General features: G+C 43.3%; 52 protein-coding genes (2 of these 52 cut by a window edge). 28 read left to right on the plus strand and 24 right to left on the minus strand.

What is annotated here, in order from left to right:
* The 3 genes from argE to HOP38_RS14975 form a co-directional block, all read left to right on the plus strand.
* Nucleotides 1–945, plus strand: partial view of an acetylornithine deacetylase gene (argE, locus tag HOP38_RS14965; RefSeq protein WP_038230971.1) — the 3' portion only. It extends 195 nt beyond the left edge of the window; 945 of the gene's 1,140 nt are visible here — the last part of the coding sequence; its start codon lies off the left edge, out of view; it ends in the stop codon at nt 943–945.
* A gap of 182 nt (nt 946–1,127) precedes the next feature.
* Nucleotides 1,128–3,761, plus strand: coding sequence for a phosphoenolpyruvate carboxylase (gene ppc / locus HOP38_RS14970; RefSeq protein ID WP_038222284.1), 2,634 nt, complete (start codon nt 1,128–1,130; stop codon nt 3,759–3,761).
* Between the two features lie 385 nt (nt 3,762–4,146).
* The gene (locus HOP38_RS14975; protein ID WP_006071159.1) at nt 4,147–4,686 is read left to right on the plus strand and encodes a PadR family transcriptional regulator; all 540 of its coding nucleotides are present in this window, start codon (nt 4,147–4,149) and stop codon (nt 4,684–4,686) included.
* Nucleotides 4,687–4,808: 122 nt separating this feature from the next.
* Here HOP38_RS14975 and metF read toward each other — a convergent pair whose 3' ends face one another.
* The 3 genes from metF to HOP38_RS14990 all read right to left on the minus strand — a co-directional run bounded on the left by metF (nt 4,809) and on the right by HOP38_RS14990 (nt 9,637).
* Nucleotides 4,809–5,699, minus strand: coding sequence for a methylenetetrahydrofolate reductase (metF, locus tag HOP38_RS14980; protein WP_006071160.1), 891 nt, complete (start codon nt 5,697–5,699; stop codon nt 4,809–4,811).
* A 333-nt stretch (nt 5,700–6,032) separates the two neighbouring features.
* The gene (locus HOP38_RS14985) at nt 6,033–8,459 is read right to left on the minus strand and encodes a bifunctional aspartate kinase/homoserine dehydrogenase II (protein WP_198558386.1); all 2,427 of its coding nucleotides are present in this window, start codon (nt 8,457–8,459) and stop codon (nt 6,033–6,035) included.
* An 8-nt stretch (nt 8,460–8,467) separates the two neighbouring features.
* Nucleotides 8,468–9,637 (minus strand): O-succinylhomoserine (thiol)-lyase, encoded by a 1,170-nt coding sequence (locus HOP38_RS14990; protein ID WP_038230975.1) that lies wholly within the window; start codon nt 9,635–9,637, stop codon nt 8,468–8,470.
* 259 nt (nt 9,638–9,896) lie between these two features.
* Between HOP38_RS14990 and metJ the strand changes: the two genes are divergently transcribed.
* Complete coding sequence (gene metJ / locus HOP38_RS14995) at nt 9,897–10,217, plus strand: met regulon transcriptional regulator MetJ (RefSeq protein WP_006071165.1); 321 nt, start codon at nt 9,897–9,899, stop codon at nt 10,215–10,217.
* 66 nt (nt 10,218–10,283) lie between these two features.
* Here metJ and HOP38_RS15000 read toward each other — a convergent pair whose 3' ends face one another.
* The gene (locus HOP38_RS15000) at nt 10,284–11,543 is read right to left on the minus strand and encodes a malic enzyme-like NAD(P)-binding protein (protein ID WP_006071167.1); all 1,260 of its coding nucleotides are present in this window, start codon (nt 11,541–11,543) and stop codon (nt 10,284–10,286) included.
* Nucleotides 11,544–11,829: 286 nt separating this feature from the next.
* Nucleotides 11,830–12,048: a 50S ribosomal protein L31 gene (rpmE, locus tag HOP38_RS15005; RefSeq protein WP_006071169.1), complete on the minus strand. Its 219-nt coding sequence runs from the start codon at nt 12,046–12,048 to the stop codon at nt 11,830–11,832.
* Nucleotides 12,049–12,331: 283 nt separating this feature from the next.
* Between rpmE and priA the strand changes: the two genes are divergently transcribed.
* The 7 genes from priA to rraA all read left to right on the plus strand — a co-directional run bounded on the left by priA (nt 12,332) and on the right by rraA (nt 20,203).
* Nucleotides 12,332–14,533 (plus strand): primosomal protein N', encoded by a 2,202-nt coding sequence (gene priA / locus HOP38_RS15010; protein WP_198558455.1) that lies wholly within the window; start codon nt 12,332–12,334, stop codon nt 14,531–14,533.
* Between the two features lie 271 nt (nt 14,534–14,804).
* Nucleotides 14,805–15,812: a DNA-binding transcriptional regulator CytR gene (cytR, locus tag HOP38_RS15015; RefSeq protein WP_006071173.1), complete on the plus strand. Its 1,008-nt coding sequence runs from the start codon at nt 14,805–14,807 to the stop codon at nt 15,810–15,812.
* 82 nt (nt 15,813–15,894) lie between these two features.
* On the plus strand, nt 15,895–16,443 hold the full coding sequence (locus HOP38_RS15020; protein ID WP_198558387.1) for an SPOR domain-containing protein: 549 nt from the start codon (nt 15,895–15,897) through the stop codon (nt 16,441–16,443).
* A gap of 227 nt (nt 16,444–16,670) precedes the next feature.
* Nucleotides 16,671–17,204 (plus strand): ATP-dependent protease subunit HslV, encoded by a 534-nt coding sequence (gene hslV / locus HOP38_RS15025; RefSeq protein WP_006071177.1) that lies wholly within the window; start codon nt 16,671–16,673, stop codon nt 17,202–17,204.
* A 46-nt stretch (nt 17,205–17,250) separates the two neighbouring features.
* Nucleotides 17,251–18,585 (plus strand): HslU--HslV peptidase ATPase subunit, encoded by a 1,335-nt coding sequence (hslU, locus tag HOP38_RS15030; protein WP_124940370.1) that lies wholly within the window; start codon nt 17,251–17,253, stop codon nt 18,583–18,585.
* A gap of 111 nt (nt 18,586–18,696) precedes the next feature.
* Entirely contained in the window at nt 18,697–19,614 is a 918-nt protein-coding gene (locus HOP38_RS15035; protein ID WP_198558388.1) for a 1,4-dihydroxy-2-naphthoate polyprenyltransferase, read from the plus strand.
* Between the two features lie 79 nt (nt 19,615–19,693).
* Nucleotides 19,694–20,203: a ribonuclease E activity regulator RraA gene (gene rraA / locus HOP38_RS15040; RefSeq protein ID WP_198558389.1), complete on the plus strand. Its 510-nt coding sequence runs from the start codon at nt 19,694–19,696 to the stop codon at nt 20,201–20,203.
* A gap of 154 nt (nt 20,204–20,357) precedes the next feature.
* Here the strand turns inward: rraA and HOP38_RS15045 are convergent, their stop codons facing one another.
* The 3 genes from HOP38_RS15045 to HOP38_RS15055 form a co-directional block, all read right to left on the minus strand.
* Nucleotides 20,358–21,524, minus strand: coding sequence for a nucleotide sugar dehydrogenase (locus HOP38_RS15045; RefSeq protein ID WP_063603926.1), 1,167 nt, complete (start codon nt 21,522–21,524; stop codon nt 20,358–20,360).
* Nucleotides 21,525–21,691: 167 nt separating this feature from the next.
* Nucleotides 21,692–22,252, minus strand: a complete 561-nt coding sequence (locus HOP38_RS15050) for a sugar transferase (protein ID WP_198558390.1) — start codon at nt 22,250–22,252, stop codon at nt 21,692–21,694.
* Entirely contained in the window at nt 22,249–23,208 is a 960-nt protein-coding gene (locus HOP38_RS15055) for an NAD-dependent epimerase/dehydratase family protein (protein WP_198558391.1), read from the minus strand. The genes HOP38_RS15050 and HOP38_RS15055 overlap by 4 nt, the downstream gene beginning before the upstream one ends.
* Before the next feature lie 198 nt (nt 23,209–23,406).
* On the opposite strand from HOP38_RS15055, the gene HOP38_RS15060 reads away from it, so the two are divergent.
* Both HOP38_RS15060 and HOP38_RS15065 read left to right on the plus strand, forming a co-directional pair.
* Nucleotides 23,407–25,290 carry a nucleoside-diphosphate sugar epimerase/dehydratase gene (locus HOP38_RS15060; RefSeq protein ID WP_198558392.1) on the plus strand — a complete coding sequence of 628 codons (1,884 nt, stop codon included), beginning with the start codon at nt 23,407–23,409 and terminating at the stop codon, nt 25,288–25,290.
* 7 nt (nt 25,291–25,297) lie between these two features.
* The gene (locus HOP38_RS15065; protein WP_198558393.1) at nt 25,298–26,401 is read left to right on the plus strand and encodes a glycosyltransferase family 4 protein; all 1,104 of its coding nucleotides are present in this window, start codon (nt 25,298–25,300) and stop codon (nt 26,399–26,401) included.
* 7 nt (nt 26,402–26,408) lie between these two features.
* Here HOP38_RS15065 and HOP38_RS15070 read toward each other — a convergent pair whose 3' ends face one another.
* The 16 genes from HOP38_RS15070 to HOP38_RS15145 all read right to left on the minus strand — a co-directional run bounded on the left by HOP38_RS15070 (nt 26,409) and on the right by HOP38_RS15145 (nt 43,263).
* Nucleotides 26,409–27,596: a glycosyltransferase family 4 protein gene (locus tag HOP38_RS15070; protein WP_198558394.1), complete on the minus strand. Its 1,188-nt coding sequence runs from the start codon at nt 27,594–27,596 to the stop codon at nt 26,409–26,411.
* Entirely contained in the window at nt 27,586–28,470 is an 885-nt protein-coding gene (locus HOP38_RS15075; RefSeq protein ID WP_198558395.1) for a GDP-mannose 4,6-dehydratase, read from the minus strand. Before HOP38_RS15075 ends, HOP38_RS15070 begins: the two co-directional genes overlap by 11 nt.
* A gap of 70 nt (nt 28,471–28,540) precedes the next feature.
* Complete coding sequence (gmd, locus tag HOP38_RS15080) at nt 28,541–29,575, minus strand: GDP-mannose 4,6-dehydratase (RefSeq protein WP_198558396.1); 1,035 nt, start codon at nt 29,573–29,575, stop codon at nt 28,541–28,543.
* A gap of 17 nt (nt 29,576–29,592) precedes the next feature.
* A complete protein-coding gene (locus HOP38_RS15085; protein WP_242456544.1) occupies nt 29,593–30,327 on the minus strand; it encodes a glycosyltransferase family 2 protein in 735 nt (244 codons plus the stop codon).
* Between the two features lie 23 nt (nt 30,328–30,350).
* On the minus strand, nt 30,351–30,677 hold the full coding sequence (locus tag HOP38_RS15090) for a cupin domain-containing protein (protein WP_198558398.1): 327 nt from the start codon (nt 30,675–30,677) through the stop codon (nt 30,351–30,353).
* Nucleotides 30,664–31,761 (minus strand): nuclear transport factor 2 family protein, encoded by a 1,098-nt coding sequence (locus HOP38_RS15095; RefSeq protein ID WP_198558399.1) that lies wholly within the window; start codon nt 31,759–31,761, stop codon nt 30,664–30,666. Before HOP38_RS15095 ends, HOP38_RS15090 begins: the two co-directional genes overlap by 14 nt.
* Nucleotides 31,762–32,388, minus strand: coding sequence for an HAD family hydrolase (locus HOP38_RS15100; protein WP_242456545.1), 627 nt, complete (start codon nt 32,386–32,388; stop codon nt 31,762–31,764).
* Nucleotides 32,381–33,019, minus strand: a complete 639-nt coding sequence (locus tag HOP38_RS15105; RefSeq protein WP_198558400.1) for a PI-PLC domain-containing protein — start codon at nt 33,017–33,019, stop codon at nt 32,381–32,383. The genes HOP38_RS15100 and HOP38_RS15105 overlap by 8 nt, the downstream gene beginning before the upstream one ends.
* Before the next feature lie 6 nt (nt 33,020–33,025).
* Entirely contained in the window at nt 33,026–34,180 is a 1,155-nt protein-coding gene (locus HOP38_RS15110) for a glycosyltransferase (protein WP_198558401.1), read from the minus strand.
* Entirely contained in the window at nt 34,149–35,372 is a 1,224-nt protein-coding gene (locus tag HOP38_RS15115) for a hypothetical protein (protein ID WP_198558402.1), read from the minus strand. Before HOP38_RS15115 ends, HOP38_RS15110 begins: the two co-directional genes overlap by 32 nt.
* Nucleotides 35,373–35,388: 16 nt before the next feature.
* Nucleotides 35,389–36,309, minus strand: coding sequence for an FkbM family methyltransferase (locus tag HOP38_RS15120; RefSeq protein WP_198558403.1), 921 nt, complete (start codon nt 36,307–36,309; stop codon nt 35,389–35,391).
* The gene (locus tag HOP38_RS15125) at nt 36,296–37,525 is read right to left on the minus strand and encodes an ABC transporter ATP-binding protein (RefSeq protein ID WP_198558404.1); all 1,230 of its coding nucleotides are present in this window, start codon (nt 37,523–37,525) and stop codon (nt 36,296–36,298) included. The genes HOP38_RS15120 and HOP38_RS15125 overlap by 14 nt, the downstream gene beginning before the upstream one ends.
* Nucleotides 37,522–38,316: an ABC transporter permease gene (locus tag HOP38_RS15130; protein ID WP_198558405.1), complete on the minus strand. Its 795-nt coding sequence runs from the start codon at nt 38,314–38,316 to the stop codon at nt 37,522–37,524. Before HOP38_RS15130 ends, HOP38_RS15125 begins: the two co-directional genes overlap by 4 nt.
* Nucleotides 38,317–38,332: 16 nt before the next feature.
* Nucleotides 38,333–39,718, minus strand: a complete 1,386-nt coding sequence (cpsG, locus tag HOP38_RS15135) for a phosphomannomutase CpsG (RefSeq protein WP_198558406.1) — start codon at nt 39,716–39,718, stop codon at nt 38,333–38,335.
* Nucleotides 39,718–41,118 (minus strand): mannose-1-phosphate guanylyltransferase/mannose-6-phosphate isomerase, encoded by a 1,401-nt coding sequence (locus tag HOP38_RS15140; RefSeq protein ID WP_198558457.1) that lies wholly within the window; start codon nt 41,116–41,118, stop codon nt 39,718–39,720. Before HOP38_RS15140 ends, cpsG begins: the two co-directional genes overlap by 1 nt.
* A 792-nt stretch (nt 41,119–41,910) precedes the next feature.
* Nucleotides 41,911–43,263: an MBL fold metallo-hydrolase gene (locus tag HOP38_RS15145; RefSeq protein ID WP_198558407.1), complete on the minus strand. Its 1,353-nt coding sequence runs from the start codon at nt 43,261–43,263 to the stop codon at nt 41,911–41,913.
* Between the two features lie 262 nt (nt 43,264–43,525).
* On the opposite strand from HOP38_RS15145, the gene rfaD reads away from it, so the two are divergent.
* From rfaD to HOP38_RS15220, 15 genes are all read left to right on the plus strand, one after another.
* Nucleotides 43,526–44,467 (plus strand): ADP-glyceromanno-heptose 6-epimerase, encoded by a 942-nt coding sequence (rfaD, locus tag HOP38_RS15150; RefSeq protein ID WP_198558408.1) that lies wholly within the window; start codon nt 43,526–43,528, stop codon nt 44,465–44,467.
* A gap of 135 nt (nt 44,468–44,602) precedes the next feature.
* The gene (locus tag HOP38_RS15155; RefSeq protein WP_198558409.1) at nt 44,603–46,372 is read left to right on the plus strand and encodes a bifunctional glycosyltransferase family 4 protein/polysaccharide deacetylase; all 1,770 of its coding nucleotides are present in this window, start codon (nt 44,603–44,605) and stop codon (nt 46,370–46,372) included.
* On the plus strand, nt 46,372–47,397 hold the full coding sequence (locus tag HOP38_RS15160) for a hypothetical protein (protein ID WP_198558410.1): 1,026 nt from the start codon (nt 46,372–46,374) through the stop codon (nt 47,395–47,397). The genes HOP38_RS15155 and HOP38_RS15160 overlap by 1 nt, the downstream gene beginning before the upstream one ends.
* Before the next feature lie 135 nt (nt 47,398–47,532).
* Nucleotides 47,533–48,546: a UDP-N-acetylglucosamine 4,6-dehydratase (inverting) gene (pseB, locus tag HOP38_RS15165; protein ID WP_198558411.1), complete on the plus strand. Its 1,014-nt coding sequence runs from the start codon at nt 47,533–47,535 to the stop codon at nt 48,544–48,546.
* A complete protein-coding gene (pseC, locus tag HOP38_RS15170; protein ID WP_198558412.1) occupies nt 48,543–49,715 on the plus strand; it encodes a UDP-4-amino-4,6-dideoxy-N-acetyl-beta-L-altrosamine transaminase in 1,173 nt (390 codons plus the stop codon). The genes pseB and pseC overlap by 4 nt, the downstream gene beginning before the upstream one ends.
* 3 nt (nt 49,716–49,718) lie before the next feature.
* Nucleotides 49,719–50,411 (plus strand): pseudaminic acid cytidylyltransferase, encoded by a 693-nt coding sequence (gene pseF, locus HOP38_RS15175; protein ID WP_198558413.1) that lies wholly within the window; start codon nt 49,719–49,721, stop codon nt 50,409–50,411.
* On the plus strand, nt 50,411–51,484 hold the full coding sequence (gene pseG / locus HOP38_RS15180; protein WP_198558414.1) for a UDP-2,4-diacetamido-2,4,6-trideoxy-beta-L-altropyranose hydrolase: 1,074 nt from the start codon (nt 50,411–50,413) through the stop codon (nt 51,482–51,484). The genes pseF and pseG overlap by 1 nt, the downstream gene beginning before the upstream one ends.
* A complete protein-coding gene (locus HOP38_RS15185; RefSeq protein ID WP_198558415.1) occupies nt 51,462–52,112 on the plus strand; it encodes a formyltransferase family protein in 651 nt (216 codons plus the stop codon). Before pseG ends, HOP38_RS15185 begins: the two co-directional genes overlap by 23 nt.
* Nucleotides 52,102–53,160 (plus strand): pseudaminic acid synthase, encoded by a 1,059-nt coding sequence (gene pseI, locus HOP38_RS15190; protein WP_198558416.1) that lies wholly within the window; start codon nt 52,102–52,104, stop codon nt 53,158–53,160. The genes HOP38_RS15185 and pseI overlap by 11 nt, the downstream gene beginning before the upstream one ends.
* Nucleotides 53,160–53,942: a glycosyltransferase family 25 protein gene (locus HOP38_RS15195; protein ID WP_242456546.1), complete on the plus strand. Its 783-nt coding sequence runs from the start codon at nt 53,160–53,162 to the stop codon at nt 53,940–53,942. The genes pseI and HOP38_RS15195 overlap by 1 nt, the downstream gene beginning before the upstream one ends.
* A 28-nt stretch (nt 53,943–53,970) precedes the next feature.
* A complete protein-coding gene (gene waaF / locus HOP38_RS15200; RefSeq protein ID WP_198558417.1) occupies nt 53,971–55,014 on the plus strand; it encodes a lipopolysaccharide heptosyltransferase II in 1,044 nt (347 codons plus the stop codon).
* Nucleotides 55,011–56,027, plus strand: coding sequence for a glycosyltransferase family 9 protein (locus tag HOP38_RS15205; protein ID WP_198558418.1), 1,017 nt, complete (start codon nt 55,011–55,013; stop codon nt 56,025–56,027). Before waaF ends, HOP38_RS15205 begins: the two co-directional genes overlap by 4 nt.
* 7 nt (nt 56,028–56,034) lie before the next feature.
* Entirely contained in the window at nt 56,035–57,000 is a 966-nt protein-coding gene (locus tag HOP38_RS15210) for a glycosyltransferase family 2 protein (RefSeq protein ID WP_198558419.1), read from the plus strand.
* A complete protein-coding gene (locus HOP38_RS15215) occupies nt 56,993–57,400 on the plus strand; it encodes a GtrA family protein (protein WP_198558420.1) in 408 nt (135 codons plus the stop codon). The genes HOP38_RS15210 and HOP38_RS15215 overlap by 8 nt, the downstream gene beginning before the upstream one ends.
* Before the next feature lie 16 nt (nt 57,401–57,416).
* A protein-coding gene (locus HOP38_RS15220) for a hypothetical protein (RefSeq protein ID WP_031494464.1) crosses the window boundary here: on the plus strand, nt 57,417–57,671 show its start. 1,074 nt of this gene lie beyond the right edge of the window; the window shows 255 of its 1,329 coding nt (coding positions 1–255); the start codon lies at nt 57,417–57,419; its stop codon lies off the right edge, out of view.

The raw sequence follows: 57,671 nt of genomic DNA on the forward strand, positions 1-57,671 counted from the left end.
CAAGGTGAAGGTGGCTTACTCTTAGCTGGCCATAGCGATACCGTACCTTTTGATGAAGGCCGTTGGAGCTTTAACCCTCATGAACTAACCGAAGCCAACGATCGTTTCTATGGTCTAGGAACGGCAGATATGAAGGGCTTCTTCGCCTTCATTTACGAGGCAGTGAAGAAAATTGATTGGAGCAAACAGACCAAACCTCTTTATGTCTTGGCCACGTGCGATGAAGAAACCACAATGCTTGGCGCACGACACTTTACGGATAATGCACCTTTCAAACCTGATTATTGCATTATTGGCGAACCAACCAGCTTGGTGCCTATCCGCGGTCATAAGGGGCATGTAGCTAACGCCATTCGTGTAACAGGAAAGTCCGGTCACTCGTCAGATCCTGCGCTTGGCGTTAATGCGATTGAGATTATGCACGAAGTGTTGTTTGCCATGATGAAGCTGCGTGATCGCTTAATCAAAGAATACCATCACCCTGGATTTGCAATACCTAGCCCAACCTTGAACCTTGGACATATTCACGGTGGTGACAGTGCCAATCGCATTTGTGGCTGCTGTGAGCTGCATTATGACGTCAGACCGCTACCGGGAATTAGCTTAGATGGACTGGATAATTTGTTACGAGATGCATTAAAAGAAGTCGAAGCTAAATGGCCAGGCAGGTTATCCATCACTGCGTTGCATGAACCTATTCCCGGATACGAGTGCGATCACCATCATCCGTTTGTTGGTGGCATGGAGGCACTGTGCGAAATCCCGTCAGAAACGGTTAACTACTGTACTGAAGCACCGTTCTTACAGCAATTGTGCCCTACTTTGGTGCTTGGGCCAGGCTCTATTGACCAAGCACACCAACCTGATGAGTTCTTGAGTTTCGATTTTATCGATCCAACCATCAATATTTTGGCTAAATCTATACGCCAATATTGTTTCGAGTAACTTACAAGCTGTAATAAAATTTCAACAATTCAATGAATAAAGTTCACTAAGTGTGCGGATTTCGTGCCAACACGATAAACGCAAACTTGGTTTACTTTATTTGACTCGCACTAGCATTTTTAGCTAGATTGTGAGGCTGAGAAGGAATAATGGATGTAGTTAAATTACAAGGCAGGACGACTATGAACGAAAAATATGCCCCATTGAAGAGCAATGTTAGGATGCTAGGGCACTTGTTGGGTAACACCATCAAGGAAGCGCATGGAGACGAGATTCTCGAGAAAGTAGAGAAAATTCGTAAGCTTTCCAAATCCGTTGTGCGTGCAGGCAATGAAGCCGATCGTGAATTACTAATTGAAGAGATTACCAACCTGCCGAATGAGCAACTCACACCTGTCGCTCGTGCATTCAACCAATTTCTAAATTTGACCAACATTGCCGATCAATACCACACCATTTCACGTAGCTGTGAAGCAGATGTGTGTGAACCGGATCCAATTTCGTCATTATTTTCAAAACTAAGCCAAGAAAACATCAGCAAGCTCGATAGCGCTCAAGCGGTTCGTGATCTTAATATCGAACTTGTGCTAACGGCTCACCCAACCGAAATCACTCGTCGCACCATGATTAACAAGCTGGTGAAAATCAATGAGTGCTTATCTAAATTAGAGCTAAACGAACTTTCGGTTAAAGAACGTAAAAGAACCGAGCGTCGTCTGGAACAATTGATTGCCCAAAGCTGGCACTCAGATGTAATTCGTCAGCAACGCCCAACGCCACTTGATGAAGCAAAATGGGGCTTTGCGGTTGTTGAAAACTCGCTTTGGGAAGCAGTACCAGAATTCTTACGGGAATTTGATGAGAAGCTGAAAGGCTTCCTTGGTGAAGGTCTGCCTATTGATGCGCGTCCAGTGCATTTCTCATCTTGGATGGGGGGCGATCGCGACGGTAACCCATTTGTGACTCACAAGATTACGCGTGAAGTCATGCTTCTCTCTCGCTGGAAAGCAGCAGAACTTTACCTGAAAGATTTCCAAGAGCTGATCACTGAGCTCTCGATGGTCAAATGTAACGACCAAGTTCGTGAGCTTGCTGGCGAACAGCACGAACCATACCGTGCAATTCTAAAACCAGTACGTACGTTGTTAATGAATACCCTTGAAGTGATTGAAGCACAAATCAATCGTCAAGAGGTGCCAAACAAACCGATTCTCGAAGATGCCGACCAACTTTGGCAACCGCTAATGGCGTGTTACAAGTCACTGCGTGAAAGCGGTATGGCTATCGTTGCCGACGGTTCACTGCTGGATACCCTACGCCGTGTTAAAGCGTTTGGTGTACACCTAGTACGTCTCGATATTCGTCAAGAAAGCACTCGTCACTCAGATGTTATCTCTGAGCTTACTCGCTACCTAGGTCTAGGCGACTACGACCAGTGGAGCGAGCAAGACAAAGTATCTTTCCTTATTAATGAGTTGAGCTCTAAGCGTCCATTGCTTCCTCGTGATTGGGAGCCATCGGAAGACGTTCAAGAAGTATTGGATACTTGCCGTGTTATCGCTTCACAATCTCGCGAAGCCTTCGGAGCCTATGTCATTTCTATGGCACGTACTGCCTCCGATGTACTGGCTGTACACCTAATTCTTCAAGAGTGTGGTTGTAAGTTCCGTATGGACGTGTGTCCGCTCTTTGAAACGCTAGACGACCTGAATAATTCTGAAGCTGTTATGAAGCAGCTGTTCGATATCGACTGGTATCGCGGCTACATTCAAAACCATCAAATGGTAATGATTGGTTACTCAGACTCTGCTAAAGATGCCGGTGTTATGTCGGCAGGCTGGGCACAGTACAGCGCTATGGAATCCTTGGTCGAAGTGGGTGAACAGGCCGGTATCGATATTACCCTCTTCCATGGTCGTGGCGGTACCATCGGTCGTGGTGGTGCGCCTGCACACGCAGCACTGTTGTCTCAGCCACCTAAGAGTCTGAAAGGCGGCTTACGCGTAACTGAGCAAGGCGAGATGATCCGCTTTAAGCTTGGTTTACCAGAGATTGCTGTAAACAGCTTTAACTTATACGCCAGTGCGATTCTAGAAGCTAACCTTCTGCCACCACCAGAACCAAAACAGGCATGGCGTGACCTAATGGAAGTGCTCTCTGAAGTGTCTTGCGAAGCTTATCGTAAAGTAGTTCGTGGTGAACCTGACTTTGTTCCGTACTTCCGTCAAGCTACCCCTGAACTTGAGCTGGGTAAACTACCACTAGGTTCTCGTCCTGCGAAACGTAACCCTAATGGCGGCGTAGAAAGCTTACGTGCGATTCCTTGGATTTTCTCATGGAGTCAAAACCGCTTAGTTCTGCCTGCTTGGTTGGGGGCCGGAGAAGCGATTCAATACTCCATTGATAAAGGTCACCAAGCTCTGCTGGAAGAAATGTGTCGTGAATGGCCATTCTTTTCGACTCGTCTTGGTATGTTAGAGATGGTGTACACCAAGTGTAATATGGAAATCTCACGCTATTATGACCAACGCTTGGCCGCACCAGAGCTATTACCATTGGGTGATAAACTGCGAGCTCAACTGCAGCAAGACATTAAAGCGGTACTTAATGTAGAGAACCATAACCACCTAATGCAGAGTGATCCTTGGGGTCAAGAATCAATTCGCTTGCGCAACACCTATGTCGAACCACTCAATATGCTTCAAGCTGAGCTGTTGTATCGCACTCGTCAAAGCGAAGACACTGAAGCTGAACTAGAAGAAGCACTCATGGTAACTATCGCTGGCATCGCAGCAGGCATGCGAAACACCGGTTAGACGATATATTATTTTACAAAAAAGACAAAAGGTCGCACATTGCGGCCTTTTATTTTTAGTGGCATACTTATTGAGAGTTTTGTTAGTTTTTTGAAGTGGTATCACGTTCTATTCCACTTCTTGCTTATAGAATTCGATATACTTACTTACCACTGTTCGATAAAACAAAAATACTATTATATCGACAGTGCGGGTCACGTGATCACGTGGCTTCCTAGGTGACAAAGGCTTAAAACAAGGTTACACGTGCCAGCATGATTGGCATTGCTCTTTTGCGCGAGTTTCCTGGAATCATTTTTGAATTCCAAGGCGCTTTCGCAGTCGTACATCTGCGACGTGGAGCAACATAATTATTATTACGTTATTGACCATTTGGACTTAAGACATGTCACTACCACACGTAATCCTTACTGTTCTTAGCACTCGCGATGCGACTGGCTATGACATTACTAAGGAATTTTCTGCGAGCATCGGTTACTTCTGGAAAGCAAGCCACCAGCAAGTTTATCGTGAGCTAAACAAAATGGCGGACAAAGAACTGGTTACTTGCAAACTTGAACCCCAAGAAGGTAAACCAGATCGTAAAGTTTATTCAATCACTGACTCAGGCCGTAGCGCGTTAGGCGAATGGTTTGAACAACCAACGGTACACCCTACTGTACGTGATGAATTCTCAGCGAAGCTAGCGGCCTGTGCGGTACAACCATCAGCTGCATTCCGCATTCAACTTGAAGAGTTGATCGAAGAGTCGAAAAAGCTTGTTGCGCACTACCGTGAAATTGAAGCGGCCTACTACGCTACACCAAACACATTAGACAAACACGCTCGCCTTGAGCGTCTAACACTGCGCCGTAACCTACTTGCTCGTCAAGCATGGTTAGAATGGGCAGAAGAAGCGCTGTCTGAATTAGAAGCGTTAGCGTAAAACAAGTAGACAAGCTAGGGTCGCTATCGACCTAGTTTAGTTCTTGAGTTCAAAAAAGCGTCAGGAGTATTGTAATACACCTGACGCTTTTTTGTTTTAATTGAGGAAGTCTTAAGAAATCACTAAACCTGAGGACGTACACCTAATGTATGGCATAGTGCGTAAGTCATTTCAGCACGGTTTAGCGTGTAGAAATGGAAGTCCTTTACCCCTTCACGACTCAATACACGAACCATATCAATCGCCTGACTCGCACCGACTAACTGGCGAGTCACTGGGTCGTCATCTAAACCTTCAAACTGCTTTTGCATCCAACCTGGTACTTTTACCTTGTTCATGCCAGCAAAGCGTGACGCCTGCTTAAAGTTTGAAACTGGTAGGATACCTGGAACAATTTCCACATCGATACCAGCGGCCACACAACGGTCGCGGAAACGCAGGTAACTTTCTACATCAAAGAAGAACTGAGTAATCGCTCGGTTTGCACCTGCATCCACTTTGCGCTTTAGGTTCAGTAGATCTGCTTGAGCACTCTTCGCTTCTGGATGTACTTCTGGGAAAGCCGCTACCGAAATATCGAAATCATGACGCGACTTTAGCAGTTCGACCAGATCAGAGGCATACATATCCGGTTGGCCACCACCTGCTGGGATATCACCACGTAGCGCAACGATGTTCTTGATACCATTGCTCCAATAATCCTCAGCAATATCAATAAGCTCATCACGAGACGCATCAATACAAGTCAGGTGCGGCGCTGCGACAAGTCCGGTCTCTGATTTAATTTCTTTGATAATTGAGTGAGTACGGTCGCGCTCGCCAGAGTTCGCTCCATAGGTCACAGAAACAAACTTAGGTTGCAGCGTTTTAAGACGGTGAACAGACTTCCAAAGGGTTTCTTCCATTGTTGGCGTGCTCGGTGGAAAGAACTCAAATGAAACGTTGATATTGTCAGAAAGCTCAGCAATATTCTGGTTCAAAGCATCGATGTGTCCAGCGTGTGTGTATCCCATGGTTCTCTCCCTAAATACCAAGGTTGGTTATCCCATCCAACCTTAGATAAAACCTGTCTGTCTATATCTGAATTTTATGTTTTGACGTTTAGACGTCTATATGTCTACAGAATGAAATGAATGGCATTTAAAGTCAATAGAGTCATTATGAATTTTTTTCATGTGCTTAGTTAAGGAAACTAAAGCAGCGTCACGCGTTTCAGGAGATCTTCACTTTCAAGAAAGTAACGAGTGCTGGGGTAAGGGCATAAAGCAAAAGCAACAAATAAAAAGGCTAGCGGTTATCGCTAGCCTAGAGATAGAACTAATTTAAAACCAACAACTTGTTGTGCGCTAGAAGAAACTCGACATTAGATTTAAATCCGACTGAATCGCACCGGCAGTTACTTCACGTCCCGCTCCCGGGCCACGAATTACTAGTGGGTTATCTTTATACCACTTACTTTCGATAGCAAAGATATTGTCACACGGCAGCAGATTGGCAAGTGCATGCTCTTTAGACAAAGCTTCAATACCGACACGAGCTTTACCTTGGCGATCAAGACGCGCCACATAACGCAGCACTTTATCTTCACGCTGCGCCTTCTCTAGACGTTCTTGTAGGATTTCACTCAGTAGCTCTGCCTTTTCAAAAAAGCCATCTAGAGACAACTCCTTCAGCTCCTCCGGAACCAGTGACTCCACCGCTACTGCATCAGGCTCAATATCTAACCCAGATTCACGAGCAAGAATAACCAACTTACGCATCACATCTGAGCCATCCAGATCGGCGCGAGGATCTGGTTCGGTCAAACCTTGTTGCCAAGCCAAATCCACCAGCTCACTGAAAGGCACGCTGCCATCAAATTGCTGGAACAACCAAGATAACGTCCCAGAAAAAATACCGGACAGCGCCACAATATCGTCACCGCTTTCACGCAAATCGCGCACTGTATGGTTAATTGGTAACCCTGCACCTACCGTCGCGTTATACAGCCAGTGACGCCCCGTCTTCGAGAATGCATCTTGTACTGCGTGATAACTAACACTTGGTGCAGAACCCGCTACTTTGTTGGCCGAGATTAAATGCATGCCATTTTCCGCAATGCTCTGATACCGCTCGGCTAATGCAGGACTCGCCGTCACATCAAGAACAACAACTTCATCGTAACCTTGAAGATTAGCAAGCTGCTGTAACCAAACATCGCCTTGGTACGCCACGGCTTCATCCGCGTAACGCTCTAGCACGGTTTGCTCATTAATGCCTTGCTCATCAAGCCAATACGTTTGGCTATCCACCACGGCAACTAAGTTAAAACTCATTCCACGGCGCTTTTCTAGCTCGCTTTTCTGCTCTTTAAACAGCGCCAGCCAACTAGAGCCAATATTACCCTTGCCACATAAGGAGACAGCAACACGTTTTTGAGCTTGGAACAGCTGGGTGTGCACGGACTTAAGCAGAGGTTGAATGTCAGACTTTCTCAACACAGCAGCAAGACTTAACTTGGATTCTGCTTCCGAGAAAAACTCTACTGGCGCATGTTTAAGCTGCTGATAAAAACCAAAACAGTGGTTGGCATTCTTAGTCACACCAGCCCCTACAGCTGCCAGCATAGAATACCCTTCTCTTAGCTTAATCTCCGCTTCAATAGCTAGGTCTTGCAACTCATTGAGTGCCCCTGACGCAATTTCTGCAGTATAAGCAAGGCGCAAACGTGCTTGGTCAGACTGCGCTTCAAACGCTAGCGGCTCAAGCTGTGCTCGCTTCAAACCATTCAGCACTTCGTTTTGCGCGCGAGCAAAGTCATGACCACTGGCGAATGCGAGGTCAATCAATAGCACTTCATCTAACGAGGTAATGATCTTAGCACCGCGCCCAGACGCCAGCACTCGTTCTATACGCGTAGAGCCTGACTCTGGTTGATAACTGCAACGTAAGTTCAAATCCATAACACTTTGCGCCACAGGTTGAAGCGTACGGCTATGTAGCACAGGGGCGGCCAAGCGAGCCAACTCACTAGCTTCATCCAGCCTTAATAACGGTAGAAGACAGGCATCGCTCACCACACGAGGGTCAGCACTATAAACCCCTGCAACATCACTCCAAATTGTCACGCAAGAGACTTCGGCAAGTGCTCCAATCACCGTCGCCGAATAGTCAGAACCATTTCGCCCTAACAAAACCGTTTCACCTTCATCGCTTTGCGCCATGAAACCGGTAATCACAATACGATGATGGGCATGCTGAGCTAACACATCTTTAATCAAGGCATAAGACTTCGCACGATCGACTTCCGGCTGCGTGCCAAATTCTGCTCGTAAGAAAGCGCGAGCGTCTTGCGCCACCGCAGGTAAATCCGATTGACGTAAAAGCGCAGCCAGTAATCTAGAGGACCATACTTCACCGTGACCAAGAACGGCCGCACGCTGCGCCTCACTCAAGGGATAGCCCAGTTCACCTAAAGTACTGAACTCATCACTGAGCAGCGTTTTAAGCTGCTCTGCTTCATCACCTTGCAACAACTCATCAATGAGCTCGATTTGGAACTGTCTTAAAGACTGAAGGTGTTCATGAGCAATGCGACCATCTTTATTGAGTGCATCGAGAAACTCAATTAAACGGTTTGTGGTTTTGCCTGCAGCAGACACCACAATTAGATCTTCATTGTGTGAGTAATCTTTAAGAATGGAAACGACACGACGATAACACTCAGGATCCGCCAAGCTACTGCCGCCAAATTTATGTAGTTGCTTCTTCGCCGGAGCGGGTGTGGTACTCATAACTCAACTTATCCTTGGAACGTTTTCGCTTTATCAAATGCTTGCTGTAAATCGTCAATCAGATCAGAGGCATCTTCCAGCCCCACAGACAGACGCAGTAGTTGCTGAGAAACGCCCGCCTCTTCTAAGGCTGCTTCTCCCATAGCTCGGTGTGTCATAGAAGCGGGGTGACAAATCAAACTCTCGACACCACCTAGTGATTCAGCCAGTGAGAACAACTTGAGTTCACCCACAAAGTACTTCAACTGTTCAAAGCTTCCTGCAAACTCAAAGCTCAACATAGAGCCAAAACCTGACTGCTGTTTCTTGGCAATCTCATGTCCAGGATGTTCAGGCAAGCTTGGGTGATAAATCACTTTAACCAGTGACTGCTGTTTTAAGAACTCGAGAATATGTTGAGAGCTCTCTTCATGCACACGCATGCGAGCACCTAACGTACGAATACCACGCAGTGTCATATAACTATCAAACGGAGTCCCCGTTGCACCAATACAGTTGCCCCACCACGCAAGCTCTTCCGCGTGCTCTTCTGTTTTGGTGATCACAACGCCACCGATCACATCAGAGTGACCATTGATGTATTTGGTGGTTGAATGGATGACAAAGTCAGCGCCAAGCTCTAAAGGCTTTTGGTACACAGGTGTCAGAAAGGTATTATCAACCGCCACTAGCGCGCCGACTTGTTTGGCTTTCTCGCAAACAGCAGCGATATCGACGACACGAACCAACGGGTTGGACGGCGTCTCAAGTAAAATGAGTTTTGGTTTCGCTTCAAGTGCTGCATCTAACGCCGCCTCGTCGCTTTGGTCGACAAACTGAACTTTAAAATCGCCCTTTTGCGCACGAGTATTGAATAGTCGGTAACTACCGCCATAGCAGTCATGCGGAGCCACGATAGTGTCTTCAGGCCCTAAAAAAGCCGACGCCCACAGGTTTAGCGCAGACGTACCACAGTTAGTGACAACAGCTCCTTTACCAGATTCGAGTTCATACAACGCTTGCTCCAGCAAACCACGGTTTGGGTTTCCAGAGCGGGTATAGTCGTAAGTAGGCACTTCTCCAAACGCAGGGAAGCCATAGTTAGTAGAAAGGTAAATTGGCGGTACCACAGCATGGTGCTGGGTATCTGATTCGATACCAGTACGTACGGCTATTGTCGCTGGCTTCCGATTGCTCATAGAAACTTCCTTTATCAAATCGCATTGGGCTGATGGGCTGTTATTCAGTGTCTACTTTTGTCAGTGAATATGGAACCAACAAAAGTGGCAAACATTAAAAAATTAACATTGCGTTAAAATGAATGTCCACTTTACTTTCCATTTTGTGAGACGTCAACACTTCTAGACGTCTATATGTCTTTGCTTATGGCAGTAAATCCCGCTAAAATTGCAGCATTCTTATTACTACTACTTATGATTAACAGAGCGAAGGTGTGCAATGGCAGATTGGAACGGCGAATACATTAGCCCATACGCGGAGCACGGAAAAAAAAGCGAACAAGTAAAAAAGATCACGGTGTCTATTCCGTTGAAGGTGCTAAAGGTATTGACTGATGAACGTACTCGTCGCCAAATCAATAACTTACGCCACGCAACCAATAGTGAACTATTGTGCGAAGCCTTCCTACACGCCTACACTGGTCAACCGCTTCCAACCGACGAAGACTTGAGAAAAGACCGTCCAGACGACATCCCAACAGAAGCTAAAGAGCTGATGACAGCAATGGGAATTGAGTTTGAAGCGTTCGATGAAGAGTAAATTCTGACGTAGAATGAAAAAAGACGGCATTTATGCCGTCTTTTTTGTTTGCTCGAGTATGAGAAATTAAGCCATATAATTTTCTGGCATCTCAATTCGCGCAACACCGGAATCGACTGCAGCTTGAGCAACCGCCTTGGCTACACGTGGCAGCAAACGTGGATCCATTGGTTTTGGAATGATGTACTCCTTGCCAAAAGTAAGTGACTCTACACCAGCCGCTTTTAGCACCTCTTGTGGTACTTCTTCTTTGGCAAGCTCACGAATCGCCTCAACCGCAGCTAGCTTCATTTCGTCATTAATTTCACTTGCACGTACATCAAGCGCACCGCGGAAGATAAATGGGAAGCACAGGACATTGTTTACTTGGTTAGGGTAGTCAGAGCGCCCTGTGCCCATAATCAGGTCATCACGTACGTCATGAGCAAGCTCAGGTTTGATTTCTGGATCTGGGTTTGAGCAGGCAAACACGATTGGCTTATCCGCCATCAGTTTCAAAGCTTCTGGTTCAAGTAAATCAGGGCCCGATACACCTAGGAACAAATCTGCACCTTCAATGACGTCTTCTAAGGTACGCATGTCGGTGTTGTTAGCAAATAGCTCTTTATACTCGTTCAAATCGTCACGGCGAGTATGAATCACACCTTTACGGTCAAGCATGTAGATCTTCTCACGCATCGCGCCACATTTAATCAATAGCTCCATACACGCGATAGCTGCTGCACCAGCACCAAGACATACAATGCGCGCTTCTTTCAAATCTTTACCTTGAAGTTCAATCGCGTTTAGCATACCTGCTGCCGTTACAATCGCAGTGCCGTGCTGGTCATCGTGAAACACTGGCACATCACAGCGTTCAATCAGACGACGTTCAATCTCAAAACAGTCTGGGGCTTTAATATCTTCTAGGTTGATACCACCGAAGGTATCAGAGATGTTAGCTACCGTATCAACAAACTCATCAATCGTGCGATGTTTCACTTCGATATCAATAGAGTCTAGACCAGCAAAACGCTTGAACAGTAGCGCTTTACCTTCCATAACAGGTTTCGACGCCAGTGGGCCTAAGTTACCTAGCCCCAAAATCGCAGTACCGTTAGAGATGACCGCAACCATGTTGCCTTTGGCTGTGTACTTATAAACATTTTCAGAGTTTTGTGCGATTTCACGCACTGGCTCAGCCACACCAGGGCTGTATGCAAGGGCGAGGTCAGCTGCTGAGTCAGCAGACTTAGTCAGAGCAATTTCAATTTTTCCAGGGACGGGGTTGGCATGATAATCAAGCGCTTGTTGGCGAAATTCGTCGATTTGTTGGTCATCGGACATGGTGGCAATCCTGCTTATTCTACGAGTATTAAAGACTGAATGTGTGAGTATAAACCGCTTTGTAATTATTAGCTTTGCTTCTAAAGGGTTACAGACTCAACAGAGTGGACAACACGAATGGGGATACTGACGCATGGTCTGTGTGACAGCGGTTCGTCACTCTGATTTATTAATACTACGCTAGATAGTTAGAATTTTGAATGGATTGTATACAGAATTGTTTTATTTTTGCCTCAAAACAAAAAGGACGCCGAAGCGTCCTTTTCTAGAATCTGCAAAAGTAAGATTACTTCTTGCTAGATAGAGCACCGAAACGCTTGTTGAAGCGATCAACACGGCCGCCTGTATCAACGATACGTTGCTTACCAGTGTAGAATGGGTGGCACTTGTCACATACGTCTAGGTGGATAGAATCTTTACCTAGAGTAGAGTTGAATTCGAATGTGTTGCCGCAAGAGCAAGTTGCTGTTACTGCTTTGTATTCTGGGTGGATACCAGCTTTCATGGGGAAACCTCAAAGTTTAGGCCGTGTCGCCATCCGATTCTAAGCCGGACACCACACGTAGTTTAATAAAAGACTTATGATATCGCTGTTACTGCAATAAATGTAGAACAAGCCATACCATCAAGGCGCAGTATAGTAATGAATAGTGCCTTTAGGATCAACTAAAATTGCCACTTTTTTCGCCACCTTTAGGTGGATTGACTCAGTTTATTCAATTAACGGTTTCTCCTAACGGACATAGCTAGGTAGAATGGCGCTCTCTTTGAACAATACCGATTCCACTATGCGCCCAAACGTAGCTCGTGTTGCACTGCCAGTGCCACTGGATAAACAGTTCGATTATCTAGTCCCAACGCACCTTTTCCCTGTGGTGGGCGGCCGAGTATCTGTGCCTTTTGGACGCCAGACCTTAGTTGGTATTGTCACTCAATTCAGCCACCAATCAGACTTCCCTATTGATCAGCTCAAGCCCATCAAAGCGGCACTTGATACCAGCCCAGTCTGGCCAAAGCCACTGTTCGAGCTAATCTCTTGGTGTAGCCAATACTATCAACACCCATTGGGCGACACGTTAAACAACGCTCTACCCTCGTCATTGCGCAAAGGAAAGCCTGCAGAGTTTGCTGCTACCGTTGAGTGGCGTATTACAGAAGCAGGCAAGAATCAGCTCATGGCTGGGTTTGGACGAGCTGTGCAACAAGCAAAAGTCATGCATATGCTGGAGTCTGGCCCTTGTGCTCATCAGGCGTTCATTGATAATGAAGTCAGCTCTAGTGTCTTAAAAACACTGACTGAGAAAGGCTGGATTGAATCGCATGAGAAGCAAGCCCCTACTCCACGTTGGCCAGAAACGATGACCAACCCACCGACAGAGCTGAGGCTGAATGCTGAACAAGCTGTAGCGATCGCGTCAGTAAATAGCCAAACCGAATTCGGCTGCTACCTGCTAGAAGGGGTGACAGGTTCGGGGAAAACCGAAGTTTATCTGCAAATGATCGCCCCAGTACTTGAGCGCGGCCAGCAAGCGCTTGTCTTAGTGCCAGAGATTGGTTTAACACCACAAACCATTAACCGCTTTAAAAAGCGTTTCAACGTGCCTATTGAAGTAATTCACTCAGGGCTTAACGATACCGAACGGTTGAATGCATGGTTGAGTGCTCGTGATAAAGTCGCGGGTATTGTTATTGGCACACGCTCGGCGTTACTCACACCATTTGCTGATCTCGGCATTATTATTGTCGATGAAGAACACGACACATCATATAAGCAGCAAGATAGCCTGCGTTACCACGCTCGTGACGTCGCCGTCATGCGTGCCAATAAAGAACAGATTCCAATTGTACTTGGTTCTGCAACACCATCGATAGAAACTCTACAAAACGCGCTGAGTGGTAAGTACCATCATTTGATATTGAGCCAACGCGCAGGTCTTGCAGTGCCAACGACCAACAAGGTTATTGATGTCAAAGGGCAATACTTAGAAGCAGACTTGTCCGCTCCCCTTATTGCTGAGATACGTCGCCACTTAGAGTTGGGTAATCAGGTAATGCTGTTTCTTAACCGTCGAGGTTTCAGCCCAGCGTTGATGTGTCATGAATGCGGATGGACCGCTGAGTGCCGTCGCTGCGACGCCTACTACACCTACCATCAATCCAGTAATGAGATTCGCTGCCACCACTGTGGCTCACAGCGACCCACTATCCACCAGTGTGAAAGCTGTGGCTCCAATCAGCTTGTTACAGTTGGTGTGGGTACCGAGCAGCTTGCAGCACAGCTTGAAAGTCTGTTCCCTGATTTTAATACCATTCGAATTGATAGAGACAGCACTCGTCGTAAAGGCAGCCTTGAGAGTGCGCTTGAGGCGATTAAAAAGAATGAATACCAAATACTGATTGGTACGCAAATGCTCGCCAAAGGTCACCACTTCCCGAACGTGACCTTGGTGGCATTATTAGATGTCGACGGCTCGCTATACAGCAGCGATTTCAGAGCGTCAGAAAGACTGGCACAGCTCTTCATCCAAGTGGCTGGCCGCGCGGGCCGAGCAAGTAAACCCGGTGAAGTGCTACTGCAAACGCACCATCCCGACCATCCTCTACTGCAATCATTGCTGCATAAAGACTATCGTCATTTTGCAGAAACCGTGATTGAAGAGCGCAAATTGGCCATGCTACCACCGTTTAGCTTTCTCACTTTGATTCGTGCCGAAGCCAACAACAGCAATGACGTTGAAGCGTTTTTGCGTCAAGTGAGACATTCACTCGAAGCGCATCCATTATTTGATCATCAGTCGCTGGTGTTAGGTCCTACACCAGCACCTATTGCTAAGCGAGCAGGGAAAGCGAGATGGCAATTGATGCTTCAGGTGCCTACGCGTCCATTGATGCAGAAAATCGTCACCAGCGCTAAACCCGTCATCGCGCAACTGCCACTCGCAAAGAAAGTTCGCTGGTCGATGGATATCGAGCCACAAGATCTCAGTTAAACGGTAAGAATTGATTAATTTCAAAACTATAACTAGCTCTAGTTGTGATAAGCTTCACAATTGCAATGCAAAATATGTTAATCAGCCCGTAACTTTCCGTAGATAAATGAATAATATTTATTAATAGTTCATCATTAAAGCAAACGTTTCATTCGCGCTATTTATTAGATAAATGAAACATTTAACCAAGTTATAACCCGTTAGATTGCATAATAAAACATAATAAGTCGCAGTCTAATTAGTCACACTGAAAATAAGAGGACTCACGTTTATGGCGACAATGAAGGATGTTGCCCAGCTTGCAGGCGTCTCAACGGCTACGGTATCAAGAGCATTGATGAATCCCGAGAAGGTCTCATCATCTACTCGAAAGCGAGTCGAAGATGCCGTTCTCGAAGCTGGCTATTCTCCTAATTCTCTGGCGCGTAACTTACGTAGGAATGAATCCAAGACGATCGTTACCATAGTGCCAGACATCTGTGACCCGTACTTTTCGGAAATCATTCGTGGTATCGAAGATGCGGCAATGGAACATGGGTATTTGGTTCTACTAGGAGATAGCGGACAATCGAAAAAGCGTGAAACCTCGTTTGTGAACTTGGTCTTCACTAAGCAAGCGGATGGCATGCTTTTACTCGGCACCGACTTGCCTTTTGATATCAGTAAGCCAGAACAGAAAAACTTACCTCCCATCGTTATGGCCTGTGAGTTTGCCCCTGAACTTGAGCTCCCTACCGTTCATATCGACAACCTGACCTCAGCCTTTGAAGCAGTAAACTATTTGTCGCAATTGGGACATAAGCGTATCGCACAGATTTCAGGACCTGACACCGCATTTTTATGCCGCTTTAGACAGCAAGGTTACCAGCAAGCGTTGCGAAGAGCCGGACTGCAAATGAACCCTGCGTACACGGTGAAAGGTGACTTTACCTTTGAAGCGGGTGCACGTTTGATTCGCAGCCTACTTGCCCTGCCGGAGCCTCCAACAGCTATTTTCTGTCATAACGACATCATGGCCATTGGCGCGATGCAAGAAGCGAAGAAACTGGGACTGCGAGTTCCTCAAGATCTTTCCGTAGTTGGTTTCGATGACATTCAGTTCGCTCAGTATTGCGATCCTCCGCTTACCACAGTCTCACAACCTCGTTATGAGATTGGCCGCCAAGCCATGTACATGATGTTAGAAGTACTGAAAGGCGCCGATGTTCGAGCGGGATCGAGGTTACTTGATACTGAACTTGTGATCCGCGACAGTGCTGCTCCTCCAAGAATCCTATAGTTAGCACGATACTGACTTGCAACTTGACCTTGTGGTATTTACCATGAGGTCAGTTATTTAATTCAATTTAGAACCTATCTTCGTGGCAAACCGAGACTATGTAAGGCGTGGCAAAGGCACCAGTCGCCGACCAGCAAAAAAGAAACCTTCCGGCAAAAAACCATGGCGCAGTGGGCTATTGGCGATCGTGCTCGCGGGCGTTTTTGGCTATGGTCTTTACACATTAAGTAATGACCCAGAGCCACCAAAACCAACACCATCAGCGACAAAGCCAGTCACCAAGCCAAAGCCTAAACCGGCTAAGCCAATTCCACCTCCGCCAGAAGAGAAGTGGGACTATGTCGATACCCTGCCGCAACGCGAAGTTGAAGTAAAAGCCAAAGAGCAAGTGGTTTCGAAGATTCCGTACATCATGCAGTGTGGCGCCTATAAAACCATGGCTCAAGCCGAAGCACGTAAGCTTGATATTGCCTTCCAAGGGCTCTCAAGTACTATTCGCAAGAAAGAAGGCAGCAGTTGGTTCCGAGTGGTTCTAGGCCCTTACCCACTCAAACGTGACGCTGAGCGAGATAAACACAAACTGCAACGCGCCAAAATAGAGCCGTGTGCGATTTGGAAGGATTCGCAGTAGCTTACTCCTAAACGCGAATTTCCTGCCCCCTGTAAAAGCAGGGGGCTATTTCCGCAACGCAACAAGCCTCTAGAAGATTCCTGTATGCACAGGTGAACAACCATCGGAATAACAAAACCTATAAAAACAATTCTCCCTCAGGATAACCCCACTTCCCCTTGAAATCCCTTTTCCTCGTCCACATATCCCTTTCATAACCGAATTGAAACCAATATGAGGCAAACGTCGTGACTACTATTGTATCTGTACGCCGAAATAACAAAGTCGTGATCGCTGGTGATGGACAAGTATCCCTAGGCAACACTGTAATGAAAGGGAACGCTCGCAAGGTTCGTAGACTTTATAATAACCAAGTATTGGCAGGCTTCGCTGGCGGTACGGCTGACGCGTTTACTCTTTTTGAGCGCTTTGAAAGCAAGCTGCAAATGCACCAAGGCCACCTAACTAAGGCCGCAGTTGAGCTGGCGAAAGATTGGCGTAGTGATCGTGCGCTGCGTAAGCTGGAGGCGTTATTGGCCGTGGCTGATGAAACTGCATCACTGATCATCACTGGTAACGGCGATGTTGTTCAGCCAGAAAACGACCTTATCGCTATTGGCTCAGGCGGCAACTTTGCTCAAGCAGCAGCAACAGCATTACTTGAAAATACCGATTTAGATGCACGTGAAATCGCAGAGAAATCCCTGAAAATCGCTGGCGATATCTGTGTCTTCACCAACCATTATCACACTGTTGAAGAACTAGAAAGCGACGCGAAATAACGTCCAAAAAACAAAATAGTGTCTGAATTTTTGTAAGGAATTAATTATGTCTGAGATGACTCCACGCGAGATTGTTCACGAACTAAACCGCCATATTATCGGTCAAGATAAAGCAAAACGTTCAGTGGCGATTGCACTACGTAACCGCTGGCGTCGTATGCAGCTTGAAGAGAGCTTGCGTGCGGAAGTATCACCGAAAAACATTCTAATGATCGGTCCAACGGGCGTCGGTAAAACCGAAATCGCTCGCCGTCTAGCTAAGCTTGCTAACGCACCGTTCATCAAAGTAGAAGCAACTAAGTTCACCGAAGTGGGCTATGTGGGCAAAGAAGTTGAAACCATTATTCGTGACCTTACTGACGTCGCGATTAAGATGACACATCAACAAGCGATGGAAAAAGTCACCTTCCGCGCTGAAGAGCAAGCCGAAGAGCGCATTCTTGATGCCCTACTTCCACCAGCTCGTGACGCTTGGGGCCAAAACGAACAGCAAGATGAGAGCTCTTCTAACACTCGTCAGATTTTCCGCAAGAAACTGCGCGAAGGTAAGCTAGACGATAAAGAGATCGACATCGAAACAGCAGCTCCACAAATGGGCGTTGAAATCATGGCACCTCCTGGTATGGAAGAAATGACCAACCAGCTGCAAAGCATGTTCCAAAACCTAGGTGGCGATACTAAGAAAAAGCGCAAGCTGAAAATTAAAGATGCCTTCAAAGCACTCACTGAAGAAGAAGCCGCTAAACTGGTAAACCAAGAAGAGCTTAAAGAGCAAGCGATCTATAACGTTGAGAACAACGGTATCGTGTTTATCGATGAGATCGACAAAATCTGTAAGCGTGGCGAAGCCTCAGGCCCTGATGTGTCTCGTGAAGGCGTACAGCGTGATCTACTGCCTCTGATCGAAGGCAGCACAGTATCAACTAAACATGGCATGGTTAAAACTGATCATATCCTGTTTATCACATCTGGTGCATTCCAAGTGGCGAAGCCATCGGACTTGATCCCTGAGCTGCAAGGTCGTCTGCCAATTCGCGTAGAGCTTGAAGCACTGAGCAGCGATGACTTCAAACGAATCCTAACCGAGCCAAAAGCATCACTAACCGAACAATACATTGCTCTAATGAAGACTGAAGAAGTTGATGTCGAGTTCACTGAAGACGGCATTCAACAAATCGCCGATGCAGCATGGACAGTCAACGAAACTACCGAAAATATCGGTGCTCGTCGTCTACATACTGTAATGGAGCGTTTGATGGATGAGATTTCATTTGATGCTACAGATAAACCAGGTTCAAAGCTCACCATTGATTCAGGCTACGTGAAATCAAAACTAGGTGAGTTTGTAGAAGACGAAGATTTAAGTCGCTTTATTCTGTAGATTTAAGCAATCTTAAGTTTGATGAGGTGTCATCTCCAAAAAGGCGGTGACACCTTTTTTTGTGCTACATTTCCCGTATACTAAAACGAACTGAAATTAGAATGCTTGGCTATGAATCAATCTGTTCGTATTTGGCTCGATGCAGCCAGACCTAAAACACTACCACTCGCTTTAGTCTCCATTATCACAGGCAGTGCACTCGCTTTCTCTACTGGCAACATGTCTTGGAGTGTCGCTTTACTTGCTCTGCTTACCGCGACCCTGCTGCAGATTCTCTCTAACCTAGCCAATGATTATGGCGATGCCGTCAAAGGCACCGACAACGACAACCGTTTAGGTCCAATGCGTGCAATACAATCAGGCGAAGTGTCACAGCAAGAGATGAAGAAAGCCATCGTGCTGAATATCATTTTGACTGTGATTGCAGGACTAGGTTTAGTCTTTCATGCGCTGGATTCAATGCAAAACATTTTAGCGTTTATCGGACTCGGCGTATTAGCCATCATCGCTGCCATTGCCTATACCGTCGGTAATAAGCCCTACGGCTACGTAGGACTAGGCGACATTTCAGTATTTATCTTCTTTGGCCTGCTTGGTGTCTCAGGTACCTACTTTTTACACACTGGCCATATCGACTCTCTACTCTTCTTACCAGCTGTCGGCTGTGGATTACTCGCGGTTGCCGTACTTAACGTCAACAACATGCGTGACATCGAAAATGATAGCGCCTGCGGTAAGCGTACTGTTGCGGTGAGACTGGGTGAGCACAACGCTAAGGTTTACCACTTCACACTGTTATTATGCGCAGTCATCGCCTTTGCGGCTTATCTCGTTCTACAACAATCACCTTTGTGGATCAGCCTGCCTTTTGTCATCAGTCTTATTGTTGTCATCAAACACGGTAGAGCGGTTTGGCACGCAACACAGCCTGCGCAAATTGCCCCTATGATGCCGATCGTGGTGAAGTGTTCATTAGTCACTAATATCCTGTTTTCAGGAGTGGTTATAGCTCAAACTCTGATGACTTAATTGAGCCTTGTCATTGCATTGACCTATTCACCCGATATACTCGATTTATACCTTTTGTAAACTGCAAAGAAGAGTCGCCATGGAATACAGTACTTCAGCCCTATGTGATATCTACCTAGACCAGGTAGACGTTGTTGAGCCAATGTTTAGTAACTTTGGTGGCCGAGCCTCATTTGCAGGTCAAATCACTTCGGTAAAATGTTTTGAAGACAACGGCGTTATCCGCGAAATTTTAGAGCAAGATGGTGTAGGTCGAATTCTACTTATCGATGGTGGTGGTTCACTGCGTAAAGCTCTTATCGATGCAGAGATCGCTCAACTGGCAGAAGATAACGAATGGGAAGGCATCATCGTTTACGGCTGCGTGCGCGAAGTTGATGAACTGGAAGACATGAACCTTGGTATCCAAGCCCTTGCTTCTATTCCTGTGGGTGCAGCTCAATCCAATGTTGGTGAAGTAGATGTGCCAGTTAACTTTGGCGGTGTGACCTTCTTACCGGAAGATTATGTGTATGCCGATAACACTGGGGTGATTCTTTCTCAAGAGCCGCTTGATGTGAATTTTGAGGATGAAGAGGCGGTTGAATAACTGTCATAGTACTTATCAGAATTGTGCTCGCTGAGGCAAGGCCCCTGCCTGCGCAGGGATGACGGCAGGGTTTCTTTACGCCCAACAGTGGTAAATAACAGACATAAAAAAACGAGAACTCTAGGTTCTCGTTTTTTATTCAAATCAGTAACAGTTAGTCATTACCAAATAAGTCGCGCGTATACACTTTGTCGGCAACGTCAGCTAACTCAGGCAACATACGATTCGAGATAATCAAATCGGCTTCTTGCTTAAACGCATCGACATCTTGAATCACGCGAGAGTGGAAGAAGTGCTCTTCTTTCAGCACTGGCTCATAAACAATGACTTCAATACCTTTCGCCTTCAGACGCTTCATAATGCCCTGAATACTTGACGCTCGAAAATTATCTGAACCTGACTTCATGATAAGACGATACACGCCAACAACCTTAGGCTCACGCTTCAAGATAGATTCCGCAATAAAGTCTTTACGAGTACGGTTAGCATCAACGATTGCACCAATGATGTTATTTGGCACTTCTTGGTAATTAGCAAGCAGCTGCTTAGTATCTTTTGGTAAACAGTAACCACCATAGCCAAAAGATGGGTTGCAGTAGTGGCCACCTATACGTGGATCCAGCGCAACTCCTTCGATGATTTGGCGAGTATCCAATCCAAGCGCTTCAGCATAAGAATCTAACTCATTGAAGTATGCAACGCGCATTGCAAGGTAGGTGTTTGAGAACAGTTTCACCGCTTCAGCTTCAGTTGAATCAGTGAATAGCACATCAATATTCTCTTTTTGAGCCCCTTCCACCAATAGATCAGCGAACACTTTTGCCCGTTCACTGCGCTCACCGATAATAATGCGAGACGGATTCAGGTTGTCATAAAGGGCGCTACCTTCACGTAAAAACTCTGGAGAGAAGAACACGTTCTCAGTACCCAGCTCTTCACGAACACGCGCACTGTAACCAACAGGTACGGTGGACTTGATAACAATGACAGCATCAGGGTTAATCGCCATCACATCTTTAATCACCGCTTCAACAGAACTGGTATTAAAGTAGTTGGTTTGTGGGTCATAATCTGTCGGAGTAGAAACAATCACATAGTCCGCACCAGAATACGCTAACTCTTTGTCCAGAGTAGCCGTAAAGTTTAAGTCATCACGCTTCAAAAACGCTTCAATTTCACTATCAACAATCGGCGATTGCCCATTGCACAGCATGTCCACTTTTTCTGCGTTAATATCAACCGCTACTACCTCATGATTCTGAGCTAGCAACATCGCATTTGATAGGCCGACATAGCCTGTTCCTGCAACCGCTATTTTCATAGTTTCATCTTACAAATTGATTATCATTTTAGCTGGTTATCTAAGGCGTCATAATTTATGTGTACACACTTAGTCAAATCACCAGTTTCTCTAGCCTTGTATTATTGACAGCGAGCGCTAAGCAATCAAGTAACACTTTGTCTCACCTGTTATTTAGGCGCGCTTGGCTAACGTATACGATCTCCAGCACCCTTCCCAATGGCTGTCGCGATAATTAGCCTAAAGTACTGAGATAGTGAGTGGTTGCTTATCATTCTCGCATCTACTTGCGCTAACTTTTTCGGCTCAGACATATCGATGCCATTTACCTGAGCCAACCCAGTAATGCCTGGCAGTACTTTATCCACACCTAACTCGCGTCTCTCTTCAATGAGTTCTTCTTGATTAAACAAACAAGGCCTAGGGCCTACAAAACTCATTTCACCTCTAAGCACATTAACCAGTTGAGGCAACTCATCAAGCTTAGTTTTTCGAAGAACAGACCCCAACTTAGTGACCGATTGAGCATCTACCATATGCGTCGCTACCGATTGTGTTGATACCACCATCGTTCGGAATTTGTACAAGGTAAAAGCTTTTCCTTCTTTACCAACTCGCGTCTGGCTGAATATCGGAGAATCACTATCCATTCGGCCAACAAGATAGACAACAAGCATCACTGGCCATAAGAGACATAGCCCTGTTATTGCAAATACAAAATCTAAAAGTCGTGTTAAAGGGGTGTTCATTGCGCTTCGCTATCCTTTACTAATTTTAATATACCTTGCTTAAAAGAATATGGAGGGGTCCAGTTCAAAGTCTGCTTTGCATGGCTGATGTCAAACTGAAGGTTACCAAACATTCGTTCAGCAATATTCTTCTTCCCTAGTACTTTAAGCAAACCACCTAGAATAGAGGTGGGAATAGGGAGCAGCTTGATACGATTTTCATAGGCATTCGCTAACTCTTTTATCAGCTCAGTGGTAGAGACATCATCATCATCCGAGACCAAAAATGTCTGATTGGCTGCTGAAGGGTGCTCAAGACAACAACAAATAATATCAATCAAATTTTCAAGGGAGATAAGGCTCCGCTGATTATCGATGGCTCCGAATGGCAAAGGTAGAGCAGTTTGACTCAATTTCATTAAAGCAGCAAAGTTCGCTTTGACTCCGGATCCATAGACCAAAGGTGGACGTATGATAACAATTTCCATACCGGTATCTTCCGCAAGTCCTGCTAGCGCAACCTCTGCTTCATACTTACTAATCGCGTATGGGTCAATAGGAGACTTGACAACACACTCCGTCATCGGGTGTCCTAGCTCACTGCGTTCGCCATTCACTTTAGCAGTGCTGATGAATATGAATCGCTTTACACCTGCGGCTGCGGCTTGTTGAGCCAGTCTAATTGTCGCATGTGTGTTCACTTCCCTATATTCGTTTATCGGACTCTGAACCGTATCATTCAGAATATGTGCTCGAGCAGCGCAATGAACAAGCACTTCTACTTGTTGTTCACGTAAAGCTTTCGCTACTTCAAACGAGGTTGATAGATCAATTTCGATTGTATCGTTAGCACAACCCTTTCGTGTCATTGGAACTGGAGTATACTTAGGAGATTGCTTTAACGTCCTCACCAGAGCTTTACCCAGAAAGCCAGAAGCTCCAGTAACCGCGATGTTATTCACACTAATTACGCTCATTGTCTACTTTGCTGTGTATTATGCCTCAAAATCACAAAATTGCTTAGCTAAGTCCTCATTCTCGTGAACTTAACTGCCTTTGTGAACCACTTCGTACTTCTATCTAGCGCCCTAGCCGCTATCATCTAGCTAGTTTAACCAACAGCAGGTAGAATATAGGAAAACATCATAAAAAATTCGTCAACAGCTAGGTTTATCATGCTATTTCACACGCCTTTCGATTTTCTTCTCTCTGCGGACAGAAAATTAAAGCGAACAATAACAATAACATACGATATTATTGCCATTGCACTATCTTTGTATTTGGCGATCGCATTACGCCTCAACGTGTATATTTTTGAGTTACATGTTCCCGAAGTTCTGAGCCTTGTAAGTACTATCGTTGTTACCATCGTCTGCTTTATAAACTTAGGCATGTACCGTGCGGTATTACGCTATATGATGTTACCGGCTCTAAGTACCATTTTCTTTGCTGTTTTTCTCTCAGCAATGACTCTCGCTCTCTCTGGTTTCTTTTTTCACACCTTTATTCCAAGAAGTGTTCCTTTTATCTATGCGGGCTTAGCTATTTTGACTCTTGGCGGACCACGGGTACTCATTCGTTCTGTGTACTATCAAGTCTACAAACGGAAAAAGCCCAACGTCTTCATCTACGGCGCAGGATCTGCAGGCCGAGATCTTGCGAGTGCACTAATCCAGGGTACTGAATTTCACCCAGTAGCTCTTCTTGATGATGACCCAGAAAAAGTTGGGCAGATATTTTACGGCGTGCGTGTTTACCACAGCTCTGACTTTGATGATTTAAAAGGGCTATATAGTCCAGTAAAAGTACTATTAGCTGTTAATAACATAGGAACAGGTGAGCGCTTAAGATTACTCGAAAAGGTATCGCACTGGCCGGTAGAGATATTATCCGTTCCATCGGTTGAAGATATAGCGATGGGGAAAGCAGACTCGACAGAGGTCAAGGATTTGGATATCGCGGACCTGCTTGGTCGTGAAGCTGTTGAGCCTGACATGACACTTATGGCAAAGAACATTGAGGGGGCCAATGTCATGGTAACAGGCGCTGGAGGCTCAATTGGCTCGGAGCTTTGCCGCCAAATTCTTCGCCTGAAACCTCGTTCATTAGTTATATTTGAGCTTAACGAATACAACTTGTATAAGATTGATCAAGAACTAAATAATATCAAAGAACGTTTAAACCTCGATGTAGCTATTATTTCAGTATTAGGGTCAGTTCAACGCCAGAATCGTTTAGAAAAAACCATGTTAGCTAACAAGGTAAATACCGTTTTTCACGCAGCTGCCTATAAACATGTACCACTTGTCGAGAGCAATATTGTTGAGGGGGTGCGTAACAACGTATTTGGTACCTTATATTGCGCTCAAGCAGCGATTAACTGCAATGTGCGAAATTTTACCCTGATCTCTACTGATAAAGCGGTTAGACCAACAAACGTCATGGGAGCAACAAAGCGTATGGCTGAGTTGGTCCTACAAGCACTCGCTGACAAACAGCATGATACCACCTTCACTATGGTGCGCTTTGGCAATGTACTAGGCTCATCCGGATCTGTTGTTCCATTGTTCAAACAACAAATTCGCAAAGGTGGACCTGTTACAGTGACTCACCCAGACATTATTCGTTACTTTATGTTGATTCCAGAAGCAGCACAATTAGTAATTCAAGCTGGCGCTATGGGTCACAATGGGCAAGTATTTGTCTTAGACATGGGAGAACCTGTTAAAATTCTGGATCTCGCTAAGCGGATGATACACTTGATGGGCATGAGAGAGCACATTGATGAATGCGGTCAGGAAGGCGACATCACTATTAAATTTACTGGTTTACGTCCTGGAGAAAAGCTCTATGAAGAACTGTTAATTGGTAACAATGTAGAAGGTAGTGGCCACAAAAAAATCATGACGGCCAAGGAAGAGATGCTTATCTGGCCTCATATGGAACCGCTCTTATCAGAGCTTGATACTTGCTGTCATAATTTTGATGAAGAATGTATCATACACATCCTCTTAGATGCGCCGACTGGATTTACCCCAAACAAAGAACCCGCTAATTGAGAACCAAATGAAAGTACTACATGTTTACCGCACCTGCTACCCTGAAACCAAAGGAGGCCTAGAACAGGCCATCCGTTATATTTGCAAAGGAAGTAGTGAGCAGGGTATTAACAATACAATTCTCACATTAGGTGCAGAAAATAAAGAATATGACTTTGAAGGCTCCAGAATTATCGTCGTAAAAAAAGATTGGGAGCTGTCTTCTAATGGGTTCTCATTTAAGCTAATCAAACGCTTTCGCGAGTTGAGCCGCTCACACGATATCATCCACTACCAGTACCCTTGGCCTACGGGTGATCTTCTCAGTCTATTTGCATACAAAAGACCATCTTTAGTTAGCTATCAGTCCGATATCGTGAAGCAAAAAGTGCTTAAGAGAATTTACCAACCACTAGAGCAATTCTTTTTATCTCGGGTCGACCGAATAGTCGCCAGCTCCCCTCAATATGCCAGTACAAGCAAGAACCTAATCAAGCATAGCGACAGAGTGGATGTGATCCCTCTCGCCATTGATGAAAGTACCTATCCGAAAGTTGATAAGGATAAACTGGCAGCGTGGGAAGCTGACGTGGGGCAAGGATTCTTCTTGTTTGTCGGCGTGCTTCGATACTATAAAGGTCTTCAATACTTACTGGAAGCCGCGAAGAAGAATGGCCTATCAGTTGTTATTGCAGGCGATGGTCCAGAAAGAAAGCGTTTAGAGAGTTACATCACCGCTAATAAGCTGACAAACGTAAAGATGGTGGGGTTTATTTCCGAAGAAGACAAAGTCGCACTTCACACCTTGTCTAAAGCGTTCATTTTCCCTTCTCATTTGCGCTCCGAAGCTTTCGGAATATCGCTAGTCGAAGCGCAAATGTTTGGCAAACCAATCATTAGTGCCGATATCAACACTGGCTCTTCGTATGTAAATATCAACGGAGAAACTGGAATTACCGTTCCTCCAGCTGATAGTCAAGCACTGGCAGAAGCTATGAACAGCCTAGATAACGCTCAAGATAAAACTGTTAGTTACGGTATAAATGCAAGACAAAGATATGAAACCGAGTTTACAAATGAACGTTATGCAGACAGCTATATAGAATTATACAAGCAATTGTTCACTAAATAACCTTAAGCTATTTATCAAGTCGTTCAATCGTCTGGAGTAAATCATCAACTGTGTTTGTCCAAGTAAATTGAGCGACTCTAATATTGCCCTTGTCAACAAGCTGTTCTCGTAGCAACGGATTTTCTATTAACTTAAGAAGTCCGGAACTGATTGCCTCTATGGATGTAGGCTCTACCAACAATGCGCCATCACCGGCTACCTCTTTGGTTGCCCCGCAGTTGGATGTAAGCACTGGAGCCCCAGAGGCCATAGCTTCGACAACAGGTAGCCCAAAACCTTCGTAGAGAGAAGGATAAGCGAAAACCATTGCTGACGCATACAATTGCTTTAACTCTCTGTCAGACACATACCCTGTAAACTTGATTTGTCCTGAAGCCACAAGTGCTCTTGCCGAATCAAGCATTGCCTCATTTTTCCAACCGCTATCCCCAACCAGAACCAAAGGCGATTGTTCTCGAGTAAGAGCAGGCAGCGATTTGTAGGCTTCAATTAATCTCGTCAGATTCTTTCTCGGCTCTAACGTACAAACACTGAGAATATAGGATTTGCTGTTAAGATTAAGTCTATCTAACAACGATGAAGAGTCTTCAGTGTGCTGAGACCCAAACCCTTCATCAACACCAAGGTATAGTGTAGATGTCTTGCCAATGCTCTCAGCGTAATGTTGATTGAGTTCGTCTAAAATGAAATCTGAGTCAACGACGAGATGATCGGACTTAGCGATAGTGCTAGATAAGCTACTCTGTAAGTACTCAACTCTACTTCTAGGGTGAAACTCCGGGTGAGTAACAAATGACAAATCGTGTATTGTGGTCACGGTTTTTCCGGCATACTCAAAAGGTATAAAGCTGGGTTCAAAATAGACGTAGTTACTCTCAGCCAACATCTTTAATTTTGGCCGCAACTTGATAGTAAGCAACAGTTTTTTCAACTGATAACTACCTGGAATTCCCCGGGCAATACCCACTAGTTTACGCTTTAATCCACTGCCGCTCTTGGTTTTAACTAAACCTGCTAGCTCGAAGTCATGAATAAATTTCGCCGTCTGTTCTGAGTTGAGGTACCGCCCTTCATGAATTGACACCACCTCAACTGGTCTCGTCAAAAGCTCCTTAACGATATTGAGTGTGTAGTAACCAATACCTGTTAGTGGTCGTTTTATCGGAGATAGATTGATAAGAACTTTAGTCTGCATGATACATATCAGCCAGTGTCTTCTCGATCTTGATCGAAGGCGCTTTGCCGGTTAATGACATTAACTTCGTATTATCACCACCTAGCACTTTAATTTCGTTGGCTCGAACAAAATCAGGGTTGACTCGTACTTTAATTTTGTAGCCAGCGATTTCTTCCATCATGGAGATAATCGCCTGCAATGAAGTCACCTGCCCGGAACACAAGTTGACGATCTCAGACTGAGCATTAGACTCTAATAGGTTTGCGTAGGCCAAAGCAATATCACGAACATCGCTAAAGTCCCGAGAAACATCAGTATTACCCAACTCAATTTCAGGAGCATTTCTCTTGAAATGAGAAACGATTTTAGGGATCAAGAAGTGTTCTGCTTGACCAGGGCCCGTATAGTTGAATGGTCGAGTGATGATCATTGGATATTCACTAAACCACAGCTTCGCCATATGCTCCATGGCTAACTTACTCATGGCATAATGATTGACAGGTGAAGGTGAGACAGCCTCAGAAATACACTCTACATCTTCAGGATTTCCATAGATATTCGCGCTGCTCGCAAAAACGACTTTCTCCAATTGAAGCCCAAGTTCTTTCGCTGCTTCTAGAAGGTTCAGGGCACCAAACACATTAACATCATAAAACGCTTTTTGATCAGCGTGACCAACAAAGGACAGCGCAGCTAGATGGATTATATAGTTGGGTTGCACTTGTTCCAAACACGCTATCACCGCCTCACGATCCGTGAGGTCACAAGCCACTTGGTCTTGATTGGCATTTCGATAAACAAGCCCGACGACAGAATAACCTCTTGAGATTAATTCCTGTTCTACATACTTGCCCGTAAAACCATCCACACCCGTCAACAAAACTTTCTTCATATCCATCATCCCCAAAAAAAATGGCAACAGATAAACTGCTGCCATCAATCTTATAAACTAACAACTAAAATTAGAACGAGAACCCTTGCTCGTTGCGTCGAAGGTCAGCTTCAACCATCATCGCACAGAGTTCTTCAAGTGTGGTAGTCGGCTCCCAACCAAGCTCTCTCTTCGCTTTTTCTGGATTACCAATCAACAGATCGACCTCTGCTGGACGGTAGAATTTGGGATTAACCTTAACAACTACTTTACCAGTAGCCTTATCAGTAGCGGTCTCATTTTCTTCCAAACCACTCCACTCTAACTCGATACCTGCTGCTTTGAATGCCATAGTAACAAAATCACGAACCGTTTCTGTACGGTTTGTTGCAAGTACGTATGTATCAGGTTTGTCAGCTTGAAGCATACGCCACATGCCTTCTACGTAATCTTTAGCAAAGCCCCAGTCGCGCTTAGCATCCATATTACCCAACTCAAGTACGTCTAGCTTACCAAGTTTGATTTTTGCTACTGAGTCGGTAATTTTACGAGTAACAAACTCTTGACCACGCAATGGTGATTCGTGGTTAAACAAAATACCGCTTGTAGCGAAGATGTCGTACGATTCACGATAGTTGATCACCATCCAGTGAGCATACAGCTTCGCAACACCGTATGGGCTACGTGGGTAGAATGGCGTAGATTCACGTTGAGGAATCTCTTGAACCTTACCAAACATCTCAGAAGTCGATGCTTGGTAGAAACGGATCTTAGGATTAATGATACGAATCGCTTCAAGAAGATTTACAGGGCCTATGCCCGTGATTTCAGCGGTTGTAAGTGGCTGATCAAACGATACGCCTACAAAACTTTGAGCAGCCAGGTTATAAACCTCTGTTGCGCCTGTTACTTGAAGTACACGGATACTAGAGGACAAATCTGTCAAGTCATACTCCATTAGCTCAAGGTTTGGGTGATTTTTAATACCCAAATCCTCTATGCGCCAAAAATTCACAGAACTAGTACGACGATAGGTACCATAGACTTTATAGCCCTTTTCAAGAAGGAGCTCTGCTAAATAGGCCGCGTCTTGACCCGTAATTCCGGTAATTATCGCAGTTTTCATTAAATTTACCTCTTAAACTAAAAATCTGTAGCCTTTTTGGACACTTCTAAACTAAGGAAGAGATCTAGATCTGAAGGAATACCTAGACCGTACATACCATTAGCTTCTTCTCCAATGTTGAAGACTCCTATCATACCATTTGCTTCAGCCAAAAAAGTATAAACGGGGGCTACATAGAACTCGTTGTTACTCCGGATGTCTTTTTCGATCATGTAATCTGCGTAGTTACAAAAATCCGCACCTTTAGCAAAGTTATATATTCCAACTGTAGCCTCATCAGAAATAACTACCTTTTCAACCACTTCATTAACAAGGCCCGATGAACTATCAATTTTTGCATAAGACCACTTCGGGTCACTCGCTTTCATGGTTAACATTGAACCGTCCAGTCCACGATCATCCATGTCCTTTAGATATAGGTTGATGTCAGAGTCAATCCATTGGTCCGAGTTGGCAATCATTAATGGATCAGAATTATCGATGAACTGTCTTGCTTTCAAAACGGTAATGGCTGCGCCTTCAGTCACACCATCTATACCAATTACTTCAAAGTTATCACAAGCACGTTTAAAAACACTTTGTAGGTCGTATTTCTTTATATGCTCTTTCTGGCAAACAAATATGAAACGATGGTCGCACTGCGGTTTAAGATTGTTAATAACAACCTCGATCATATGCTTACCGTTTACATCAATCAACGGCTTTGGTAATTCATAACCAGCATTAGCAAAGCGACTACCTTTTCCAGCCATAGGAACTACTATATTTAACAAAATTATTCACCCTTTAGATATTTATCATTTAATGCGCCTGGAAGTTTAGCTACAACTGTTACGGTGTCTTCCAGCGCTTCAAAGTCAGTATACTCCCCAGGCTCAATCGACAAAATATCACCTTCGTTGAGGATAAAACCATTCATTTTAGCCTTACCTGAGATAATAACAGTAATCTCCGTAGCGATCTTGTGGCAATGGGAGGCTTCTAAATCACCTTTATTGAATCTTTGAACTGCGATTTCAACGTCGGTCGTTTTATATAGTGATGGTTCAAACCCACCAACAAACCACCCTCTAACGAAGTCTTCTATTCTACTTTTTTCCATTATGCCCCTCATAAAGATACGCATCCATAGTAAGCATTTCTAACTTATTATTCCAGTGAATAATATCCACTCCCAAGAAGGTAGTTTCATCAATTGTCAATTCGAACTCGATAACACTTTGTCTATTGCTTGAAGCAAATATCTTTCTCGCCTTAAAGCTAAATCTACTTGAGCCATTGAATATTGATTCAATATAGGTCATAACCTCATCACAACCAATAATACTAACACTAGGGTCATTCAGAGCAAATCTATCAGAGAGTAATCCTCTCAATTTATCGCCATCCCGATTATTGAAAGAGGTTACATATTCTTTAGTAAGCTCAATGATTTTTCTCTGTTCGCTATCATTATCAGCAGCCACTTTATCTTCAAAAGTAACCAATGCATGCTCATCATTAATATGGAAATACTTAGATTTGTCGATAGGAAATGCCTTAACCAAACCCTCAGAAAGAATTATTTCATTTAGAGTAGGGGCTATAAAAAACAAACCATTCGTTTTAACATCTTTACGAATCATATTTTTTGCAGACTCTAAAAAATGTCTTGCAGTTCTATAAAAATATACGCCAGCGATAGCATTCTTACTAATTGGATCTTTTTCAGCAGCCTGTGTGACGAACCCTTCAGAATCTACTTTTACATATGACCACTTAGGGTGAATAGATTCAAAAGTAAGCACAGCCGCATCGATATCACTTGAAACAATGTCATCTATAAAGGGTTGAATATCAAAATCAATAACCTGTTCAAAGCTAGAGATAATTAATGGTTCGTCAAGGTCTAAGTTTTCAATCGCTAGCAAGGCAGAACATGCAGCACCTTTAGTGTCACCATTAATAATACAAAGCTCAACATCATCAGAGAGTAGAGGTATTACATTGTTGAGTTTATACTTTTCCACTTCTAGTTTGGGGACGGCAACAACTATCTTCTTGTCAGAGCCTAGCTGAATAAATGGCTTGGCCGCACGCTCAATAAGGAGTTCACCGCCAATATCACTCAATATTTTGGGGAAGGAATTATTGGAGTTAGTTTCGAATGTTGTTTTTCCAGCTAAGGGAACCAAAACATTAATCATTTAATTTTCCACCTTATTAATAAATTCAGTAATTGCGTCGTAGGTGACGTCATTAACCGTATCAACTTTTAAGACGTGAGCCCCAGAAGCCCGAGCTGCTTTAAGCCCGTTTTCATTGTCTTCAACTATGACGCACTCCTCAGGCTGCAAACCTAATTTTCGTATTGCTAGATTGTATATTTCTGGATCAGGCTTACCTTTCACTACATCTTGATTTGATAGATAAAAGTCCAAGTACTCAGCCAGAGCAGCTTTATCCATCATTACTTTTACAGTATTTCTAATGGAGTTTGAAGCGACAGCCAATTTATACCCACTTTCTTTTAGCTTTGACAGCGCATACTGATGATGAAAGATAGGCTTACATAGTTGATGTGTAATATCCATTGTATACTGCTGCTTCATCTCATTAATGAATGAGTGCAGAGATTCGGGTAATACATGCGTCTTTGAGAGCATTCTTAGTTTTTGACCAGTAGAAAGCCCATCAAAAGTAACTAAATGGTCATGTCGGGTAATCTCAAGCCCAAATATAGCGAGAGACTTATTTAATGCATCATAGTGCCAATCTTTTGCATCGATAAGGACGCCATCCATATCGAATATTACAGCTTTAATCTTATTCACCACCGAAATATCTCCTAGCTTGCTCAGGTAAATCCGTACATAATACTAACGATTGACAATGTTCATTAGCCAACAGATAGTCCTTTATTTTTTTCCATTGCTCAGTCGGTTCTATTTTATGAAGCTCCGATGATACAATATATACTTTGAACCCTCTACTCACGAAAGAGTCCAAAACATCTAGATCCATCGGAGAGTCGTTAAAGCTATCAAACCAAATGCCATTAGCATTATTCCAAAGAAGGTTCTCAGATTCATACTCACTGTATCTAACTAAATATTTTAAGCTATCACGCTTATAAAGCACCGTGTCAGGTATAGACATATCAAAAACCACATAGTTTTGGATGTTATGCTTTTCTAAAATAGACAATAATAGTTTTGACAATCCATCAGACTTAATGTTGATCGCTAATGTCCGTTCACACTTTGAAGCAGAGTACATTAATAGAAAATCTTCAAATTTAACTTCGCTTCCACTTGGCATATCATGAGAGATAAGTAGTTCGCCTTTGCAGTCTCTTACATCAGTTTCTGTGCCAAACCCTAGTTCAAAACTTCTTTTAAAAGCTACTGCTTGATTTTTCTCTTCTTGTGATTTCCAGTAACCACGATGGGAGATTATTTCCATATTTTATCACCTTTCGAATAACTTTAGCATTTTATTAGTGAATTCATTTTTCCCCCAATGAGCCTGAGAAAAATTCTTATTTTCTGCGCACCTAAATGAACTAAGCTGTTTATTTATTTGGGCTTTTACCTCTTCATCTTTACTAAGGAGGACTGAACTTCTTTCTACGAGACTATTTAATGGTTCAATATCACTAACCAAGACATTTGTGCCACAAGCTAGGGCTTCTATTACAGGCAACCCAAGACCTTCTGAGTATGACGGAAATAGTAAGAGAGATGATGAACTATATAATCGAATCTGGTCCTCTGTAGTGACCTTAGGCCACCACTCAACCTCACAACATTCAAGCTGCTCGAAGAAATCTAGTATGTCTTCTTGACGGCATCTAACACCTCCAAATATTATTACGCGCTCCACATTCGTTTTATTCAAAAGAGATGGTATTCGCTTGAAACCTTTGCGTTCATCAAAAGGTGCAGCCAATATAATCGAATTATCATACCTCTTAGAGTTCTCAACATTATTAAAGCCGTATGGTATAAAAGGCGGAACTACAAAAATACTATCATTATCTAGATTTAAATAGGACATTTGTATTTTTGAAGCTTCAGAGATAGCAAGCACTCCGTTATACTCATTAATAGCACGCTCGTATCCCAAATAATGTTCTCTCGCAAAACGATAAAGACCATCATCAGAACTAGTGTTCATCGCATACATAATAGGAATAGCATCATATCCTATGCAGTAGGTTTTTTGTGCATTAAGACCCTCATTTATCTGATACATAATCCAGGGTGAACCTACTATACAAACATCAGTTCTTGGCAACTTTGAACCGTAATATAAGAGCGTAAATGGAAAATAGGAATTATTATTTTTCTCATTGATTTCATTAGTAAAAAAATCAATTAGACTATTTTTATCAATATTATCAAGTTTTACACTTTCATTGAATCCATTATTAACAGCGTATCTTTGATCAAAAATAAGTTTATTATATACACACTTTCCGAGTTCACTAGAGTGCCAATGAAAAAACTCTACTTCATATACATCATTTAAACATTCTGATATCGACAGAATATACCTTCGAACTCCATGATGATGATTTAATATGCTATCATCAACGACGATACAGAGTTTGGGCTTTATCATACCACTTAGTTCCTCTAATTTTTGACCTTACACTTTCTGGCATATGACACCACACTGAAAATAGAATCTTTTTAAATTTATTAATACCTTTTGTTTGTACATCTGAGTCAGTAGCAAATGTATTGGTATATTCTTCATTAATACCAATTGTATGCGCAACAGAGATTGTATTGATTCTAGGATAAATACCAATAGAGCACATCTGCATAGAAACTTCTACATCTTCAGCCTCGTTGTGAAGTAACAGTGCGTTAAAGTTACACTTATCTGCTAAGTGTTTTTTCACAACTAGTAACCCACCGTTTAGGAACGAGGAATCAAAAGCTTTATCCAAGTTTTCAATTTTTACAGGTGACTGCCATATTTTTTTGTTTACAGGAAAGTACAAGTATGATGGAAATTCAACTCCGGATGGGTACTTTTGCCGAACAGTAATAAAATCAAAGTCATAGCCAAAATCGATGAAACCATCAAAGAAGTTATCATCTATTTGATACCGATCATGGATAAGCAATACATTTGCATTTGAGGCTTCTTGAAGTATCAATTTTTTCTTCTCAGAGATTCTTGGCAAATTGTCTTTAGTTCTGAAAATGAAACGGACATTATCATACTCGGATAATTCATCAATTTTGGGACCAGCAATAAGAAATTCAACTTTAGTTTTACCTGATAGCTTAATAGCCTTTCTTACCAAACTGATAACATTTTCGTTTTTTTCTCCATTAGACAATATACCAAATGTCCAAGAACTATCTTTATAATAATCATTATTCAAACGAATAACAGAAAATACGCTAATTGTCTCTCCTGCTATTATTTTTTGATCAACTAAAGACACTTGGTTGTTAGGATTTCTACCTAAACAGGATTTGAAATCAAATAACGTTCCTTCTTGACTATCTTTAGTTCTAACTATTAAAGTTCCTTTTGAACACAACATTCTAATTGCTTCATCTAAAACTAACTTCCAAGAGTTCGGGTACAAGGAGAAAAGTTCTTTTTCAGTTAAAAGTATTGCATCATATTTTGCATGTAGCGAGGAGTGCGCCCTATAGTTCGTCGAAGCATTGAGAGATACGGCATCACTTTTTATTATAGGGCAATCACCCAACCATGCGACTTTATCATTCCCAGATATATTCTCACAAATATAATAGAACGCTTCGTCCTTATTTTTCTCTAAGCTCATCAGTTAACCACCAAGATTATTTAATTATTTTTAATATTTTCATTATTTTAAAAAAAAGACTAACTGCTTTTCTATTTTTGAAATACTCATCTAAATCGTCAATGGTCTGCAAAGTAGGATCAACATCTCTCAACACCTTATTTAAGTTAGCCAACTTAGAGCGGTTATTATTATTTTCTTGTATCAGGTTCTGGTATTCTTCTTCAATAGATAGTAATTTGGGGGACGGAAAATGCCAATAAAACTTACCATCATAAAGGTCTATACCTCTTAAAGATAACGTTTTTTCAATTTCATCGCTGTTTAAGCTATTCTTACAAAAATATAGGTTAAACTCATTCGACGCGTGGTCATTTGGTTTGAGTTTATATGGTTTGAAATCATTTTCCTTTAGCCATGCCAACACATTAGTTAAATCATTTTCTTCTTCGAGATAAAGGCCCAGGTCGGTATTGATACTCACTTCAAGCATACCTGCATCGATATATTGAATATAATGACCAGCCGATAGCAGAACTTCTAGGTCCAATCCCTGAGTATCTATTTTTATAAACGCCACCCTATTTTCTGGCCCAACATTATACTCTGACAAAATCATAGATAAAGGTTTGACTTCTACATCTTGTGTAGCATCGAAATACATATCCTCTCGAGTACTCCAGTACTCATCAGATAGTTTTGTTTCAGAAAAACTCAGTAGGCTTGACACCCCCCAATCATGGTGACTAGCGATATTCATCTTCGCTATTCTAGCTTCAATATCTATGGCAACAGGAATTACATCTATATTTTTAATACTATTCTTCAAGATGTCTTCTTTGATTATATCTACTAGGCTATTAATGGGTTCTATAGCTATTACTTTATATTGGTTATTCTTCTTTGCTATATCTAAAGCAAAATCACCATGATTCGCCCCAACATCAACTATTATCATAATTATCACCTATAGATATTTTTACACTTGGTTCAAAGTAAGCTGTACCACTAAAAATAAAACTACTCTTATTCTCGATCACATTAATATTAATAACGTTATGACACATTAAAAGTGACTCTCTAAACGAACGTTCATTGATACCCTCATTGACAAGTGCAAAATCAATGGAGAACTCCCCGTGCCCTACATTTAAGCAGAAGCTAAACTCTACTGTTAGATCATTACCTTTTTTGATTTCTTCACTTTTGACCCCCATGCAATGAGTATTGGTCTCAAATACAGACACACCGAATCTATCTGCTACCCGAAAGCCAACATGTGGTTCGTTGAGCAAACTACCACAATGAAATCTAGCTCTCAAAGTAACCTGGTCTCCAGGGAAGAACGTTCTTTGAGGTAAACCATTTTTGTCTAAAACATCACAGCCCGATAACCTATGGCTACTCAGATTCTCGCTTTCTTTTGACCGTGTCTTCTCAATTTTTTCATAGTTATCAACTAGTTTATCATATAACTGTATGGTTTCTTTTGATACACCATCGAAAGCGACTTCTCCTTCGTGCAGGAGAATAGCTCGGTCACAAAAGTTCATGATAGCTTGTGCATCATGTGATACTAATAAGATTGAAGTTCCAGATTCCTTAATTTGCTTCATATGATTGAAGCATTTTGCTTGAAAGCTGACGTCACCAACACTCAAAGCCTCATCAACGATTAGAATATCGGGGCGAAAGGCAGTAGCTACAGCAAAAGCTAGCCTCGCTTGCATACCGCTGCTATAGGTTCTAATCGGCAAATCGAAAAACTCACCAATTTCGGCGAAATCCTCTATCTCCTTGACTTTTTTATTGATGGCCTCTTGAGATTGCCCCATTAAGCCAGAGGAATGGTATGTATTTTCTCTACCCGTTAATTCAGGGTTGAAACCCATCCCTAATTCAAGAATTGCAGAAGTTCTTCCAAAGGATTTAACTTCTCCTTTTGTTGGGTTTAGAGTTCCGGTAATCAATTTTAATAACGTACTTTTCCCAGCCCCGTTCTTACCTATTACCCCAACAGCCTCACCTTTCTTTATTGAAAAGCTAATGTCCTTTAAGACTTCTTGTTTCTTGTTTCTCGAATTAAAACCAAACCATCCAAGGACCCTGAATAATTCACTATCATATTCCACGTAGGACTTACTTAAGTTTCTTACCGTAAGGATCTCACTCATAAAACATCCGCCATTTCTTTGCTTGCTTTTTTATAAACATATATAGCTAAAGAGAATAAAAGTACTGATAAAATCGAAGGATAAAGCAACATAGATAGATTAGGAGATCTATCATAAAGGAGAACATCTTGGTACCCCTGTATAATTCCTGTTAAAGGATTCAAATATATAACATACTGATATTGATGGGGAATAATTGAAATCATGTATACAATTGGTGTGAACCAGAACCAAAATTGCAAGAGTATAGTTACTATCTGCCCTACGTCTCGTATAAAAACGTTCAACAATCCAAATAGTAGCCCAAAGCCGATGGAAAATAGCAGAAGGATTGTAGTTAAAGCAGGAAGCCAGTACAAATACCTATAGGCGTGATGCCCGAGAATAAAAAAAACCGAGAAGGCTAGAACTAAAAAAAGGACATAGTTAACTAGTGAACTTCCTGTGACTACTATCGGCAATGCTATCTTTGGGAAACTCATTTTCTTAATTAAGCTTGCATTATCAATGAATACCGTAAGAATTCGGTTCACTATCTCAGAAAATAACGTCCAAGCAACTATTCCACTCAGAATATATATGGGGTAAGCATATTGAGTGACAACGCCAGGGAGTTTTGCCGTTAAAATGTTAGACAGTATGAAAGCATATACAAGAACCATAGCCAAAGGCTGCAATACCGCCCAAAGTAGCCCTAGTCTACTTCTTGCATATCTTGTTTTGTAGTCCGTTTTTATCGAAGATACAATATAGTATCGGTAGTTCCATATGTTTTTAAAAAACGAAAGCATTTCTGACCCCAATAACTTAATCTTCTTCACCAAGCAAATTTAGTAACTCTTTGGTTTTTCTGCCTAAAAGTTCATAATTCGCTTTAGACTCTACATTCAACCTAACAACGGGTTCTGTATTCGAAGAACGTAGATTGAATCGCCACTCCTCAAATTCCAAGCTAATACCATCAATCTCACCAAAAACGAGCGCCTCCCCTTTATAGGTATTTAATACTCGCTTAATGGCATCTTGAGAGTTGGTAAGTTTTGAATTTATCTCACCAGAAGAAGGATACGCTTCAATACGTTCTTTTACGGTTTCAGAGAGGTTCATCCCTTTTACAGATAATAACTCCGTCACCAATAACCAAGGAATCATCCCTGAGTCACAATATGCGAAGTCGCGGAAATAATGGTGAGCACTCATTTCACCACCATAAATCGCATCTTCTTTACGCATGCGCTCTTTAATAAAAGCATGACCTGTTTTACACAGAATTGGAACACCACCTGACTGGTTAACGACATCAATCGTATTCCAAGACAGTCGTGGGTCATGAATAATCTTTGCGCCTTTTTCTTTTTGCAAGAAAGCTTCCGCTAGTAGACCTACTATATAATAGCCTTCTATGAAGTCGCCATTTTCATCAAACAGGAAGCAGCGATCGAAGTCACCATCGAAGGCAATGCCCATATCAGCTTTATGCGCTTTCACCGCATTTGCAGTGTCCTCCCGACATTCTGGTAGTAGCGGGTTTGGGATACCATTCGGGAAATTGCCATCTTCCTCGTGATGGACTTTAATGATTTCCAAAGGAATATTCAAAGCGTTAAAGCGCTCTTCCAAAGAATCGATGACATGGCCTGCAGCTCCGTTACCCGAGTTGATCACTAACTTCATCGGTTTGATGTTGCTTGCGTTGATATACCCCATTAAATGGTCAGTATAGTCACTTAGGATATCAATCTTCTTGTAGGTACCTTTAGCAACTACATCAATAAACACATTCTCTTCTGCAAGAGTCTGAATATCACGTAAACCGGTATCACCACTGATTGGCTTAGCACCTTCACGCACCAACTTCATACCGTTGTAATCCATAGGGTTGTGACTTGCCGTTACTTCAACACCACCGTCAACACCTAGATGAAAAGTAGCAAAGTAGATTTCTTCTGTACCCGATAGGCCAATATCCAATACGTTGACACCTGAATCCATTAATCCGTCACTTAGAGACAGTTTTAGTTCTTCACTAGTAAGGCGAACATCACCACCAACAACTATCGATTTCTCGCCTTCGCTATCGCTTTTTAAGAACTGCCCATAAGCACGACCAATGCGATATGCGATGTCATTATTGAGCTCTTCTCCAAGCTGACCGCGGATATCGTAGGCTTTAAAACATGTTAACTTCGTCATTACTTATTTTCCTCTAAACGTACAACATCATCTTCGTTTAGGTATGAACCTGATTGAATTTCGATTAGTTCCAAAGGCATTTTACCTGGATTTTCAACCATATGGCTGACGCCAACCGGGATATATATTGATTGGTTTTCTGTGATGATTTGCTCGTTGCCATTGCTACTCACCTTCGCCGTACCAGAAACGACAACCCAATGTTCTGCGCGATGATAATGCATCTGAAGAGACTGTTTTTTACCCGGCTGCACGGTGATTCTGTTCACTTTATAACGGTCACCGCCATCAATAGCATCTGACTTACCCCAAGGGCGATAAACTTCACGGTGTTCACGATATTCTGCACGGTTCTCTGCTTTTAGGTGCTCAACAATGTTTTTCACCTTCTGGACGTTATCTTTGTGAGCAACAAGTACGGCATCCTTGGTTTCTACAACCACAATGTCCTTAACACCAACAGAGGCAACAAGCTTATTTGGCGCATAAATATAGCAGCCCTCTGTGTCCTCAATAATCGCATCACCGTGTATAACATTCCCAGCATTGTCTTTTTCAGACACTTCCCACAGCGCAGACCAAGAGCCTACATCGCTCCACCCTGCATCCATTGGCACCACAACTGCCTTCTCCGTACGCTCCATTACTGCATAATCTACAGAATCATCGGGACACTTCAGAAACTCGCTTTTTTCCACGCGAATAAAATCCATGTCCTCAACGGTACCTTCTGTTGCCTTTAAGCAGCATTTGTAGATTTCTGGAGAGTACTTCTTCAGCTCTTCGAGGAACACACTTGCTTTGAACATAAAGCAACCACTGTTCCAATAATACTCGCCACTAGAGACATACTGCTCGGCCACCTCAAGCTTAGGTTTCTCTACAAACTGATCTACTACATAGGCAGCATCACCTTGATTCGCTCCTCGCTTAATGTATCCATATCCGGTTTCTGGCGCGGTTGGAACGATACCGAATGTCGCTAGTTTGCCATCTTCGGCAACGACTTGCGCTTTACGAATAGATTTCTGGAAGGCTTCTGTGTTTTGCACTACATGATCAGCAGCTAGAACAAGCATGACAGGATCGTCGCCGTGAATCACCGCTTGCATCGCGGCCAGAGCTATCGCCGGAGCTGTATTTCGACCAGCAGGTTCCAAAACGATTCTCGCTCGTTGTCCATAGGTACGAAGTTGCTCTGCCACAACAAAACGATGATCTTCGTTGGAAATAATGATTGCTTCCGACGAGGACATACCATCAATACGTTCTAGAGTCGACTGTAACATAGTCAATGAACTGTGGTTATTCAGCGCTAAGAATTGCTTGGGAAATGCGGAACGAGAGAGTGGCCATAAACGTGAGCCTGATCCCCCAGCCATAATGACAGGTATAAACATAGAATTTTGCTTCTTAATTGTTGTAAATTTCATTAGAGTCCATGAAAGTCCGCACTAGATAAAAATTGAAGGTTAGACAGAAATGTTAGTTCTGACTCAAAGAAACAGTCATATAGAACCATAGACCATTACTTTTTTGATTACAGGCAGCCTTATGTAAATAAACTGAACTGAAATCCAAGGTTTTCTCTATTGACTCTTTCTTGGATTACCGACAATCCTTCGAGCATGGGTATGATCGTAACTTTTCTAGGACATTCTTTAGAATTGGATACGCTACCGCCCTTGAGTCAAGCCCTCAAAAGCTAAATAGTTAAGTATGGAGTCTTGCGGCGTAAACATAATTTGCGAAGATTATATAGGAAACCAATTTGATTCGCGACAGCTCAAACATTAAACCAAAGATAAGAAAACCAAACTCAGATAAACGCCATTGACCGCTACCTAATAAGTATCGAATGAAGGGAGGTAAGAATTGCGCAACTAGCTACAACTGACTGACATCATTTCAAGCTCAAACGGAATCATCCCTCTAAGTTCGCTCTATCGCTTGATTTTTTCCTTCTGGGCAATTGGCACTTGTATGCTCTTTTCGCCCTCAAATTTCCATTTCTGCGAGTATTGTTCATTAAAAAAGGCGCAAGATAAAGATAAATCCCTCTCACTATATAGGCTGGTTTTATGAAAGTATGAGGTAGTTCAAATTTACACAATTATGACATTAAAGTACAAAATCTACATACCGCTCGTCATTGATGAAGTACCTAGCGAGAGTCTGTTTATATATGATGTTCATTTCACTACTTCCACATCCACTAGTTCTTCTTTGAGCAACCGTGCAAAATCCGCTTTAACTTCACTATCTCCATGAATCAGATGCAATTGTTTTAAGTACTCCCTACAACCTTTTACGAAAATTATGAGATCATCTCTATCGGCGTGCGCTGAGTAACCTGATACTGTATGAACCATTGCATTCATTTCGATACTAGTCCCGTCTATCCAAACTTGTTCCTTACCTATTTGAATATCACGACCTAACGTTTCGTTCGCTTGATAACCACAGAACACTATGTCTGTTCGTCTGTCTGGAAGTAAAGCTTTTAGATAATCAACTACTCTGCCTCCTTGGCACATACCAGATGCCGAGATGACAATCGCAGCCTCTCCTGTCGATGCTAGTCTATTCACCACTCGACAATGTTCCTGATGACGTTCAATAACTACACACTGCAGGAAGTTCAAAGGTTGGCGACCTTGCTGAATCTTCTGCTTCGCTTCTTTAGACCATAACTTACGATAACGACGATAAGCTTTAGTAACTTTGGTTGCCATGGGAGAGTCAACAATGATAGGAATCGTCGATTGTAGTTGGTTTTGATGCAGTAGTGACTCAATATCAAACAACAACTCCTGTGTTCGGCCAACACTAAAGGCAGGCACAATGATCGCGCCTCCATCTTTTAAACTTCGTTTAATAATGGCCAATAACCTTTCAGTGCGTTTATCGATCGATTCATGGCATTTGTTACCGTAGGTAGATTCTAGAAATAGGTAGTCAGCACGTTTGGGGGGAATAGCGTCTGGTAGTAATGGCGTATGATTAGGTCCTAAATCTCCAGAGAATACTGCTATTTCATCTTTTGGCAGTTTTAACTCAATATAGGCACTACCTAAAATGTGTCCGGCGGGATTGAATCTTACATAAGTGAAATAACCTCCATAATTCGACTTAATAGGTGTCCATTCTGAGTAGTTTATAGGTTTCAGATGCTTAAAAATTAAATCAATGAATTGCGTTCTTTCGCTTTTAGATAGATCCAGCGTTAGTTTAAGACCATCGGATAACATTAATGGAACTAAATAAGCCGTTGCCTGGGTGCAATAAATAGGCCCACGAAACCCTGCGGCAAACAACCACGGTAACCTACCAATATGATCGATGTGGGCATGCGTCAGAATCAAAGCACGCACATGCTTTAAGCTGAAATCGATCTTCAGAGTCTGATTGTAAGAATCCGCTCCTTGAAAAAGCCCACAATCAATTAGCACAGATTCACCATTTATTGCCAATTCATGACAGGAACCTGTCACTGTGTCTTTGCCTCCATGATGTGTCACTTCTACATTTGGTGCTAACTGCATACCTATCTCCAGTTGTCATGCCTATCAACATAGACCTACTGTAGGCCGGTAGCGAACGTCAATGCTCTAGTTCATAACATTCTAACTTCTGTCGCATAGAACCAAACAATTGTCAGTCTCAGAGTAGAACCTGCGTCAACATGCTTTGGAAAAGCATTAATTTCTACTCTGGTACTTCCTGAGAACTTAGTTCCCTTGCTTTGAAGCTACGTGGAAATCTTATATACTCAACTGAATTATCCTATTCAAATGGAACCGTTTTATGATCATTGTAACTGGCGGTGCTGGCATGATTGGCAGCAACATTATCAAAGCGCTTAACGAAGCAGGCTTAAATGATATTCTGGTAGTCGACAACCTTAAAAATGGACGTAAGTTCAAAAACTTGGTTGACCTTGATATTACTGACTATATGGATCGCGATGACTTTTTAACGCAAGTTATGGCTGGCGATGATTTTGGACCTATCGAAGCGGTATTCCACGAAGGAGCATGTTCAGCTACGACAGAGTGGGATGGTAAGTATGTGATGTTGAATAACTATGAGTATTCAAAAGAGTTACTTCACTACTGTCTAGAGCGTGAAATTCCGTTCCTTTATGCCTCTTCTGCGGCAACTTATGGTGAGACGACTGTATTTAAGGAAGAGCGCCAGTATGAAGGTGCACTAAACGTTTACGGTTACTCTAAACAACAGTTCGATAACTATGTCCGTCGTCTAACTGCTGACGCGGAAGCACACGGCGAAAAACTGTCACAAATTACTGGATTCCGTTACTTCAACGTTTATGGCCCACGTGAGCAGCACAAAGGCAGCATGGCTTCTGTGGCATTCCATTTGAATAACCAAATGAATGCTGGAGAGAATCCAAAACTATTTGAAGGTAGCGCCCAGTTTAAGCGCGACTTCGTTTATGTTGGTGACGTAGCTAAAGTAAATCTATGGTTTATGGAAAATGGCGTTTCGGGCATTTTTAACTGCGGTACCGGCAATGCAGAGACATTTGAGGCTATTGCAGAAGCGGCGATCAAGCACCACGGTAAAGGGGAAATTGAAAACATCCCATTCCCTGACCATTTGAAAGGTGCTTATCAAGAGTTTACTCAAGCTGATTTAACCAACTTACGTGCTGCTGGTTGTGATATCGAGTTTAAGACTGTTGCTGAAGGTGTTGCTGAGTATTTGGCGATCGTGAATAAGTAGCAAGGTGCTTCTACGTTTAAGAATTTTGGTTGAAGTTTAGTCATCCTGGAGAGTAAATCCCTGCCTATGCAGGGATAAAACTCAAAAAATAACCCTGACGGCATGAAAACTGAATAATCTAGAAAGAGTTTATTGATGAATATTCTTATGGCCCTGTCCCAGCTTGAAGTCACTGGGGCTGAGGTTTACGCTACTACGGTAGGTAACGAACTCACCGCTCGGGGTCATAATGTGTTTTATGTCTCTGATACGCTGACAAAACCTCATGACGGCCCATTTTTCTCATTGCGATTTAACAAACGTAGTGTGCCACGTCGTTTTTGGCATGTGGGTTATCTCATATACCTAATCAAAAAACATAATATTCAGTTAGTCCATGCTCACTCTCGTGCATCAAGCTGGAGCTGCCATGTGGCCTGTAATCTAACTGGTACCCCTATGGTAACAACTGTGCATGGTCGTCAACCCGTGCATGCATCGCGTAAGAAATTTCATGCTATGGGTGATAGAGCACTACCTGTTTGTGAGGCGATTCGTGATCAACTACACAACGATTTAGCGGTACCTTTAGAGCAGATGGAGGTGAGTCGCAATGGTATTGAGACTGACAACTTCAAATGGGTTGAAGCACCTAACAACGCAAAACCTGTGATTACTATTGTAGGTCGCTTGACGGGCCCGAAAGGTGACTTATGTTATCGCCTGCTTGATGAGTGTTTAAACGCTGACAAATATGATATTCGTGTGGTCACTGGCTCTAAGTTTGAACCAAGATTCGAAAAGTTTAAATCAACCGTCAACTTTGTTGGTTATACCAATGATGTACCGACAATGCTAAGCGAAGCGGACTTAGTGATTGGAGCCGGACGCGTTGCGATGGAATCCTTGCTTTGTGGCCGCCCTACTCTGGCTATCGGTGAAGCGAAGTGCATTGGTGTGATCGACAAAACAAATGTTTCAGAAGCGATGGCCACAAACTTTGGCGATATAGGGCCAAAAGATCTCGATATCGACTTTGGCTCGATTCCTTCCTTTGTAGAGCAAGGGCTCACGACTGCACATTGCTCAATGGCCATCAGCGATACCATACGCGAACACTATACTCTCTCTTCGATTGTTGACCAAATAGAGCGTATTTATCAAGACGTCTATGTCACTACACTAAAGCGTGAAATGCCTGTAATCATGTATCACCGCTTTATTAAAGATGACAGTGGCAAAGGCGTTCACGGTACCTACCTGCATATCGATATGTTTGATAAGCATATGGCTCTATTGAAAAAGATGGGATTTGAAACACTGACGTTTGAGGATCTGCAGGATGGGCGTTTAATTCGCAGGCTCGAAGCGGGTAAGCGTTACATTATGTTGACGGTCGACGATGGCTATGTCGATAATTTAGAGCTGATGCTCCCTGTTTTACAAAAATACGACTTCAAAGCCGTGGTTTATGTGGTTACTGGTGAAACTTTTAACCGCTGGGATGTTGAAAACCCAAGTAATCCTGAGACGTCTGTGCCATTAATGAATACTGACCAGGTTAAGTTACTGTCGCAATCCGAGCTGATTGAGATTGGCGGGCATACCCTGACTCACCCTAAACTTAACACTTTATCGAATGAACAGCAGCTCCATGAAATCATCGAGAACAAAGCGGCGTTAGAGGCGACCATCGGCAAACCCCTAACTTCGTTCGCTTACCCATTTGGTGAGCATAATCAGACCTCAAAAGATATCGCTAAAGAGGTAGGTTATCAGTATGCAGTCGCCACCAACTCGGGACCACTGCAATTTCATAAAGATCCCTATCAGATCCGCCGTATTGCGATTTTCCCGAAAACAGATGTGTTTGGGTTGTGGCGCAAGGTGCGTGGCAATTATTTGTTTAGAAAGGCAAAGAAATAATGAAAGTAGCAAATGTATTCTATGTGACTTCACCGTTGCAGTATCTATGTGCATTTGAAGCAAGAAAAGCATTTGACGCATCTTGTAATATTTTAATTCTGGAAGTGGGTGATACCGTAAGAGGTTTGGAACAACTGCAACAACTGATATCCCGAGATAACTGGGATTGTACCTTTGAGTTGAAGACCGGAAACAGAACCTTTACCACACCCGCCTTTATTAGAAAATTGAAGCGTTATCTTTCCAGCCACGGATTATCTATTGATCACTTTTGCTTTGGTGAGTTTGCTAGCTGGCGAGTGAACCTGGTTCGCAAGAACCTTTCGTTCCGCCGTACCGTTTATTTTGATGACGGCACCCTTAGCATCAATGAAGTTGAGAAGTACATTAAGCCCGCCGTACCCTACTCCCGCAAACGTTGGTTTCATGACTTGCTGCTTCGCCTGCAGGGCGTTCAACCTGTGGGTGTGTTACCCGTACCTGATAACCTGTTGGTTTACTCTATGTTCGATTTTTCTGACGAACTTTTTGATAGTCAGATTAACCAATTTGCCGACCTGCTCAGTCGCTTTGACTCTTTTAATGCGTATGATGCACAGGGACCAGTGGCATTTATTGGTCAGGGTGCTATTGGGCATAAAAACCAAAAATCGCTGGATGCCCACTTAAAAGAAATCATGCTTTTTACTGAGAGCAAAGCTCAGAAAGTGGTTTATTTTCCGCATCGTAATGAGAGTGAAGCCGTGACAAAAGCCGTAAAGGCCATTAAGTCGGTCGAATATCACACTCCTGACCGTCCGATGGAGCTTGAGATACTGACCAAACGCCTGACTTTTTCCAGAGTGGTTGGCCCTTACTCTACGGCCCTGTTCACCTTAAAGAAACTTTTCCCAGAATTACCTGTCACTCTCATAGACGATGGACGACAAAGTCAGGTCATTTTGGAGATAAGAAATCAGTTAAATAAAGAGCAGATCTTAGACTCCATTATTACCAAAGATGGTCATTTTGAGTCTTTGAATTAAGCTCATCCCCCTAAACCTGCGTCGCCTTCTGGCGGCTAGCAAAGCACATGACTGTCGCAATGTGCGTGTTATACTAGTAACAAAGCAACTGGCAATGTCACAAGACCATACGTTGCAAGCAAAGGATACTTTTTCATGTTAAATAACAAAACCGTGCTGATTACTGGTGGCACAGGCTCATTCGGAAAACAATTCATCAAAACGATTCTTGAACGTTATGAGGATGTAAAGAAGATCATTATCTTCTCAAGAGATGAACTGAAGCAGTTCGAGCTTAAGCAGCAATATCCTCACAAAGATTTTCCTCAGCTGCGCTTCTTTATCGGTGACGTTCGTGATCGAAACCGCATGATTCAGGCGTGTGAAGGCGTGGATGTGATTATTCACGCAGCAGCAATCAAACAGGTAGATACAGCAGAGTACAACCCTACAGAATGTATTCGAACTAACGTTGATGGCGCGGAAAACGTGATTCAGGCAGCCCTGCAATGTGGCGTTCATGATGTTGTGGCACTCTCCACTGACAAAGCATGTGCTCCGATTAATCTATATGGCGCGACTAAGCTTGCCTCTGATAAATTGTTCACTGCAGCCAATAACATTAAGGGCTCTAAAGACATCCGTTTCAGCGTGGTACGCTACGGCAACGTCATGGGCTCAAGAGGCTCTGTTATCCCATTCTTCCTGAAGAAGAAAGAAGAAGGCCTGTTACCTATCACTCATGAAGAGATGACTCGATTCAACATCTCTTTGCAAGACGGTGTGAACATGGTGATGTACGCGTTGGAACACCACCTTGGCGGCGAGATTTTTGTACCGAAGATCCCTTCTTACAAGATCATGGATATTGCCGAAGCAGTAGCACCTGAGTGCAAAACGAAAGTTGTCGGTATTCGTCCTGGAGAAAAGCTCCATGAAGAAATGATCACCGATACTGATTCTCTCAACACCATTGACTTGGGTAAGTACTACGCCATTCTGCCCTCTGTATCATTTACATATACTGAGGAAGAGTACTTGAATCACCACAAAGCTGAGAAAGTACCGTTTGGTTTCAAATACAACTCAGGAACCAATACCGAGTGGGAAACCATTGAAGGGTTGCGTGCACTGATCAAAGAGCATGTTGATCCAAACTTTATAGTGTGAGAAGTAACGTGATTCCATACGGCAAACAAGAGATTACTCAACAAGATATCGACGCTGTTGTTGACGTTCTTAACTCTGACTTTTTGACTCAAGGACCAAAGGTACCCGAGTTCGAGTCAATGCTTACAGCTCATACCGGCGCGGCGCACGCATTGGCAGTCAACAGCGCGACCTCTGCTTTGCACATCGCTTGTCTGGCTTTAGGCTTAGGTGAGGGTGACTGGTTGTGGACCTCGCCTGTCACCTTTGTCGCATCAGCAAACTGTGGCCTGTACTGCAGTGCCAAGGTTGACTTCGTCGATATCAACCCAAAAACCTACAACATGTGTCCCGAGAAGCTTGAGCAGAAGCTGATTCAGGCAAAAGCTGAAGGCAAGCTGCCAAAAGTGGTGGTTCCAGTGCACCTATGCGGTCAGCCTTGTGACATGAAAGCCATTGGCAAACTTGCCAAAGAATATGGTTTCAAAGTGATTGAAGACGCTTCTCATGCGATTGGTGGAAAGTATCTCGGTAAGCCTATTGGAAACTGTGAGTACTCGGATATCACGGTGTTTAGCTTCCACCCAGTAAAAATCGTGACGACAGCCGAAGGTGGTGCGGCACTGACCAATAGCCAAACACTCGCGGATAAAATGGCACTGTTACGTAGCCACGGTATCACACGAGATCCTGCAATGATGCAGGGAGAATCGCATGGTGCATGGTACTACCAGCAGATAGATTTGGGTTTTAACTATCGAATGACTGAATTGCAAGCTGCATTGGGTGTCACCCAAATGCAGCGTTTGACGCAATTTGTCGCGGCTCGTCATAACTTGGCCTCTCGATACAATGCGTTATTAGAAGCTTTACCCGTTGTGCGCCCGTATCAGTTAGAGGATACCTACTCTGGTCTGCACCTGTACGTTATCCGTTTGAAGCTTGATGAGATCACTCTGACTCACCAACAAGTATTCAATGCATTACGTGAGCAAGGCATTGGGGTCAACTTGCATTATATTCCGGTACATACTCAGCCATATTATCAACAAATGGGCTTTGCCATCGGTGATTTCCCTGAATCTGAGCGCTACTATCAAGAAGCTATTTCGTTACCAATGTTTCATGGTATGACTGATAGTCAGCAAGATACCGTTGTTGCCATCTTGACTGAGATTTTAGCGAGCTAGCACATGAAAATTGCCATTATCCCAGCGAGAGGCGGAAGCAAAAGAATACCGCGCAAAAACATTAAGTTATTTCACGGTAAGCCCATGATAGCCTACTCAATTGAAGCCGCGTTGAGTTCAGGCTGCTTTGATAAAGTCATTGTGTCGACAGATGATCAGGAAATCGCTGAAGTTGCTAAGCAGTGTGGTGCTGAGGTTCCTTTTATTCGTCCAGATGACATATCTGATGATCATGCGACTACAATCGACGTCATCCATCATGCTATTCAATGGTATGAGCATCAGCAGGTCGAGGTTGACCACGTCTGTTGTTTATATGCGACAGCACCATTTGTTACCGCTAAGGACTTAAAACAGGGGTATCAAAAACTGGTATCCGATAAGAGAGTTGAGTTCGTATTCAGCGCGACATCTTTTCCTTTCCCGATTCAACGAGCTATCAAACTCTCGACATCTGGTGCAGTAACAATGTTTGCACCTGAAAATGAGTTGGTACGCTCTCAAGATTTGGAGGAAGCATATCACGATGCAGGGCAATTCTACTGGGGGAAAAAATCGGCTTTTCTTGAAAGGAAATCCTTCTTCTCACCCCACTCTAGAGTCGTTCTACTTCCAAGGCAAAGAGTGCAAGACATTGATACCGATGAAGACTGGCATTTTGCAGAAACGTTATATTCATTGATAGAAAAATCGTGATGAAAAAAGTCGTTTTTAGGACTGACGCTTCGATTTGGATAGGTAGCGGACACGTTATGAGGTGCTTGGTACTTGCTACTTCTCTGAGGGAGCATAATTATCAAGTCAGTTTCGCTTGCTTACCACAAAAAGGCGACATGATAAGCTACATTCAAAGCCGTGGATTTGATGTTATTAAGCTCACACCACCCAAGGTTCCTGTTGTCCCAAGCAGTGACAAAGACTACATTGCTTGGCTACAACGCACACCAGAAGAGGATGCGAACGATTTCTTGCGTTCTGTGGAAGATGCCCAATGGGTAATTAGCGATCACTACGCTATCGACAAGGTTTGGCAAAAAATCGTTCGTTCTCGACAGAAAAGCCTACTAATGAGTATTGACGACTTAGTTAGAGTCCATTCTGCCGACCTAATCATAGATCAAACCCTAGGAAGGAAAGCGTCAGACTATCAGTCTAAAGGCACAGTATTAGCCGGCAGCAATTATGCACTTTTAGATGAGAAATTCTCACAGCTACACCCTTCTGGTAAAAATAGAATAAAGCCTGAAAAGGCTCCCAAAGTCCTAGTTTCTATGGGTGGAATTGACGCGCCGAATGCTTCACTCAAAGTTCTAGAAGCCTTAAACGGGGAGGTAAATGCCAGTTTCACCGTGCTGTTAAGTAACCGCTCTCCAAATTATCAGCGTCTGCGAGATTGGTGTCAGGGTCGCGATAAAGTAACTCACATTGATTTTTCCGAAAATATGGCAGATCTGATGTTAGAGCATGATATTGCTATTGGGGCGCCCGGTAGTACTAGTTGGGAGAGAGCTTGTTTAGGTCTGCCAAGTATTGTCATTCCTCTTGCAGACAACCAGAAAGAGATATGTGCTCAATTGGTAAATCAAGGTGTCGCATTACAAGTCAATTTAGAGAATATTGAATCTGACCTCCTCAATACATACGAACAACTTCTTACTAAGTGGACCTCGTTACACCAAGCAAGCCTCCAGATTTGCGACGGTAAAGGTGTTTATAGAGTGACCGAAAAAATACTTGAGTTAGATTATGAAAATAGCCATTGTCTGTAGCAGCAACACACACCCCGTTTTTCCTTATTTGGAGTCATGGGTAGCGAACAATGCTACCAATCACCAAATTGAGCTGGTAACCAACATCAGCGAACTTAGCGGCTCTGGGGATATTCTATTCTTGGTATCCTGCTCTGAAATTGTGCACAAACAGACAAGGGAACTATTTCGCTATACGCTTGTGCTTCACGCGAGTGACTTACCTCAAGGTCGTGGCTGGAGCCCTCATATATGGGAAATAGTTAATGGCTGTAATGAGCTAACCCTTTCTCTTCTAAACGCCGAAGACGGAGTCGATACTGGTGACGTTTGGCAGAAAATAAGCATTCCATTGTCTGGTCATGAATTGTTTGATGAGATTAATCACAAGCTTTTTTCAGCAGAAATTGAACTTATATCATGGGCATGCGAGCACATAGATCAAAGTAATGCCACGGCTCAGTCAGAGAATGTCGAATCCTGCTACTATAGAAAAAGAACGCCAGAAGATAGCCAACTAGACGCCGACGCTTCTATTCGCTCTCAATTCAACTTGCTTAGAGTATGTGACCCTGAGCGATTTCCGGCATACGTTATAATCAATAACATCAAATACTACGTCCGATTGGAGAAAGATAATGAGCAATGAGCATATTCAGATTGAAGGACGTAAGATTGGTCCTAATTTCGAGCCATATATAATCGCTGAGCTGTCAGCAAACCACAATGGCGATATCAATAACGCATTCAAGATTATTGAAGAAGCCAAGAAGGCTGGAGCGGATGCAATTAAGCTACAAACTTATCGCCCTGACACAATAACTATCAATTGTGACAAAGAAGACTTCCAAATTCACGGAGGCTTATGGGATGGCCGTTCTCTATATGAGCTCTACGAATGGGCGCATACGCCATGGGAATGGCATCAAGCTCTGTTTGAGAAAGCGAAGGAGATCGGAATCACGATATTTAGCTCGCCGTTTGACTTCACCGCCGTGGACTTGCTGGAAGAGCTGGGAGCTCCTGCTTATAAAATTGCCTCCTTCGAACTTGTTGATCATGCGTTGATAGCGCGCGTAGCTAAAACTGGTAAGCCGATGATCATGTCCACAGGAATGGCAAACGAAGAAGAGATACATGAGGCCATTACCGTGGCAAAAAGCAATGGGTGTAGTGACCTGGTAGTTCTTCATTGTGTGAGCGGGTACCCTGCTCCAGCCGAGCAGTATAACTTAAGAACCATTGCAGATATGCAAGAACGCTTCGGTGTTCTCTCAGGTCTCTCCGATCATACAATTGATAATGCAACTGCCGTGGCTTCTATTTCTTTAGGTGCATGCTTGATAGAGAAGCATGTGACTTTAGATCGAAACGGTGGTGGTCCAGATGATAGCTTCTCTCTTGAACCCTCAGAATTGAAAGCGCTTTGCCATGATACTAAAACCGCCTGGGCTGCACTTGGCAAGGTAAACTATGAACGCACAGAAGCAGAAAAAGGCAATGTGAAGTTTCGCCGCTCTCTTTATGTCGTGAAGGATGTGAAAGCAGGGGAGCCTCTAACCTCCAATAATATTCGTTCAATACGACCTGGTTATGGGCTGCCTCCTAAATACTTAAAAGACGTCATAGGCAAAGTTGCAGATGTAGATCTTGTTAGAGGTACACCCCTAACAATTGAACACTTGAAGAACATGTAGTGAATACCAGAAAGACAGTATCAAAGCATATGAAAATTTATGTGATCAACTTGAAACGTAGTACTGATAGACGTCAACGCGTGCTTGATAACCTTGGCAATTTAAAGGTGCCGTTCGCATTTTTTGATGCTATCGATGGTAGAAATGCCCTCCCTGATGATCTAGAGCCTTTACTTGATCATAATCATCGAAAATGGTTTAGAAGTCGTCCTTTGTCACCAGGAGAGCGAGGTGTCTATGCCAGCCACTTTCGCCTTTGGCAAAAGTGTGTAGCGCTTAATGAACCAATAATTGTGATGGAAGATGATTTTCTGCCTACAGAATTTTTCACGTCTGCATTAACTATTGTGCCAAGTTTGATAGATAACGGGTATGAGTACCTTCGTCTAGAAGCACAAGATAAAGGTTTTTCACCGATAGAAAGCGATGGTTCATATCAAACCGTTCTTTGGCACGACAATTCTAAAGGAGCTCGAGCTTATGCAATATCTCCTTCTGGCGCCAAAAAGTTGATAGACGGTAACCGTAGGTGGCTATGTGCAGTGGATAATCAAATAGGTGAGTCCTATCGAACCAAGCTTGTCTGTGCAGGCTTGTTACCCTATGCCGTATACAATCCTGCCGACTTTGAAACCACTATTCAAACTGGCGGAAAAACAAAGGTTAAAATTATTTTCAAATTAACTCGTGAATTGTATCGCTTCTATAGGTTCATTCGACAAGTAATCTGGAATCAGGTTGGATTAAGTCAGTTAAAAAAAAGCAAGACACATGATTCCTAATAGAGCTATACAACGTCAGAACGTTTCGATGAAAATTCTTGTAATTGGTCCTTCTTGGGTCGGCGATATGGTTATGTCTCAAAGCCTTTATATTCGCCTCAAAGAGCTTTATCCAAATGCCAGTATTGATGTACTGGCTCCTGCTTGGTGTAAACCTATCTTGGAGAGGATGCCGCAAGTAAATAGAGCAATAGAAATGCCTATCGGCCATGGTTCTTTTGACCTCACAGGGCGCTGGAAACTAGGTCGCAAGTTGAAGGGTGAACGGTATACCCATGCATTTGTTTTACCCAACTCTGCCAAATCTGCACTGATTCCCGTTTTCGCTGGTATCCCGAAGCGCATTGGCTGGAAAGGAGAAATGCGCTACGGCCTCCTCAACGACTTACGCCCTGATAAGCGGGTGTTTCAATACTACGTAGAACGCTTTGTCGCGCTCGCGTCGACGAAAGAGACCATGCTACAAGAGGTGAAGCTGTCGTCTTGCCCCCGTCCGGCATTTACTATCGACGCGTCCATTCAACAGCAGGCACTTGATAAATTCAGCCTGTCGACGTATCGAAAGGTCTACGGCATGTGTCCCGGAGCAGAATTTGGACCGGCTAAACGTTGGCCAGATGCACACTATGCTAAGGTTGCACAATCCCTGATTGAAGAGGGTCATCAGGTCTGGTTGTTCGGTTCACAAAAAGACAAACAGGTGACCGAGAGCATACGAAAAGCACTGCCCCCTGAAGCGATGCAATATTGTCATAATTTGGCAGGAAGCACCTCATTAACCGAAGCAGTTGATCTGTTGGCGGCATGCGATACGGTTATCAGCAACGACTCTGGGTTAATGCATGTCTCAGCGGCAGTGGGCTGCAACATTGTGGCTATTTATGGCTCAAGTTCACCGGACTATACGCCACCACTCAGCGACAACGTGAAAATAATCCATACTGACATTGAGTGTCGCCCTTGCTTTAAGCGTGAATGCCCTCTTGGGCACTTGAAATGTTTGGTGGACTTGCCACCAAAGTGGATTCTGGACGCAATCCATCAACTAAACTCAAAAGAGAATTTGCAATGAAATACTACTGGTGTGAGCGCGGCGGCTATATCTCGAAGAAGGCCGAGCAATATCTACACAACGATTTTTCACCAGAGAAAGTCAAAAATATCACCGTCATTCGTCAAGCAGCACTGGGTGACTTAGTGATCGTGCGTCCATTTCTGACCGAAGCCAGACGATTTTTCCCGAACGCTAAAATTACCCTAGTCGGTGTATCTAACTACCAGTATGGCATGCCGTCTGATCTAGCTGACGAAACCATTTTTGTATCCGGCCGAGAGAAAAAGGCTGAGATGACACTGAAAAAGAAGTATCAGGAATTCTCTCAACTTTCTGAGCAAGATATTATTTTTGACTTGGCGGGTACCGCGCGTTCTTACTGGATGATGGCACTAAGCAAGGCAAAGTTGAAATTTGGCTTTCCCTACAAACCATACTTGAATGGCACTCTCTACAACATCTCCGTATTTCGTTCGGATTATCAGCCTGAAGTGGAGTGTATGTTAGATATGTTGAAAATGCTGGGGCACGCTCCACAGAGACCTCTGGATTTTGCCTACCCAAGTAATTTAGATGTCGTAGAATCAACAGAGGATAAACCGCAAATACTTTACTTCAATGGCGCTTCTACTAAGTCAAAAATTTTGTCTGAGCAACAAATGAAACAGCTACTCGAGAGCGCGGTTAAGGAACTTCCTGATTATGAACATGTCTATCTGGAAGGCAAAAACGATTTTGAAAAAGGCGATTTTGTCCGTCACCTGGAAACGCATGACAACTTTAAAATTCAGCCCTGTTTGCCTTTGGATGAGCTCGTCAGTTACGTTTCTAAAGCGATATTGGTAGTGGCTCCGGATACAGGTGTGAGAAATATTGCAGTCTCAACACATACACCAACCGTTGGTATTTTTTATTCGACCGTACCATTTCGCTATACACCCCTCGACGGACGCCATAATATTGTTATGAATGCCAATGGTGATATTCCGTCGAATCAACAGATTATCGACGCTGTTAAACACGCTCTATAGGTTACTTATGTCAAACTCCGAGCCCATTATCTCTGTAGTATGCCCATGTTATAACGAACAGGCCGTACTAACTATTTTCATGGAACGAATTTCATCGGTCCTACAAGACACCGGGTACAGCTACGAAGTCATTTTAATTAATGATGGCAGTAAAGACGACACCTTAAGTGTGATGGAATCTTTAAGAGAACAAGATCATCACGTTCGAACAGTAAACCTGTCTCGTAACTTTGGTAAAGAGGCCGCGCTGACTGCAGGACTGGATTTGGCTCGCGGAGAAGTCATCATTCCAATTGATGCCGACTTGCAAGACCCTCCTGAATTGATTCATGATTTTCTACGCGAATGGAATAAGGGGTTTGATGTTGTAGTGGCTAAACGAGTCGATCGCAGCACGGATTCATGGGCGAAAAAACTCTCTGCCGAGCTATTTTATAAGTTTCATAACGCGGTGGCACACGTGGAGATCCCAGAAAATGTTGGAGATTTTCGCTTAATCAACAGACGAGTTCTCAAGGCAATTCAGTTGTTACCTGAAAACCAGCGCTTCATGAAAGGGATTTTTTCTTGGGTGGGTTTCAAAACAGCGGTTGTCGAATATAAACGTGAGTCACGCGAAGCCGGAGAGACCAGTTTTAATGGGTGGAAGCTGTGGAACTTTGCACTAGATGGCATCACCAGTTTTAGTACTGCGCCGCTGCGTATTTGGCTGTATATTGGCAGTGTCATTTCAGCGTTTGCCTTTTTGTATCTTAGCATCACGGTCATTAAGACGCTGATCTTTGGTATCGACTCTCCTGGTTATGCGTCTTTGATTACCGTCATTCTATTTTTGGGTGGAGTGCAGTTAATAGGCATTGGTGTGCTTGGTGAATATGTAGGCAGACTCTACATGGAATCTAAGCGTCGGCCTAGCTATATTGTTGAGAGTGACAAGTACCAAGACGCCCCTGAAGAGAAGCAAAATGACTGATCTCCTTAACCGATTACTACAATATCGGATAGTAAGATTCATTTTGACAGGTGGTATGGCAACGGCAATTCACATTGCTGTTGCCTTTCTGTTTCTTCACTTTATTCAAGACAATGTGCTCTACGCCAATGTTTGTGGTTTTACTATTGCGTTCTTTTTTTCTTACTTTGCTCAGACGCTCATTGTATTCAAGAACAAAGTAAACTGGGGGAATGCGGTTAGATTTTTCACTGTTCAATTTGCTTCACTGATGGTAGCACAAAGCATTAGTGCGCTATTCAGTGATGTTAACAGTTATATTAGAGTATTGATTGTAGTGGTGATATTGCCCATCATTACCTATCTTGTTCATAAAATCTGGACTTTTTCAGAGCCAAACGATACCGCCACTAAAAAATAATCTCTAGAGTGATCTTATGCTGTCAAAAAAATTCCTAGAAAAACATTTTTCAACCCTTTATTTAATAGGTTTTGGGGTTGGTTTAGCCTTTGCGTTCATTTATGCCAACAATCAAATCATTGCGGGCGATCAAATACAAATGCTGCACAAAGGCTACTTGGCGGCTTACTCCGGAATCTGGACTAACTTTGGCAATGCCGCTAGTGCTGTCGGCAGCGTACCGGGCTCACTAACAACCTGGTTGGTGGCAGGACCTTTATTGCTCTGGGAC

The organism is Vibrio mediterranei (genome assembly GCF_013364395.1).
Taxonomy (GTDB): domain Bacteria; phylum Pseudomonadota; class Gammaproteobacteria; order Enterobacterales; family Vibrionaceae; genus Vibrio; species Vibrio mediterranei.

Coding starts and splice junctions, on each gene's coding strand:
- ppc (WP_038222284.1), top strand. CDS start 1,128: ATGAACGAAAAATATGCCCCATTGAAGAGCAATGTTAGGATGCTAGGG.
- HOP38_RS14975 (WP_006071159.1), top strand. CDS start 4,147: ATGTCACTACCACACGTAATCCTTACTGTTCTTAGCACTCGCGATGCG.
- metF (WP_006071160.1), bottom strand. CDS start 5,699: ATGGGATACACACACGCTGGACACATCGATGCTTTGAACCAGAATATT.
- HOP38_RS14985 (WP_198558386.1), bottom strand. CDS start 8,459: ATGAGTACCACACCCGCTCCGGCGAAGAAGCAACTACATAAATTTGGC.
- HOP38_RS14990 (WP_038230975.1), bottom strand. CDS start 9,637: ATGAGCAATCGGAAGCCAGCGACAATAGCCGTACGTACTGGTATCGAA.
- metJ (WP_006071165.1), top strand. CDS start 9,897: ATGGCAGATTGGAACGGCGAATACATTAGCCCATACGCGGAGCACGGA.
- HOP38_RS15000 (WP_006071167.1), bottom strand. CDS start 11,543: ATGTCCGATGACCAACAAATCGACGAATTTCGCCAACAAGCGCTTGAT.
- rpmE (WP_006071169.1), bottom strand. CDS start 12,048: ATGAAAGCTGGTATCCACCCAGAATACAAAGCAGTAACAGCAACTTGC.
- priA (WP_198558455.1), top strand. CDS start 12,332: ATGCGCCCAAACGTAGCTCGTGTTGCACTGCCAGTGCCACTGGATAAA.
- cytR (WP_006071173.1), top strand. CDS start 14,805: ATGGCGACAATGAAGGATGTTGCCCAGCTTGCAGGCGTCTCAACGGCT.
- hslU (WP_124940370.1), top strand. CDS start 17,251: ATGTCTGAGATGACTCCACGCGAGATTGTTCACGAACTAAACCGCCAT.
- HOP38_RS15035 (WP_198558388.1), top strand. CDS start 18,697: ATGAATCAATCTGTTCGTATTTGGCTCGATGCAGCCAGACCTAAAACA.
- rraA (WP_198558389.1), top strand. CDS start 19,694: ATGGAATACAGTACTTCAGCCCTATGTGATATCTACCTAGACCAGGTA.
- HOP38_RS15045 (WP_063603926.1), bottom strand. CDS start 21,524: ATGAAAATAGCGGTTGCAGGAACAGGCTATGTCGGCCTATCAAATGCG.
- HOP38_RS15050 (WP_198558390.1), bottom strand. CDS start 22,252: ATGAACACCCCTTTAACACGACTTTTAGATTTTGTATTTGCAATAACA.
- HOP38_RS15055 (WP_198558391.1), bottom strand. CDS start 23,208: ATGAGCGTAATTAGTGTGAATAACATCGCGGTTACTGGAGCTTCTGGC.
- HOP38_RS15060 (WP_198558392.1), top strand. CDS start 23,407: ATGCTATTTCACACGCCTTTCGATTTTCTTCTCTCTGCGGACAGAAAA.
- HOP38_RS15065 (WP_198558393.1), top strand. CDS start 25,298: ATGAAAGTACTACATGTTTACCGCACCTGCTACCCTGAAACCAAAGGA.
- HOP38_RS15070 (WP_198558394.1), bottom strand. CDS start 27,596: ATGCAGACTAAAGTTCTTATCAATCTATCTCCGATAAAACGACCACTA.
- HOP38_RS15075 (WP_198558395.1), bottom strand. CDS start 28,470: ATGAAGAAAGTTTTGTTGACGGGTGTGGATGGTTTTACGGGCAAGTAT.
- gmd (WP_198558396.1), bottom strand. CDS start 29,575: ATGAAAACTGCGATAATTACCGGAATTACGGGTCAAGACGCGGCCTAT.
- HOP38_RS15085 (WP_242456544.1), bottom strand. CDS start 30,327: ATGGCTGGAAAAGGTAGTCGCTTTGCTAATGCTGGTTATGAATTACCA.
- HOP38_RS15090 (WP_198558398.1), bottom strand. CDS start 30,677: ATGGAAAAAAGTAGAATAGAAGACTTCGTTAGAGGGTGGTTTGTTGGT.
- HOP38_RS15095 (WP_198558399.1), bottom strand. CDS start 31,761: ATGATTAATGTTTTGGTTCCCTTAGCTGGAAAAACAACATTCGAAACT.
- HOP38_RS15105 (WP_198558400.1), bottom strand. CDS start 33,019: ATGGAAATAATCTCCCATCGTGGTTACTGGAAATCACAAGAAGAGAAA.
- HOP38_RS15110 (WP_198558401.1), bottom strand. CDS start 34,180: ATGATAAAGCCCAAACTCTGTATCGTCGTTGATGATAGCATATTAAAT.
- HOP38_RS15115 (WP_198558402.1), bottom strand. CDS start 35,372: ATGAGCTTAGAGAAAAATAAGGACGAAGCGTTCTATTATATTTGTGAG.
- HOP38_RS15120 (WP_198558403.1), bottom strand. CDS start 36,309: ATGATAATAGTTGATGTTGGGGCGAATCATGGTGATTTTGCTTTAGAT.
- HOP38_RS15125 (WP_198558404.1), bottom strand. CDS start 37,525: ATGAGTGAGATCCTTACGGTAAGAAACTTAAGTAAGTCCTACGTGGAA.
- HOP38_RS15130 (WP_198558405.1), bottom strand. CDS start 38,316: ATGCTTTCGTTTTTTAAAAACATATGGAACTACCGATACTATATTGTA.
- cpsG (WP_198558406.1), bottom strand. CDS start 39,718: ATGACGAAGTTAACATGTTTTAAAGCCTACGATATCCGCGGTCAGCTT.
- HOP38_RS15140 (WP_198558457.1), bottom strand. CDS start 41,118: ATGTTTATACCTGTCATTATGGCTGGGGGATCAGGCTCACGTTTATGG.
- HOP38_RS15145 (WP_198558407.1), bottom strand. CDS start 43,263: ATGCAGTTAGCACCAAATGTAGAAGTGACACATCATGGAGGCAAAGAC.
- rfaD (WP_198558408.1), top strand. CDS start 43,526: ATGATCATTGTAACTGGCGGTGCTGGCATGATTGGCAGCAACATTATC.
- HOP38_RS15155 (WP_198558409.1), top strand. CDS start 44,603: ATGAATATTCTTATGGCCCTGTCCCAGCTTGAAGTCACTGGGGCTGAG.
- HOP38_RS15160 (WP_198558410.1), top strand. CDS start 46,372: ATGAAAGTAGCAAATGTATTCTATGTGACTTCACCGTTGCAGTATCTA.
- pseB (WP_198558411.1), top strand. CDS start 47,533: ATGTTAAATAACAAAACCGTGCTGATTACTGGTGGCACAGGCTCATTC.
- pseF (WP_198558413.1), top strand. CDS start 49,719: ATGAAAATTGCCATTATCCCAGCGAGAGGCGGAAGCAAAAGAATACCG.
- pseG (WP_198558414.1), top strand. CDS start 50,411: ATGAAAAAAGTCGTTTTTAGGACTGACGCTTCGATTTGGATAGGTAGC.
- HOP38_RS15185 (WP_198558415.1), top strand. CDS start 51,462: ATGAAAATAGCCATTGTCTGTAGCAGCAACACACACCCCGTTTTTCCT.
- pseI (WP_198558416.1), top strand. CDS start 52,102: ATGAGCAATGAGCATATTCAGATTGAAGGACGTAAGATTGGTCCTAAT.
- waaF (WP_198558417.1), top strand. CDS start 53,971: ATGAAAATTCTTGTAATTGGTCCTTCTTGGGTCGGCGATATGGTTATG.
- HOP38_RS15205 (WP_198558418.1), top strand. CDS start 55,011: ATGAAATACTACTGGTGTGAGCGCGGCGGCTATATCTCGAAGAAGGCC.
- HOP38_RS15210 (WP_198558419.1), top strand. CDS start 56,035: ATGTCAAACTCCGAGCCCATTATCTCTGTAGTATGCCCATGTTATAAC.
- HOP38_RS15215 (WP_198558420.1), top strand. CDS start 56,993: ATGACTGATCTCCTTAACCGATTACTACAATATCGGATAGTAAGATTC.